Below are 57,574 nucleotides of genomic sequence, written 5' to 3'. Positions count from 1 at the left end.
CCGATCTGCCCTGTCTCAGCGCCTTGCGCGCCCGACGACGCCGCTCGGGACGGAAAATGATTGTCCTGCGGTCGGATTCAGGCGAAACTCACGTCAGACGGCATGCCACTTGGGGAATGTATGTTCATGATCCTGCTCGATATGATCCGGGTCGGCCCAGGGCAGGCTATCCAGGGGTAGACGCAGGCCGATGGGACTGTCGCCAGGAATCAGGAAAAGCAGATCGTCCTTGAAGAACCAATGGCCGGATTGCCAGCGGCGCTGGCCATCCATGATCACACGGCGCAGCGGCAGCACCGAACCGACATTGGCCGCCAGCCCCTGGCCAAAGACCTTGGCCAGCCGCGCGCGCTCCAGCGGATCGCGCAATTTGGCGTCTTCGGAGGCCACATTGGCGGGGAGACGTTTCTCCCGCCAGAGATAATAATGAATATCCTCATGCGCGGCACGGACCAAACCGGGGTCCACCTGTAGCCGTTCGGCCAGGGCCTGGGCGAACAGCGCGGTGTCGTCGGCGGTGGCATTGTCGACATCGTCGTCGGAGGCCAGCAGTGAAGGTTCTTGCCAGACCGGTTCACCATCCGCGCGCCAATGGGCATGAATGGCCCAGCGGGGCAATTGCTCGCCAGGATAATGCTTACCCATATTATAGGTGAGCGCCGCCCCCTTGCCCCAAAGCGGCGTGAGCTTGCGGATCAGCCGCCCGGCATAAGCGCGCTTGGTGGGGCCAAGCGCGTCGATGTTCCACTCCGCCCCCTCATGATCGGTGGCGGAGACGAAAGTGGGCTCGCCGCCCATGGTCAGACGGACATCGTGCTGAAGCAAGGCCCTGTCCACCCGGGCTCCACGGGCCAGAATATCCTGCCATTGCTTCTCGGTATAAGGCTTGGTGACGCGCGGTGTTTCGGAAATCCGATGGACTTCCATATGAAAATCGAACTCGGCTTCGGTACCGTCTTCCGCCGTGAAACCGCCCGAGATGGGGGCGGCTGATTGCGGAGAAGGCGTGGCGGCGAGCGGGATATGCCCCTCGCCGGCGAACAGGCCAGAAGTCGCGTCCAGTCCGACCCAGCCGGCGCCGGGCAGATAGACCTCCGCCCAGGCATGCAGGTCCGTGAAATCCGCTTCCGGCCCAGCGGCGCCGCCATCCACGGGCTTTTGGTCGGCGGTCAGCTGAATGAGATAACCGGAAACAAACCGCGCCGCATAACCAAGATGACGGAGCAAATTCACCAGCAGCCAGCCGGAATCGCGGCAGGACCCCTTGGCAAGGCTCAGCGTTTCCTCGGGCGTGTAAACACCCGGCTCCATGCGCACCACATAAAAAATCCGCTCATGCACGATGCGGTTGATCTCGACCAGCATGTCCACCGTACGGGGCTGTTCGCCGGCGAACTCGGCTTTGATTTCCTCGACCAAGCCCGACAGCAAGGGGCCGGGCGTATTGAGGACGCGGAAAGGCGCCAACTCGTCGGCCAGCACGGGATCGTAGGCGAAAGGATAGGTTTCGGCCTCCGGTTCCAGAAAGAAATCAAACGGGTTGATCGTGGCCATGTCGGCCACAAGATCGACGACGACCTCGAAGCTGGTGACACGCTCGGGAAACACCACGCGGGCCAGATAATTTCCCTGCGGGTCCTGCTGCCAGTTGAGAAAATGCGGTTTAGGCGAAATTTGCAAAGCGTAGGAAATAATAGGGGTGCGCGCATAGGGTGCTGGGCGCAGGCGGATGGTTTGCGGGCCCAAGGCCACCGGGCGGTCATATTTATAGGAGGTGCGGTGCGTGATGGCGGCGTGAATGGACATGCAGACTCCTTGACTACACTTTACCGCCAGCATGCGCAGGCCGGTTTCGCAACGCAATAGCAACCAGAGCAGAAAGCGCGCATGACATTGGCGTGATTGCCAGGGCATGCGCATAGTGCGAGCATCAAGCGGGCAAAATGCTTCTGGGAGGGCATCGCATGCGCCAGGCGGCGCCGGAATCCAAGGCATGACCGCAAGCAAGGCGGTCTTCTTCACGGCGGACAACACCTACCTGCCCCTGGCCTGGACCGCGGCGCGAACGGTGGCGAGCGAAGCAGAGCGCGACTTCGATGTCTGGCTTCTGGTGCCCGAGGATCTGGCGCGAACGACGCCACCACCAGGCGCACGGCTCTTGCCCATCAACCTGCCCGGCACATTGCTCACGGCTGGTGGTCCATCTCATATGTCCGCTTTCGCCTATGCACGGCTAGCCGCGCCCACGCTGTGGCTGCGCGATTATGAGCGGCTGCTCTACATAGATTCGGATACGCGAATCATCGGCCCGTTAGCCCCTTTGTTCAGGCTGGAGATGGGCGAGACCCTGGCCGCGATGGTCGAGGATTGCGGGCGCTATCTGGGGGCCGCCGCCGGGCGGGAAGATTGGAACGATTATCGGCGCCAGATCGGCCTGCCCATTGAAGGCCCTTATTTCAATAGCGGCGTGATCCTGATGAACGCCTCACTCTGGCGAAGGGAATTACTATGGGAACGCGCCAGCGCCTTCATCGCCAGACACGGTTCGGTTTTGCGCTTCATGGACCAGGACGCGCTGAATGTGCTGGCCGCCAAACGGGTGCTGGAACTCTCCCCGCGTTGGAATTTTTGTACCCATTATATGGGGCTGGGGCTGGAAGAGACGATCAACCCTCATATTCTGCATTATCTGAACGTGCTGAAGCCCTGGCGCGACCCGGAATGGGCAACGCTCTATGGGCAGGCGGATATGCGGGCCTTTGCCGAGTTGTTCAAGGATACGCCCTGGCCGGACTTCATGCATCCCAGCCTATGTTCCATGCTGCCCTGGCGGCGGCGCGCCGCGCTGCGCGCGGCACGAAAGGCCCGGCATGTTCCAGAAGCTGCATTGGTCGGGCATATCGCCAATTTCTCAGGCATGGCGCCACGTCTCTGGCGGGATGTCCGCGCCGGTTTCGCCGACGGCGCGGCGCGTTATGCGGATCTGTCAGCGCAAGACGCCAGAGCTTGGCGGGCGGCGATGGGCTAGCTGTTCAGCCCCGGATGCTTGGCCAACAAATCTGGCGCAGGCGGCTGTCCGGGGTAGGCTTCCCTTTGATTGCTACCCCTCGACCCTCACCAGCACATGCTGTTTCTTGCCCACCGAGAGCTTTTGTTCAGGTTTAGGGGCAATCATCAACGCTTCGTCCATGATCACCACATCGTCCAGACGCGCGCCGCCGCCACGGATCAAGCGGCGCGCCTCGCCATTGGACGCGGCGAGCCCGGCTTTCACAAACAAGGCAAAAGCCGGCATTCCCTCACCGAATTCCTCTGCCGCGAGGCTCACGCTGGGCAGCCCCCCATCGGCGATCCCTTCAGTGAATAGTTTGCGGGCGGTCTCGGCGGCCTCCTCGGCCGCGGCCCGGCCATGAGCCAGGCTCGTTGCCTCCGTCGCCAGGACAATCTTGGCCTGATTGATCTCGGTTCCATCCAGCGTCTCCAGCCGGGCGATTTCATCCAGGGAAACATCCGTGAACAGACGCAGAAAGCGGCCAACATCAGCGTCTTCCGTATTCCGCCAGAACTGCCAGTAATGATAAGGGCTCAACTTCTCGGCTGAAAGCCAGACGGCACCCGCCGCGCTCTTGCCCATCTTCTGGCCCGAGGCCGTGGTGATGAGCGGGGTGGTAAGGCCGAATACGGATTTCTGATCTGTCCGGCGCACAAGCTCGATCCCGGAGACAATATTGCCCCATTGGTCGGAACCTCCCATCTGCAACACCACGTTCTGGCGCCGGCTCAACTCCCGGAAATCATAGCTTTGAAGAATGGAATAATTGAATTCCAGAAAGGTGAGCCCTTGCTCCCGATCCAGGCGGGATTTCACCGAATCAAAGGAGAGCATGCGGTTGACGGAGAAATGCACCCCCACCTCGCGCAGCAGCCCGATATAAGACAGATTATCCAGCCAGTCCGCGTTATTGACCAAGATGGCATCTCGCGGTCCGGCGCCAAAATCCAGAAAAGCTTCCAGATTCTTACGAATGCCGATCAGGTTCTTGGCGATTTGCTCGTCGGAGAGAAGCTGCCGGGCTTCCTCACGGAAGGACGGATCGCCGATGCGGGTGGTGCCCCCCCCCATCAACGCCACCGGGCGGTGGCCATGGCGCTGGAACAGACGCAGCAGCATGATCGGAATCATATGGCCGACATGCAGGCTGTCGGCCGTGAGGTCGAACCCGGCATAGCCGGCGATCATGCCGTTTGCGCAGGCTTGGTCGAGCGCTGCTTCATCGGTGCACTGGAAAATATAGCCGCGGGCCTTCGCCTCGGCCAAAAACGCGCTTTTCGCCATGGTTCTACTCCTGTGCCGGGGCGGGTAGCACAGGAGGCCGGGCGGGCAAAGCCGTGCGCAGCAAGGCGGCCAGGACGATAAGCGGGGTTAGTTCACGCTCGGTGGCGATCGAAACGACGAGGCACAGACCAGGCCAGAGGAACAAGGCGGCATCCAGCAACCCTATGCGCCACCCACGCTGGCGGGCGGAGTCCGCGAGCATGAGCGAGAAACCGACCATGCCGTAAGCAAAACCGTAAGGCGAAGCCAGCAAGGAGAGATAAACCACCAGTTCCACGAAATTGGCGCGTCGCCGCAAAACATACAAGGCGGCGACGGATAAGGCGATGACAGCCGCCTGGATGAACCGTGCCAGCTCCACCCCCGCCCCGAAACCGCGCGCCATCCAGAAGCTGGAAACGCCCCAGCCCTGGTAGGTATGCGGATCGAAGGGACGATTGAGCATGGTGGCTATTTCCGCATGATCCTCCGCCAGAAAGGCACGCCAGGGAGCCGTGCCAAACCAGGCGGTGGCGAGAAGGCACAACCCCAACGCCGCCAGGACGAAAAACAATAGCCCTCGCCATTGGCGCCGGACCATCAGGGCGAATGGCACCAGAATTCCCACCTGGGGCTTCATGGCGAGAATCCCCAGGAGAAGACCGCCAGCAGCCTGACGATTCCGGTTGGCCAAAACCAACCCGCAGACCAGGCAAGCGCCGCAGATTACGCCGATCTGACCGATCTCCGTGCCAAAAAGCGCCGCGGGGCTGAACAGAGCGGCCAGAATGACCGGCCAGGAAAACCGTGCGACGCGCAGCAGGATCGCAGCCAGCAATAATTGGCCGAACATCCAAACGAAGGCCGCCTGCTCGAACGGCAAAAAGGAAATGCCTCCCATCAGCGGTAGCATCGTCGGCGGATACAGAAAATGCTCAATATACCCATGGGTGTTGAGCATCGACGCGGCAATGACGCCAAAGCGCGCATGGTCGTACAAGACCGAGAACGCCCCCGCGCGCGCGAGAATCCCCGCCGGCCAGAATACACCGAAATCGCATTCAGGCGTGTGGCAGGGTAGGTCGTCGCCGATCGGTGCTCCCGTCAGATAAGCAAGGCGCGGCGCCATATGCAGGGCAAAGGCAAATAGCAGCCCCCCCCAGAAGGCAAGCAGCAAGAGGGTTCCGCCGAGCCTGTCGATCAAGCGGGCATAAGCGAGGAATCTCGCTCTCATGCATGACCTCGAATCAAGGAAAACTCTGGTGACGCGCCGGGCCGGCGCGTCACGCGCCAAAGCGAAAGCAAGACAATAACCGGCGTGAAGAGCAAACCGGTGCGTTCCGATATGACCGGGCATAGCATTGGCCAGATCCAGAACAACACATCCAGCCCGCCCAACCGCCAGTTCCGCCGCCAAGCCGACAATGCCAGAACCGCGGACCAAGCCACCATATCGTCCGTATAGCCATAAGGCGTTGCCAGAAGCGAGAGAATGACCGTAACCCCAACCCGCGCTTCCGCGGCAAGACCATGGTGACGCCATGTCAGCCAGGTTCCCAACAGAGCCGCCAGGCTACAGCAGGCCTGCAACCAATATGAAAGGCTCAAGCCTCCGCCGAAACTGCGGACCATCCAGAACACGGAAACGCCGAATTTTTCTGAATTATGGCCATTGAAGGCCAGTTGCAAAACCTCGTGTGAAACGCGAAGCCCCCGCGTCAAATAAATATGCCAGACTTGCAGGCCAAAAAGACCAGCCGAACATAACAGAAGCACCCCGACCACCAGGGCGCAGGCCAGCATGAAGCGCCAGCTCCGGCAAGCAAACATCGCCACGGGTGTCAGAAGCGCATATTGAGGTTTGCAAAGCAGTATGCCGAGCACCGCGCCACCTTGCCATTTTTCTCGCGCCAGACAGAATAATCCGAAAATCAGGCAGGATCCCATTATAATGCCGAACTGACCCAACTCCAGATTCCATAATGCCGCTGGGCTCATCAGCACCATTGCAACGACAGGCCACACCAACCCAGCCTTGCGAAGCAACCAGACCGAGGCAGCCAGGAAGCAAATGTTCCACACCCAGAAAGCAAGCTCAAATGGTAGAAAGGAGATAACCGCCACTGGCAATAAGGCAACCGGTGGATAATACCAGCGAATCATTTCCGCATCCGGTGAAAAGATGCGATGCAAAAAGCCCAGAAAGGCCTGTGGGTCGAACAGCACGCTGAATTGCCCCGCCCGCGCCAATAACCCCGCAGCCCAAAACCCTGAAAAATCGCATTGAGGGCTACCGCAAGGGCGGTCATTGACGGACATGCCAGCGAGCCCCAGATGATCGAGTCTTGGCAGCATGATCCCTAAAAACTGCATGAACACCGCCCCCCATAGCCACAGCAATATGCCCAGGCACAGAAGGTGATAGGCGGTCTTCAGCCAATCGCGCAGGCATGTCAGCATGTCTTGCGTTCCGCCACCGCCAGCTTTGCTTCAAACCAGATTGGCAATATCAGCGACATGCCAGCTAGCCCCCAAAGACAAACCGGCAATTCACGCACAAAATCGGCATGCTGAATTTCCAGTACCCAGCCAAACAACAGCAGCAAGCCGCAGATCAAGGGAGGAAACCAAACTTTTGCCGGACGTGGCAACGCCGCGAGAGAACGCACGACGAGAACCAACGGCATCGCTCCCAGCCAGTCAATGGCATAATGTTCGCCAAAGCCAAGCGTCGCAACGAAAATGAAAAACATATACGAGATCCCGACAAGCCTGTGCCAAAGGGGCGAATCGCGCAGCGCCAACACACAAAGAATCGCCCAACTCGCATGCAAGGATGGAAACGTGTTGCGGATCGACGACGCCGGCGCCACGACCGCGTGGAGCGGTAAAGCCATGGCCGATGGTAAGGCGGAGGGAAAAGCACCGCCAAAAAAGAAAGCCGGGGCCAAGGCGGGCACCATGCAGAAAAATGGAAACACCAAGAAAGAGGAAAGCAGTAATTCAAGCGGCAAGGTCGAGGCGGCCTTACGCGTATGGAAAGCTTCCGAAAATATCGCGGGAATAGCGAAGACCAAGTTGTATTTATAAAGCACCAAAATAAGCTGGTACAGCTGTGGATGATTGCCGAGCAAAACAGCCAGATGGTAAAAGATATTCAGATTCAATATATAATCGAAACGGAATAGAACGGGATCATATACGTAAGGCAGATACCTCACGGCGGTATCCAGCAGCGACCAGGCAATGATGGCGCCAACAAACAAACAGGCAACGCTCGTCAAACAGGAGCAGACGATCCGATAAGGGCGTCCCCATTTATGAACCCTCTGGGCAACGATCCAAAAGCAAACCCCGCACAGAAAAATGGCAGGAAACCCCTTGAATGCATCTTTCCACTCCGTGGTGGCGAAAGTGACCGCCAACAAAGAGAACGAAGCCGCGCAAAGCAGGGCCAGCACAAGCCATTGCCCAGCCACCCGCAAACGAGGTGAGGCCGCCACGGCGAGAATGGCGACACTTTCCATCGCCAATACTTCTCCCGGATGCAGAACCACGGGCAACAAGCCTCGCAGGGCCAGGATTTCACTGATCGCGAAGGCAATCGCCGCCGTGCAGTTGGTTAGCCAATTGCGGCTCAGGAAAGCCGCCGTGTCCGTATATCCGCTCATTGGCCCGCCTGCTCCTCGATTCATCCTGGATTGCCTGTCGCCTCTTGCACTAAAACATTAATTTCATGAAACAAGACCGTTACGGAGCACTTCCTTGCAATCGGCCGCAAGGCGTTTCAATGCTCTGCCATGTCGAAGAACTTCCTGAAGGCCATCGGGCTGATGTCCGGCACATCGCTGGACGGGGTGGACGCCGCCTGGATCGAGACGGACGGCGAAAGCATCCGCGGCTTCGGCCCCGCCGCCACGGTTCTGTACGATGCAGAGTTGCGCGCGGCTCTTCGCCAGCTTCTGGAACAGGCCCCAACCCTGAATCCGGACGACCCCTTGCTGCGCCGTATCGAGGGGCAGCTAACCCGGGAACACGCCTTGGCGGTGGCAATGCTGGGCCGCAACGCGGATATCATAGGGTTTCATGGCCAGACCATCCTGCACGCGCCGGAAGCCCGCCGAACCTGGCAGATCGGCGATCCCGCTCTTCTGGCCCGTCTCACCCACCTGCCCGTGATCTATGATTTCCGGTCCGCGGACATGGCGGCTGGCGGTCAGGCCGCCCCTCTGGTGCCACTGTTTCACGCGGCGCTGGCGAAAAGCCTGGAAAAACCCCTGCTGATCGTGAATATCGGCGGGGTGGCCAACGCCACTTGGCTGGGGCCCGAGGGAGAGATTCTCGCCTGCGATACGGGGCCCGGCAACGGCCCCTTGGATGATCTGGCGCAAAAACATCTGGGCCAACCTTATGATAAGGATGGTGCCTTGGCCTCTTCAGGCCAGGCATGCTCCACCCGGCTCGAACAATTGCTGGCTCATCCCTTCTTCAGGCTGCCCGCGCCTAAATCGCTAGACCGCTTGAGTTTTTCGACCCTCATCGCTCAGGCGACGGAAAATTTACCTCCCGAGGTGGCCGCCGCGACCTTGGCCGCCTTCATTTGCGCGGCCATTGCCCAAGCGCCTTGGCCACTGCCGCCAAAACAGGTTCTGGTAACCGGTGGCGGACGGCACAACAAAGCGCTGATGCATGGCCTGACCATGCAATTTGCCGGACCGGTCAGACCCGTGGAGGCGGTGGGCTGGAATGGCGATGCGCTGGAAGCGCAATGCTTCGCGTTTCTGGCGGTTCGCTCCTGGCGCGGCTTGCCTCTCTCTCTTCCCACCACAACGGGCGTGCCCACACCGCAAACCGGCGGGCGGCTTTACGGAACAATTTTGTAAAGAGTCCAGCCATCCTTGTTATGGGCCAGCGCTTTTAGCCATGGCGGCACCACGCCCTCATTCAGGGCGTCCCATAAGGTGCTGCGGGGCAGATCCGCCACCAGCAAGAAACGCCCCGCGGTGGAACAGAACAGCACATAATGCGCATCGGTCCGCGCAACGGCCGCCGGTTCACGCAAGCCGGGGCTGGCACGCCACGCGGCGCGATCCTTCATGAACCCGGCGATCCCATGATGATATAACGATCCGACCGTGAAGATATGGCTGCGATACAGCAATTCCGGCGTATCCTGCGGCAGGGCCAACACCACCTGCCCCGCCGCCGGCGCCAGCAATGGAGCGATATTGTGTAAAGCGCAGGATGGATAGGCCTTGCCCATGCCGACGGTTGGCGTGGCGGCGTGCGCATTGGCGCGCGCCGCCAGAAACGGTCCTAGCAAAATCAGGCACAATAACGCCATGCGCTTGAATAAAGCCTGGCTACCGCCCGTCCCCTCGATCCAGCTGAGAGCCACCGGCAACAAGGCCGCCGCGAAAATGGCGGATAGCGAGGTGAACAGCAAATAGCCTGCCCCCAGCCCCAGGGCGACGGCGGCGCACAGCGCGACATAAGCCCAGGCAAGCGGCACGCGCGGTGCCGTACCCAGCAGGTCGATGTCAGCGTCGGCGTGGAACGGCGCGCGCGGAGCCCGCCACTCCCTCCAGGCACGGGTCATCGCGTAGAAAACAGCCCATGCTCCCGGCAGCAGAAAGACAATCAACTCCAACCCACGCGGAGGCATCTGTTCAAGAATATTGGAGAAAAAGACCTTGGCCTCGGCGGGGGGCAGCAGACCGGCCGGCCCTTCCACCACACCAGGGAAAACCAACATCCAGCCTAGCAGGGGCAACCCCATCACCAGCAGCCCCAGCGGCCCGCGCCAGCGCGCATGCCGTGCCTGCTGCACACGCAGCAGCAAGGTCGCGCTGGCCAGCAGAATCAATCCTAGCGCGAGATAAACATAGGAAAGCCTATCGATCTCCGGAACACCGTAGCCACCCGCCGGCGGGTCGACGAACAACCCTGCCCCGAGCACGTCGAAACAGCCCGCTCCCGTGGCCAGCAACACCACCGCGTTACGGGCATAAAGCCAGCGCAACGCCAGCGCTCCATAGGCCATCAGCACAAAAGGCATCGTCTCGGGCGTCATCCAGATGGCGAAACCGCCGCAAACCCCCGCCAGAAAGCCGTACCAGACATTGTCGCGCACGGCACGCAGCACGCATCCCGCGGTCAGTGTGATGAGCGCCAGCAGCGCCACATGATAATGCACCACGCCCGGCAAAGCGATGCTGGCGATGGCGGGCAAGAGTGCGGAGGCGGCGGCGGCGGACCATAAATGCCGACGCAGGGCCATGGGCTCCACCGCCCAAGCCAGGGAGACGCCAAGCCACCCCACGCCGAGCGGCCCTAGCGCCACGCCGGCGGCAAACAAAGCCCTGTGCCAACCAAGAAACGGCGCCATTGGCGCGGCCAAGAGCCAAATAATCATATCCAGCAAGCGGGACCATTCCACCATCACGCCATGGCCGGACTGATCGCCGGCCACAATGGTGACAAGATGCCCCGCATGCACCCCTTGCTCGATCCGCAGCAGGCGCATGTAGGAATCGGGGTCCTGCAAATTTCCCGCCAGCACATGGGGCCATTGAGGCAGCCCAAGCAGGATATTCAGTCCCGCCGCCAGCAGAAATAGCAGCGGATAGATCAACTGGACTGTGCCCGGAACCCCGCCACACCGTTCTCGACGGCGGTGACATATCGCGGCGCGAACTGGCTGGAATCAGACAGGCCGCAGCTATGGGCGATGATCTCGACCTCGTCGCGCATCTTCAAGGCGTAACGCGACACACGCACGGCCTTGTCGGTCGGGTCGAGCCCATTGATCAAGCGCGGCTCGGCGGCGGTCACGCCAGTGGGGCAATGGCCGGAGCCGCATTTCATCGCCTGGATACAGCCCAGGGAAAACATGAAGCCCCGCGCGGAGGAAACAAAATCCGCTCCCATGCACAATGCCCAGGCCACCTTGTCGGGGGTGATCAGCTTGCCGGAGGCAATGATGCGAATGCGCTGCTGCAACCCGTGCTCATAACGCATCGCCGCGACATAGGGCAGCGCCTGGGTGATCGGCAGCCCGACATAATCAGCCAGCGCTTCCGGCGCCGCGCCGGTGCCGCCCTCGCCACCATCGATCTGCACATAGTCGGGACAATGCTCAGGGTGCGCCGCGCAATCGCCAAACCATTCATCCAGGAAAGCCGGATCGCCGAGTACGAACTTCACGCCCACGGGCTTGCCCGTGATGCGGCGGACACGATCGACGAAAGCCCCCAGTTCCTGAACACCGCCAATGTCGCGGTGACGGTTTGGGGAAACAGAATCCTGCCCCACGGCAATGCCACGGATCTTGGCGATCTCGGGCGTTACCTTGTTTCCCGGCAAAATACCGCCCTTGCCCGGTTTCGCGCCTTGCGCGAGCTTCACCTCGAACATTTTCACCTGCGGCTTGGCGGCGATCTCGCGCAGCTTCGCCTCGGAAAGATTTCCCTCCTCGTCGCGCACGCCATATTTGGCGGTACCGATCTGCATGACGATGTCCGCGCCACCTTCCAGGTGGAAGCTGCTCAGCCCCCCCTCGCCCGTGCTCATCCAGACTCCCGCCAGCTTCGCCCCGCGCGAAAGCGCCGTGACCGCCGTATGGCTGAGCGCACCGTAGGACATACCGGAAATGTTGAAAAAACTGTGCGCGGCATATGGATGCTCGCAAGCACCTGGCCCATCGGCAATGCCGATCAGCTTGCCGGGGTAGGATTTCTTGTCCTCATCCAAAACCGGAAAAGCCGCGTTGCGAAACACAAACACGGGCACGGCCTCAGAACCGAAACTGATGAAATTGGAAACCCCCTTGGCGGATCTGTAGACCCAACTGCGCTCAAGGCGGTTGAAGGGACGCTCCACCCAGTCCGAGAGATATTGATACTGACGCATATATTCGCCCCAGGTTTCGGCAAAATAGCGAAAATGTCCGATAACCGGGAAATTGCGCAGCACGGTGTGGCGGGTCTGCAGCTTGTCGTGAATGAAAAGGCCAACCAGCCCCAGGATAATCAATAATCCCACAATGGCCCACAGGGTCATGCTCATGCTCCTCCCATTCCTGCGGCCTTGTCATTGGCCGCGATGATTGTCATCTGTTTTGACCCGGCAGCCAGATCGTGAACACCGTGCCCTGGCCTGGATCGCTGTCAATGATCAGACGGCCGCGATGGCGGTTGACCACGTGCTTCACGATTGCGAGCCCCAGCCCGGTACCGCCGATGGCCCGCGAGCGGCCTTTATCCACCCTGTAGAAACGCTCTGTCAGGCGTGGAATATGCTCGCGCGGAATCCCGATTCCATCGTCGGCCACGCTCAGCGCCACCCCACCAGGGGGAAAGCGCGTATCGGCGACCGCCGTGGCGTTCAACCTGATGACCCCGCCCGGCTTGCCGTACTTCAGGGCATTGTCCAGCAGGTTGGTAAAAACCTGGGTCAACTGATCGGCATCGGCGGGAACTTGAGGCAAGGCATCAGGAGCCTCCATGACGAGCGTCGTACCTTGCGCCTTGAGCATGGGCTCCATTCCCGCCGCGATCCGCTCCAATAACGGCGGCAGATGCAGGAGATCTTTCGGAGGGGAATGCTCGGAGATCTCGATCTTTGACAGAGAGAGCAAATCGCCGATGAGATTCTGCATGCGCGCGGCCTGCTCAGCCATGATGGACAAAAATTTTTGCTGCGCCTCGGGGTCGTCCGCCGCCGGCCCCCGCAAGGTCTCGATGAACCCGATCAGGCTGGCCAGAGGGGTCCGCAGCTCATGGCTGGAATTGGCGATGAAGTCGGCCCGCATCTTTTCAAGGGCCCTCTCGCGGGTCCGGTCGCTCACCAGCATGTAGAGCGGGCCGCCGACCGGGATCATCGTGATTTCCAGATCCCGCTTCATCGGCACCGCCAGCACGATTTCACGCCGTACCGGCTTGCCGCCGGAGAGAACCTCGGCCAGCGCGGCGCGAATATCGGGGTGGCGAAGCAAAGCCGCTGTTTCAGTGCCAAAAGCGATCAGCGCGCTGTCATTGCGCCAGAGCACACGGCCATCGGCGTCGAGCTTCATCAACGGATCCGGCAAACGCTCCACCAGCGCCCGGTCCTCCGCCGCATTGGCGACATGGCGACCGCGCAGCAGCCGCTCGGCATGGATCAGCCGCAAGGCCTCGGCGCCCAGGTCGCTCATGCCCGGCACCATCAGGTGCCTGTCCACGGGCAGAGCCTCCGGCGCGGTGCGCAAGGCCCGGACCAGGCGCGTCATCACCATGATGTCGCGCCCCAGCAAAAGGGCGAACCCCACGGCGACAAGGCTGCACACCGCCCATGCGGCCAGCGCCACGGGCGGGCGAAGCTCTCCCAGAAAGGTCAGCAGCGCGAATACAACGCTCGGCACCGCCGCCAGAGCCAGAAACAGCGCGAAGGCGGCTGGCCCAGCTCTCTCCCAGCTTGCTTCCTCTGTATCAGCCATGGTCCGCCCTTAGGGGTGGCTGAAACTGGTCGGCGCGGGTGAGGTAATGGCGGGCTGGCCCTGCGCGATGGAGAACACGGCCAGCCCACGCTTCACCGTTCCATCCGGCTGGAGCACCAGCAGGCCGTCTGTGCCGGTGAAGCCCGCAGGCGAGGTCAGAACCTGGGTGGTATAACCACCGGAGGTGGCGGCGAGCTTCGCCAATGCCGCGGCATCGAAGGCGATATCCGCGATCGCGGGTGGCGCGCTGCCGTAAGCGGCGGTGTATTTGGCATCGAAGGCTGAAGACGCCTCTGGGTCCGGTGCCGCGTACATGGCCCCGATCAGAGAGGATTGGCTGGCCATGGCGGGGGCGATGTTCGCCCACAGGCTCGGCCCGAGCAACTGCACCTGCGGCTGCATCACGCCATAATAAGGCAGAAAATTGGCCAGTTCCGCCAGGGTGGTGCCATCCGTCGCGCCGATAAAGAGCGCATTGAAGCTGGGGGGCGCCACTTGCTGGCGCTGCAATTCATGCGCCTTGGCCCGGCCGGCCGCCGTGCCCAAATCCCTGGCGGCCTTGATTGCCGCCATCAGCCGCTGGCCACGCCCATCCCAATCGGAGACTTGCCGCACAGCCTGATTCACGCTGGAAAAACTCTGATCGTAATAAACGATCGTCGGCGCCGGTTCGCTCAGGGCCGCCGCCTCATGCTGGAGTGCATCGGCGAGATGGCGGCCAAAATCCGTATCCGGCAGCAAGCCGGCAAGCTGGGTACGCCCGGCATCCGCCGCTGCCTGCACCACACGCTGCACCTGCTGCACCGGGGTAATGCCCAACGGCCAGACACCCGGTTGGGCGACAGTGCTGTCATTGGTGAAAGGCAGCATGTTGACCCCGGCCTGCTTGGCCACGGGGGTCACGGCCTTGGCATCCGCCGCCGTCAACGGGCCGAGGATGATGCCATCCCCCGCGGCGAGACCCGCCTTCGCGGCGGCCACGGCGCCTGCTGGCGTGCCACCTGTGTCACGAACATCGAGGGAGGGAGACCCGCCGGAAACGAAGGCTAGCTTCGCGGCGTTTTCCAGAGCCTGTCCCACCGGCGCGAGAGAACCGGAGAGCGGCACCAGCAGCAGCACATTGCCGCTTGTCTTGCCCGCATTGCCGGCCCCCGCGCTTCCGGCCCCCAGCATGCCCGACAGCATGGTGCTGCCTGGAATCTGCGGGGCTTGACCAGCACAGCTCGCCAGGGCCAGCGTGGCGCCAAGGAGTACGAATGAACGAAGATACGGCACAAGGCGCAATGCAAGATCCTCCATCGGGAGCGCCGCCCGGGGAACAAACCGGAGCGGCCCTGCCCGCCCTTGTGCTGGTTTCCACGCCAATCGGCAACCTCCAAGATCTGTCAGAGCGGGCCAAGACCGTCCTGTCCGGAGTCGACGCCATTCTTTGCGAAGACACGCGCACCAGCGCGGTGCTGCTGCGCGCCCATGGAATCGCCAGACGCTGCGTGGCCCTGCACGAACATAACGAGGAAGCCTCCCTGCCCAAGCTGATCGCGGCCATGCGGCAGGGGCAGCGTTTTGCCTTGATCTCGGATGCAGGCACCCCCTTGGTCTCCGATCCCGGCTACAGGCTGGCGCGCGCGGCCATCGCGGAAGGGCTGAGCGTGTCCGGTGTGCCAGGAGCGAATGCCGCGATCCTGGCATTGACCCTGTCCGGTCTGCCGCCACAACCCTTTCTATTCAATGGCTTTCCGCCCCCCAAGGCAGGCCCCAGGCGGGCCCTCCTGGCTAAATTGCGCGGCGCCGAACTGGCGGGGCTTGCCACCACCCATATTTTTTATGAAGCACCGCACCGTCTGGCGGCCTTTTTAGAGGATGCCGCCACGGTCCTCGGCGCGCGTCCCGCGGCGATATGCCGGGAACTGACCAAGCATTTCGAGGAAGTTCGCCGGGGGGAACTGGACGAGCTGGCCGCGCATTATGCCAATGAGAGCGCGCGCGGGGAGATCGTGGTGGTGATCGGCCCGGCTGAAGAGACACGGGCCGACACCGAGTCGCTAGACGAAACGCTGCGGGTGGCTCTGCGCGCGATGAGCGTGAAGGATGCCGCCGCATCCGTGGCCACGGCAACAGGCTTGCCAAAAAAGCAAGTCTACAAACGTGCCCTGGAACTGGCGGGCGGCGATTAAGGGTAAAGCCGCCCTGTCTCCCAGCCGCCCTGGGATGTCAGCTTGTAGGTCAGCCGGTCATGCAGCCTGAAATCGATCCCCTGCCAAAATTCGAAATAGTCAGGCTTCAACCGCCAGCCTGACCAGAAATCTGGCCTGGGCACGGCCTTGCCCGCGAAACGAGCTTCCATCTCCCGCAGCCGCTCTTCGAACATGGCGCGCGAAGCCAACGGGCGGGACTGCTCCGAGGCCCAGGCGCCGAGCTGGGAAATGCGCGGGCGGGTGGCGAAATATTCATCTGCCTGCGTGGAATCCACAGGCGCGACCTGACCTTCGATACGGATCTGACGTTGCAGGCTCTTCCAGTGGAACAGCAGCGCCACATTGGGATTGGCGGCCATTTCCTGGGCCTTGCGCGAGCCGAGATTGCCATAGAAGACATATCCCCGCTCATCCCAGGATTTAAGCAGCAAAATACGCGCGGCGGGACGCCCGCCCTCACTCACGGTCGCCACCGTCATGGCGTTGGGGTCATTGGGTTCGGTACGTCCGGCTTCCTCGAACCAGGCACCGAACTGGCGAAAAGGATCCTCGCTCATGTGACTTCGCGCTCCTTGAATTTTGCGAGCCTTGATTGCTGCCCATACTCTATGCCACCACCCAAGCCCCAAGACGATAGCAGCACGGAGTATATCGCCCATGCCCGAGACCGAGACCGAGACCGCCCTGCCCCAGGGAACATTGATGCAGGGTAAGCGCGGCCTGATCATGGGGGTGGCCAATAACCGTTCCATCGCCTGGGCCATTGCCCGCGCGGTGGCGGCGCAGGGGGGCGAGCTGGCTTTCACCTATATGGGGGAGGCGCTGGAGAAGCGGGTGCGCCCGCTGGCGGCTTCCGTTGGCTCCGATGTGGTACTGCCTTGTGATGTCGGCGATGACACCGCCATCGACGCGACTTTTTCTGCGTTGAAGGAAAAATGGGGCAAGATCGATTTTCTGGTGCATGCGATCGGTTTCGCGGACAAGAATTTTCTACGCGGCCGATTCGTCGACACACCGCGCGCGGTATTTCAGCAAGCCCTGGACATTTCCGCCTACTCCTTTGCCGCCGTGTCCCAGCGCGCCGCCGCGATGATGCCAGATGGCGGGGCGCTGTTGACGCTCACCTATCTCGGCGCCGAACGCTGGATGCCGCATTACAATGTCATGGGGGTGGCCAAGGCGGCGCTTGAGGCCAGCGTGCGTTACATGGCGGCGGATCTGGGCAAGGACAGGATCCGCGTCAACGGCCTTTCCGCCGGACCGATCAAGACGCTGGCCGCCAGCGGCATCGGCGACTTCAGCTATATCCTGAAATGGAACAAATATAACGCGCCCCTGGGCCGCAATGTGGAGCTTGAGGAAGTCGGAATGTCCGGGCTTTATCTGCTCTCCGACCTTTCCAAGGGGGTGAGCGGTGAAATCCATCACGTGGATTGCGGCTACCATATTGTCGGCATGAAAAACCCGGACGCGCCGGATATTTCCGTCGCCAGCGAGTAAGCCATGTCCTTCAACAGCTTTGGTCAGCTTTTTCGTGTCACGACCTGGGGAGAAAGCCACGGCCCCGCCATCGGCGCCGTTGTCGACGGCTGCCCGCCGGGCATCGAGCTATCCGAAGCCGACATCCAGCCATTCCTGGATAAGCGCCGCCCCGGCACCTCGCGCTTCACCACGCAGCGCCAGGAGCCCGATCAGGTACGGATTCTCTCCGGTGTGCATGAGGGCAGAACGACGGGCACGCCGATTTCGCTCTTCATCGAAAATACCGACCAACGCTCAAAGGACTATGCCAACATCACGGCACGTTACCGGCCCGGCCACGCTGATGTCGCCTACGACATGAAATATGGCCACCGCGACCCACGGGGCGGTGGCCGCTCCTCCGCCCGCGAAACCGCGATGCGCGTGGCCGCCGGGGCCATCGCCCGCAAGGTTCTGGGGCCGAAAGTGGTGATCCGTGGCGCCATGGTGGCGATGGGCTCGCATGTCATCGAACGGGCCCGCTGGGATTGGGCGCAAGTGGACGAAAACCCCTTCTTCTGCCCCGATGCCAAAACGGCCGCGGCCTGGGCGGAGGAGTTGGATGCCATCCGTAAGGCCGGTTCCTCCATTGGAGCGGTACTGGAAATTGTCGCCGAAGGGGTAAAGCCTGGGCTCGGCGCGCCGCTCTATGGCAAGCTAGATGCCGACATCGCCGCCGCCCTGATGAGCATCAATGCCGTGAAAGCGGTGGAAATCGGCGATGGGTTTGCCGCCGCCGCCCTGCGCGGCGAGGCGAACGCCGATGAGATGCGCATGCGGAATGGAAAGATCGAATTTCTTTCCAACCATGCCGGCGGCATTCTGGGTGGCATCGCCACCGGCCAACCAATTGTGGCACGTTTTGCCGTAAAACCAACCAGTTCTATTCTGATCCCAAAGCAATCCGTCAGTGCGGATGGCGAGGAGGTGGAGGTCATGACCAAGGGCCGGCACGATCCGTGCGTCGGTATCCGCGCCGTGCCCGTGGGCGAGGCGATGCTGGCCTGCGTGTTGGCGGATCACCTGCTGCGACACCGGGGGCAGACAGGTCGGTAAAGCATTAAACCGTTGTTAACAAACGCTCCCTAAGAGCGGGGCATGACCCGCTCTTTTTCGTCCAATCCGCCGTTACACGCGCCTGCCACATTCGCAGGAACATCATGGCTCACGGTTACCGCCATGCTGGCGGATCTGGCCTTTGAAACCGACCATATGGGCCGCTTCACCTCCTTTGGGCCCGGCCTGGTGTTGGGCCGTCCAGCGGCGGATCTCATGGGAACCGAAATGGCCACCCTGCTGGCGGGCGGCACGAGCCAAGATGAAGCCCTGACCAGCGCCTCATTTCGTTCCATCATCACGACCATCTGCACCGAATGCGTGGCCTGGCATGGCAGGGTGAGGCTGAGCGGAGCAGGAGAGGCTCCTGGCACGCTCTATCGTCTGTCGCTGGCGCCGCGCTTCTCGGCGGGCAGCATATTGGGCACCTATGGCTTGCTGTTCGACCTGGAAGCCCCGGAGCTTGGTTTGCCGGACCGTCATGAAGGCAATGGAGGCGGGGCTTGGACATCGGTTCTGGATACGGAAACCGGCCTGTGGGCCGCACCGGCCTTTGCCAATGAAATCTCCCGCCGACTCGACAGGCTGGACGTGGAAGGCCAGCCCGGCACGCTGATCTATCTTGGTTTTTCCCTGGCGGCACCTGAACTGCGCAAGGAGGTGGCGACACGCCTGGCTGAAGAGCTGCGGGACATAGTACGTCCGACCGACCTACTGGGACGAATCGACGACAGCACGATCGGGCTTTGGTGCGATGGCATGGACCACCTCACGGGAGGAGAGCGCGCGGCCAGATTTTGCGCCACCCTGCCCTCTTTATTACCGGGCCAAACATCAATCGCCGTCGGCGTGGTTCCCCGCTGGCCGGGCAGCGGCGAGGACAGTACCATCATCATGGAGCATGGAGCGGTTACACTCAGGCTGGCGGCTTTTGCTTGCGAACGCCAACCCGCAGACGAGCGGAATAGTACCTGGAAAGTCTGGCAGACCGAATAAGGCGGCTTATTCGACACCATTTTGGGCGACGGGAAACATTGACGGGAAGGTCCGTCGGAAAGCCAGGTAAACATGGGGCCCCTGCGTCAACATGACTTGCCTGCTGAAAATGCTGGAGCGATGGTGGGAAACGAAGTGTTTGGAGCCGTAGACTGTGAAAATCCTGCCCGCCGTTTTTTTTGCCAGCTTGGCCGCGTTCCCGGCCATTGCCCGCCAGGATCCTGAACCTAAACCTTCCGGGCAAGTGGTCCATCTGTTCGGCCCGGACTCGATCACGGCTAATATTCTGCCGAGCGGCACGTCAAACGGCTCTCCACAGCCCTCCTCCGGTCAGGCCGGAGACACAGGCAAAAACGCCTCCGGCGGTGGATCCGCCGCCCCCAGCGCTGGAGATATCCTGCATGATATGTTCGTGACCGGAGACCCCGCGCAACAAGGCAAGGCCAGCTTCCCGACTGGGCGCGGCGGTACACGCTGAAATTACCGGGCCGGATGGCCGGCCCGGTCACGTCCAGTTATTTATCCATGGCGCGCAGGGCTGTCGCCTGCGCTTCCAGATGTTTGGCCATGTCGTCGAGATGCCAGGCCTGGATATCGTAGAATGTCACATAGCCGCGTTTCTTGACATCGATCGCGCTGAAATGATCGACGACCGGTCTGAAATCGGCCGCCTTCGCCTGAGCCAAGGTCAAATGCCCGTCATGGGTTGTGTTGGCGGCGTAGAAATCCATCAACATCTGCTCCGGCCCCATCATATGACGATGACCCTTGCCACCGGGGGGGCCCATCATCGGCCCACCAACGGGCCCAGGGCCCATGCCTTCCGCACCCGGCGGCGGGGGAGGAGGATTGGAATTGTCACTGGCGCTTTGCGCGAACGCAAGGCCAGGCGCCAGGGCGACGACGGAAGCAAGAATAAGACGGCGCATGAAAACGATACTCCACAACAAAAGTCGATGTCCTGTTCATAGATGGAGCATGTAACGCCAGCGTCTCTGACATGTGACAAAAAAAAGCGGCGCCCGCAGGCGCCGCTCGCAGAACCGCCAAAAGGCGGAGATTATCAGCGGGAGTAGAACTCGACCACCAGATGCGGTTCCATCTGAACCGGAAACGGCACATCCGCCAGCTTGGGCGCGCGCAAGAAACGGCCCTTCATGGCGCGATGATCGGTCTCGATATATTCCGGCACGTCGCGCTCTCCGCTCTGCGCCGCATCCAGAACCACGGCCAACTGCTTCGATTTTTCACGAACCTCGACCACGTCCTCATCCTTGACCTGATAGGAGGGGATGTTCACGCGCTGACCATTCACGGTCACATGGCCATGGGAGACGAACTGACGAGCCGCGAACGGGGTGATCGCGAATTTCATACGGTAGACAACCGCATCCAGGCGGCGCTCCAGCAGCTCGATCAGGTTCTCGGAGGTGTCACCCTTACGGCGCACGGCCTCCTCGTAATATTTATAGAAAGCCTTTTCCGAGATATTGCCGTAATAGCCCTTCAGTTTCTGCTTGGCCATCAGCTGCACACCGAAGTCAGAAGGCTTCTTGCGGCGCTGGCCATGCTGGCCCGGGCCATATTCGCGCTTATTCACGGGGGATTTGGCGCGGCCCCACAGATTGACGCCCAGGCGGCGGTTGATCTTATACTTGCTCTCATTGCGCTTGGTCACTGCGCTTACACCTTTCTTGTTCAAATTCCGCCAGTAGTCTCTCGCGCGCGATCACGGTTTCCCATGTTCACGATAAAGAGCGGGCGCGGGCGACCACCGCCCGTCCACGTTCCCGGCAATGAGCCGGGCCTCTAAAGGGTTGGCCGCCGCGCGTCAATGCCGGCCATGGGATTTTGATGCGCAATGGCTGGGTGCAACCAGCTTCGCGGCACCGCCGCGATCGGCAGCCTGATCTGACGTCTTGGCCGACTATAGGATAAGTCCGCCCTGCCGGCCATCCAAACACCTTCATCCTCAAGCCCGGGCGGTAACCACCCCTGCCCCAGCCTGAGCCCGGGCACATCGCCAAGGCAGAGACCAAGCTCGCGCCGATCTTCCGAATCCGGATCCGTATCCGCTGGGACGGCTGTCGCGCAAAGCAGAGTGAGGTGGCGCACGGGCTCGGCGAAGCTGAAGGAGGCAAACCGCCAGCGCCCCTTGCGGCTGAAGCGGGGCAAAACGTCCTGCCCGGCCCCCACGGCCCGCAACCTTGGTACAAAGCCCGTGGAAAACCCCAGCTCCAAGGCCTGCTCATGCAATCCACGTCGTACCGAGGCCAGCCGCCCCCCGCTGGTCACGGTTGGCGCGAAAGGCCGCCTTGCGGGGCTGCGCCGTCCCAGCTCATGATAAAGCCCGGCGCGATTGCCATCGCAGAAATAGGATTCGCACGCCAAGCCCTCGGCCAGCAACGCATCATGCCGATCCAGCTCCAGATGATAATAGGTCATGGCGGGAACGGTCATGTCGCGCAGAATGGTGGCGCCGTTGACGAGTTGGGTAACGGGGATCAGCACCCCCTGGATATAAATGCAATGCAGGGGTGAAAGCCGTAACGTCTTGCAGGGTTTGCCCGGACCGAACGCGCCGGGCCGGATGACAACCGGCAGCGCCGCGCGCGCCGCGCCGGGGCCAAAATCCAGCGTGCGCCAACCGATCCAGCGCACGGGACGGCGCTCTCCCGCCGCATTGATCACCGGGTCACCGGGCCGTAGCGCCTCCACCGGCCGGTACCCATGAGGTGTGAGAATGCCGGTGCCACGCGCGAAGCACGGCACCTCATCGCCCAGCATGATCAGCGAGCCACCATGGCCATCGGCAAGCACGGAAAGTTCCGGCAGGGCCGCGCTAGCGGTGGTCAGGGCAAAACTGCCGGAGACACTGCCCTGAAGATCGAGCAATGAAACCGTGCCCGTGGCGATGCTGACCAGACTGGTGGCGATGCCGACCAGATCAACCGCATCGAAGCTGGACATGCCGGAAATATCCGGCGCACCCGCCATCGCATTGTCAATCACTAAGAGGCTGGATGTGCCGGTGAAGCTAACGGGTGTATCGGACAGATCCACGCTTGAAAGCTCCAGCGTGGCCCCGGATTCGATTTCCAGGGACCCGGTGGCCTCAATGCCTCCACCCGCGATAAGCATCCGGCCACCTTGCGCCACCACCGTGCCCGAACCGGACAAGGCAGCGGCATCGACCACCCCGTAACCCGCCAACATGCCGGTCACATTCAAGAGACTGGCCGAAACAAGACCACCGGTGAGGCTGGCATTGACCAAATCCATTTCACCCGTGGCCTCGAACGCGCCCGCGATGGCGAGCGTACCGCCCGATTGCGCGATGGAACCGGCGGTGAACGACGCATCCGTGCCGATGACCGCTTGCCCGGCGTTCAACTGGGCCAGGCCGGTGAGGCTGAAAGAACTCTCCCCTCCCAGCGTGATGGCGCCTGTACCCGTGTAAGACGAGGCCGTGACAGCCGCCTGCGCCATCAGGGACATGGCGCCGGCATTGCCAATGCTCCCCAGTGACATGGAGGCGTTGCCATAGGCCTGCAACGTGCCCTGCGTCCCCAGACTGAGCGCGGTGGCGGACAACGCTCCCGCATCGAACAGAAACGCGCTGCCATTGCCGCCAGCCGAGACGGTTCCCAGAACATTGAATGTTCCCATGACCGCCAGGCTCGAACCGCTGCCCGCCCCTGCCGCGGTGAGCGTCAGATTACCCGCCAAGCTGGCATGATCCGTCAAAACCTCCAGCGCGCCGGCGCCGGCCGAATCGCCGATGGTCGCATTGCCCGACAATGTGACGCTGGCCGCGCCGCCAAAAACGGCATTCCCGCCGTCATCCACCCGCAGAGACGTGCCGGAGAGACCGCCAGCCAGCAATTGATCGTCATATTCAACCTGCCCGGTGACGAGCATCCCGCCCAGCGCATGGGGCGCTTTATCCACATAGAGCCCGCCGATGCTGCCAAACGAAACGAGTTCAGCTTCGGTGAAACCAAGGCCGGAATAGCCGTCCACCGTCCCCGTCGTTCCACGATTAATGCCGATCAGGCTGCTCAACCCCGCCAAAATGCCCGTGCCGCTGGTGATGGTGAGAACATCCAGCGCGCCGGTGCCCGTATAGGTCAGGGAGGCCAGTTTCGCGTTCAGCGTCTCGATATCGCCGGCTGTCAGGGTCAGAACAGATGCGGGCGTCAGCGAGCCGACATTCAACTCGCCATGAGCGGAAGACAAGGTCAGGGAAAGACTTTGCGTGGTCGGAGCCGCCAGAACCAGACTAAGCCCCAGCAAGGGTTGCGCCACGCCCGCGCTGGCCGCGAACACGCCGCCATTGGTGATGGTGGCAAGACTCGCATGGAGCACCACATCCGAATCGCCCGCCACATCGAAGCTCGCGGCGGGTATCAGCCCCGCGGGAATATCCGCAAAGATCGTGTAGCTTTGGGTGGTGCCATTGGAATCCACACCCGACACCACGAACGAGGAAGAGCCGGAAATGGTGTTGACATCGTGCACCACCAGCCCCGTAAGGCCAGGAAAGATCAGCTCGTCGCCTTGGGTGAAGCCCGTGACGGTGCCGGAAAAAACCTGCGGCCCTGAAATGACAAAAGCGCCGCCCGTTCCACCGAGCGGATTGGCGTAGCCGCCTGTGACCGGCTGGCTGCCCGGTCCTTGAAAATTCAGCGTCGCGCCGCTCTGCACGGTCAGGGGGGTGGTATCGAACACACCATAGAGAGGCTCGAGCGGGCCCAGCACCATCACACCGCCGCCCGCGACATCGAGATTGACTCCGGAAGCGACAAGCCCGGCATCGATTTCCAGCGTGTCTCCCTGCGGGGCGAGAATGGTGCCGGAACCATCGATCATGCCAGATTTGGAAAAATCTCCGACAGCAAGCGTACCGCCCCCCTCCAGCACCGCGCCGCCAGCCAGGGACAGCCCTTCTTGGAAATCATTGCCAGCACCGGTATCCAGCGTCAGCCCGCCCGTGACATCCATCAGCGCGTTGGCCGCCAGCACCAGTTCACCTTGCAGGGACGCGTCACCGCCCACCAGCATTTGTCCCCCAAGGCTGACATCCTCCGCTGCCAGCGCGCCAAAATCGTAGCTCAATCCTCCGAGAAAGACGGAATTATAGGGCAGTTCCAAAAGGGCCCCGGGTGCGATGGAGACAGCCCCGCTCCCTTGGAGATTGCCCAGCATGGAAAGCGTGCCGGAAACAGCGAGCGTGCCGGAGAGGGTGGTGGCGCCGGTCACCAGGGTCTGGGCGCCCATCACATAGGTCCCGGCGCTAGCCGGTGTGCCGACCACATTGAGATAGATATTGCCGTCCGTGACCTCACGCGGCAGCACGCCGTCATGGTTCCAGAGCGCGTAGCTGAGATGCTGACCCGACGCGAGCGACGGGCCAGAGAATTCCAGAGAGGTCAGCAGCGTATTCAACGCGCCGATATCGTTGGCGTTGAGCGTCAGTTCGATCGTGCCCGTGCCAACTCCCTCTGCCTGGATGCCGGAAATCCCGCTATATCCAGGCAGTAGCAGCACGCCGGCGGCCACCGACAAGGTCAGTTGCAATGTTTCCTCGGCCCCCAACCCCATGGCGGCCAGGGCACTGGCCGTGGGATCCGACAGGAGCAAGGCCGGCAGGGATTGCGGCTGGTTTGGCGAAAGCGTCACCAGCTTCGCCGGATCCACGAAAGCGGGGGAAATCTGCGGGGCGATTTCCAGCGCGAAAGCGCTCTGCATGGTCTGCCCCGTATCGTCCAGAGCACTGAGGCCGATCACGTCCGCATCCGTGCCCGCCGGTTCCGTGATTTCCAGTGTGGCCAGGGCCGCGTTTACCTGCGCCGCGCTGCCGATGATCGTCAGCAGATTGCCATTGGCGGTAACCGAAGCCCCGCCATCGGCGCTTGCCGACAAACTCGCCGCGCTGTTCCCCGCGGCGATCTGCACCGTGATGGAGGCCCCTGTATCCGAGTCCGATACCGATAAGCCAGCGGGCAAACCCACGAGGGAGGAGAGCCCAGGCTGTCCTCCGATGGCGGCAATGGTCGCGGGTACGTTGATATTCAGCTTCTCATTCACAACTACAGGTTACATATTTCTAAAAAGTAATCAACGAGAAGAAATGAATTCCCTGACAAGGACGACGAATCACCATGCCGTCGCACCTACCCATGGCCGTGCGCTTCGCGCGCCCCCATACTAAGGATTCATGAAGACCAGGCATAAGCAGACCAAGCCAAAGCTCGCGAAAACCGCATCCCCCCCGCGACTCGCGACGCTGCCAAACCGCGAATCGGTGAAGCAGCTTCTGGCCCAGGCGGATGGAAAAATGCATTTCCGGGACGTTGTACGCGCCTTTTCCGTGGCGCCCGAGGACCGCAAGGCCTTACGCGGCATCATGAAATCCCTGGAAGCGGAAGGTCACGCGGAACGGGCCGGTCGCAAGCGCTTCACCGAAACCGGACGCTTACCCGAAAACGCACTGGTAGAAGTCACCGGGATCGACCGTGACGGAGAAGCCATCGCCCGGCCGGTGATATGGGATGGTCCTGGCAAGGCGCCGGTGGTTTTCATGCAACCGGAAATACGGGGCGCCGCAGCCCTGGCCCCTGGCGCCAAGGTTCTGGCCAAGTTGAAGCGGATCGGTCCGGATAAATATGAAGGACGCACAATCAAACGCGTGGAGGGACAAAGCGGCGCCATTGTCGGGCTGTTCCATGCCACCCCGCATGGCGGACGGATCGAACCGACCAACAGGCGGCAGAAAGGCGAATGGGTGGTGCCGGCCAGCGAAACGATGGGCGCTCAGGATCACGAGATTGTCCGCGCCGAGCCCCTGCCTGGCAAACCGTTCGGGCCGAAGCCCGCGCGCGTGACAGAACGGCTGGGCAATGCGCAGGATGCGCGCTCGGTGAGTCTGATCGCCATCGCCCAGCACGGCATTCCGATGGAATTTTCCGAAACCGCGTCGAAGGAAGCTAAACGGGCCAGACCCGTCGCGCTCGGCAAGCGGACGGATCTGCGCGAAGTGCCCCTGATCACCATCGACGGCGCCGATGCGCGGGATTTCGACGATGCTGTGTTTGCCGCCCCCGAACCCCATGGCTACCGGCTGATCGTCGCCATCGCGGATGTGGCGCATTATGTGAAATCGGACAGCGCGCTCGACCGCGATGCCAGAATGCGCGGCAATAGCTGCTATTTTCCGGACCGCGTGGTGGCGATGCTGCCGGAGGCACTGTCCAATGGCCTCTGCTCGCTGAAACCCGGCGAGGAGCGCGGATGCCTATTCGTGGAAATGCATATCGACGTGCATGGCAACAAGCTGCGTCACGCCTTCGGACGCGGACTGATGCGCTCGGCCGCGCGCAAGACTTATGAAGAGGTGCAGAGGGAGTTCGAGGATAATCCCGAGAACCATGCGCATCTCTATGCCGCTTACCATGCGTTGAGCGAGGCGCGTGAACGCCGGGGAACACTGGATCTCGACCTGCCAGAGCGGAAAGTAACCCTGGGCCCAGACGGACATGTGCAGAACGTGGCACCGCGCCCGCGCTTGGCCGCGCACAAGCTGATCGAGGAGTTCATGATCCTCGCCAATGTCTGTGCCGCGGAAGAGCTGGAGCGGTTGAAGCTGCCTTGCATGTACCGCGTGCATGCCCCTCCCGCGCCGGAGAAGCTGGATAATCTGCGCGGGTTTTTATCAACGCTAGACATCTCATTGAAACCGGGAGACCAGTTGCACCCACGCGATCTGGATGGAATCTTGAAACTGGTGGCGGGCACCCCTTCAGCCCCGCTGGTCAACGAGACGATCTTGCGCGCCCAGAGTCAGGCGGAATATTCTCCTGAAAATATAGGGCATTTCGGGCTGGCGCTGACACGTTATGCGCATTTCACCTCGCCCATCCGCCGTTATGCGGATCTTCTGGTGCACCGGGCCTTGATCAAGGGGCTGAAGCTCGGGCGCGATGGGCTGACAGATGAGGAGATTTTCAGTTTTCCCGACACGGCCGAACATATTACCGCCACGGAACGGCGCGCCACATTGGCGGAACGCGATTCGACAGACCGCTACCTTGCGCTCTATTTGCAACACCGCGTCGGAGAGTTGTTCCAAGCCCGGATTTCGGGGGTGACGAAGTCCGGTCTATTCGCCACTTTAACGGAAAGTGGTGCAAGCGGATTCTTGAGTATGGCAAGCCTGCCGGACGATTACTGGGTTTTTGACGAACGTACCCAAACACTGTCCGGACGGCGAAGCCGCGTGGTCTTCACCCTGGCTCAGGAGGTTGAGGTGAGGCTGAGTGAGGCAAAACCGGTCACGGGTGGTCTCCTGCTTGGTCTGGGCGAAGCGAAACACGGCCCGGTCGCGTCCAAACACGCCCAGCGCCGCGCCAAACCCGGCGGCAAGATGAAACACAAGCAAAAGCCGCGGCGTTGAAACGAAAAACCGCCCTTTTTCTGCTCTGCCTGCTGATACCGATGGGACTTTGCGGCCGCGCGGCATCGGCGGCCGCGCCCGCGGGGTTCGACAGCAGCGCCGCCGCCAATATATGGTCCGCCGCCCTGGCCTATATCGCGCCGCGCGCGCTCAACCCGATCAGCATTCCTCAAATGACGCTATGGGGCTTGAACGGCCTCGCCGCGCTCGACCCCAATCTGAACGCCACACTGCAAGACAACGAAATCAGACTATATGGACCGAACAGGCTGCTGCTGGCCGTGCCGGCCCCCGCCACCAGCGACGCCGCTGGCTGGGGGCTGGCGGCGGCGAAAATCGCGGCGGCGGCCTATGCCAATTCCCTGCCCCTGCAACAAGCGGGCACGCAGGCGATCATCGGCAATTTTTTCGATGAGTTGTTCAATCATTTCGACCCTTATTCGCGCTACGAAAGTCCAATTCAGGCGGCTCAGGATCAGCTGATGATCACCGGGCTCGCCGGTACCGGCCTGACCCTGGCCGGAGAACATGGCAAGGTCGTGGTCTCAGCCGTCGCCGCCGACAGCCCGGCATCCGACGCCGGAATTCAGACAGGCACGGTCATCTCCAGCGTGAATGGCCGCGCCGCCTATCCTGGCATGGTGGATTCGCTGAATGGCGCCATGAATGGGATCGCGGGCACCAAGATATCCTTTTCACTGCGCGATCCTCAGGATAACGACGAGGCCCCGCAAACCCTGACGCTGACGCGGGGCTATATTCCGCCCCAGACAGTGTTCAGCGGACCCGATCCCGCCCATGGCATCGCCCTGCTCAAAATCTCGGGCTTCAACAAGGGCACGGGCGATCAATTCGCCACGGCCCTGGCGAATCTTATGTCACGCTCCAATCCGCCCCCCACGGGATTGATCCTGGATTTGCGGGGGAATCGTGGGGGGGTCCTGCGGCAAGCCGTTCTCGTGGCCGATTCGTTGATGCAATCCGGCCCGATAGCCGAAACAAATGGGCGCGACCCGGATGCCGACCAGCAATTCACCGCCGAAGGGGCCGACCTCACGGGAGGCGCCAGGCTTGCCGTGCTGGTGGACGGCCAAACCGCCAGCGCCGCCGAAATTCTGGCCTCGGCCTTGGCCGATGACGGGCGGGCCGTGGTGATCGGGTCCGAAACGCTGGGCAAGGGGCTGGTACAGACCGTGACCTCCCTACCCGATGGCGGTGAATTGTTCGTGACCTGGAGCCGTGTGCTGGCCCCCCGGGGATGGCCCCTGCAAGGGGTGGGGCTGATGCCGCAAGTCTGCACCAGCAATGGCCCCGCCACGCTGCAACGGCAACTTGCGGCCTTGGCCAAGGGGCACAACCTGATGGCCCCTGCCCTGGCCCAGGCCCGCGCCATACGCCCGCCTGTCAGCATCGATGCCATACTAGCCTTACGCGGCAACTGCCCCGCCGATATTGGCGGCACCCTGGATGAGCAGGCGGCGGTGGCGATACTCGGTAGCCAGGAAATGTACCAGGCCGCATTGCTGCACTGACCGGCAACGCTTGACGAAACCAGGCAAACTGGGCCATACGGCCCGCTCTCGGAGATTCTTATCATGGCCAAATCGAACGTCGTCCAAATCAAGCTCGTGTCCACCGCCGATACCGGCTACTTCTATGTCACCAAGAAGAATGCCCGCGCGCAGACCCAGAAGCTGGAGCTGAACAAATATGATCCCGTCGTGCGCAAGCATGTGAAATTCAAGGAAGCCAAGATCAAGTAACAGCCGAGCCTGTTCTTGAATGGCGGAGTTTTCGTGGGAAAATCCGCCCTGGCGCCTTAGATTGCCCTTCAACTCCAGATCGGATTGAAGGGCTTTTTGATGCGCCTGTTCACCTGCCATTGTTGCGGACAAACGGTTTTTTTTGAAAACGCCTCGTGCGAACGCTGCGGGTGCGGTCTCGGATTTTCAACGCAAGCGTTAAAGCTGCTGACCCTGGAACGGCGGGCCGGGCAACTGGTTCCAGTTGGGGGCGGACCAAGCTACCGTTATTGCGCCAATGCCCGGCATGCCGCCTGCAACTGGCTGATCCCCGAAACCTCCACGGACGAATTCTGCGCCGCCTGCAAACATAACCGGACCATTCCAGACTTGGCCGCCGGTGAGAATTTAAGCCGTTGGCAAGCCATGGAAACCGCCAAGCACCGGCTTTTCTACACCCTGATGCGGCTTGGCCTACCCATGAAAAACCTGGCGGAAGACCCAGCACACGGGCTGGCGTTCGATTTTCTGGCCGATCCGCCAGGCCCTGGCCCGCAAATCCTCACCGGCCACGAGGAAGGCCTGATCACCATCAATCTGACAGAGGCGGACGATGCGATGCGGGAGCGCTTCCGCACGGAAATGGGCGAGCCTTACCGTACCCTGCTTGGCCATTTCCGCCACGAAGTCGGGCATTATTACTGGAACATGCTGGTCCGGGACATGAGCCGGCTGGAGGAATGCCGTGCCGTCTTCGGAGATGAACGGCTCGATTATGGCACGGCTCTGCAAACCCATTATGAGCAGGGACCGCCTCTCGATTGGGCGCAGACTTACATATCAGCCTATGCGAGTGCCCACCCATGGGAGGATTTCGCAGAAAGCTGGGCCCATTATCTGCATATCGTCGACACGCTGGAGACCGCCAGCGCCTTTGGCCTGCGCATCCATCCACACAAGACGGACAACGAGATCTTGCACACCGACATCGACTTCGATCCCCATGGGGTCGGCAATATTGAGGCCTTGGTGGAAGCTTGGCTTCCCTTGCGTTTCGCCATGAACTCCATCAACCGCTCCATGGGTCTTGCGGATATGTATCCGTTCGTCCTGTCCGCAACGGTTATCCGGAAACTCGGTTTCATCCAGGAGCTGGTGCACGGCCCTTAAGCGCAAGCCGCCAGCCGGCTGGAATCGTCAGAAATGCTTCCAGCCGGAGGACGACAAGGCAAGCTTGGCTCCGGAGCCGGAAACGATGTTGACCCCCTCACCCGGCTGAAAAACCCCGATCCGCGTGACCGGCACATCCGCACAGGCACCCTGAAGCGCATCCGCCTTCTCTGGCGGGACAGCCAGCAACAACTCGTAATCATCCCCGCCGGTCAGTCTCAATTCGAGATAATCATCGTCCAGTTCCGCCACCGCCGCCGATTTGGGAATGGCGTTAGCCTGGATCTCAGCCGCAAGACCTGAGCCACGGCAGATATGGGCCAAATCCTGCACCAGCCCGTCGGATATATCGATAGCGGCGGAGACGATCCCAGCCAGGGGCAAATTCAAACGCGGTTCAGGCAGCAAGGAGCGGTTCGTGAGAAAGCCCGTCCGGTCCCGCAGCTTCCCGCGCCGCGCCTCCAGTCCCAATGCCGCATCTCCGATCGTGCCCGTGACCCAGATATGATCGCCCGCACGGGCACCATGGCGCGGCAGGGCCTGCCCTGGTGCCACATGGCCGATGAGCGTGGCGGTCAAGGAAATATCCGCGCGGGCTGAGGAAGAGTCACCCCCCAGCAAGACGATGCCAAAAACCCGCTGATCCGTCTCCAGCCCCTGGGCGAAGGCCGCCAGCCAAGCCTCCGGCAAGGCGGCCGGCAAGGCTGTGGTAAGCAGATAACCCAACGGCACCGCCCCCATGGCCGCGAGGTCAGACAGATTACGCCGCAACAGCTTGCGGGCGATCAGCGCCGGGTTGTCGTCCGTGAAAAAATGTACCCCTTCCAGCATCTGATCGACCGTGAGTACAAGTTGCCGCCCGGCTGGCGGCGAGAGCACGGCGGCATCATCCTTCAGCCCCAGCCCCGCCTCACCCGCCAGCGGCGCCAGGAATTTTTCGATCCGGGCGAACTCGTCCATCAGCCCGCGGAAGAAAATTCCGCCGGGCGGAGCAGATGCGCCAGCTTATCCAGTACGCCATTCAACATACGAGGTTCCTCACCGGAGAAAAAACCGTGGGCGACATCGAGATATTCATTGATAACCACTTTCGCCGGCGGACCATCGGACATCCAAAGCTCCGCGCCGCCGGTGCGCAAGGCCGCGCGCAGCACCGGGTCCAGACGGGACATGGGCCAAGCCTCCGGCAGGGCTTGGGCGATCATGCCGTCGATCACATCCTGCTGTTGCGTGGCCGTGCGAACGATGCGGGTGAAAAGCGGTATATCGGCCTCCGGCATCTTGCCGTCCTCCAATCCTCCCTGCCAAGGCAAACTGCCCAGGCGATGGCGCACGAACTGGTCTATGACCGTCTCCGCGCTGATCTGGGTATGTTCGGCTTGGTAGAGCGCCTGCACGGCGGCAACACGCGAGAGGGTGCGGGGGCGGCTCATGCGGCAAACCGGCGCTTCAAGGCGATCTGCTTGAGGCAGGCCACCGCCGCTTCAGCCCCCTTATTGGCGCCGGTCTCGCGGGAGCGGGCTTGAGCCTGGGCCAACGTATCCACGGTCAAAAGCCCCGTGCCTAGGCACAGGCGCCCTGTCACGGCAACGTTCATCAGCGCATCCATGGCGGCGGAGCAAACATATTCATAATGATCGGTCTCTCCGCGAACCACACAGCCCAGGGCGATAAAGCCATCGAAACCGCCATGCCCGGCCGCCGCGATGGACAAGGCTTGCGGCAACTCAAAAGCCCCCGCGACTTCGACAATACTGACCATGGCATGAGCCTGGGTGAAAATATCCCGCGCGGCCTGCAACATACCATTCACGACATCCTGGTAATAGGGCGCGCTGATAATCAGGATCTTGGGGGCCGCGCCCGGAAGCGATGGGGCCACGGGCAAGGGAGCGTCGGCAGTACTCATGATGTTCAGTTTTCAACCGGAAAAATATTGATCAATTCACTTCGACGCCGGACAGGCTGCGCTGCTCTATGACATTCAACCCATATCCCTCCAGCCCGATGATGTTGCGCTTATGGTTGGAAAGCAGAATCATGTTCTTCACCCCCAGATCCAACAGGATTTGCGCGCCAATGCCATATTCGCGCAGATCCCTATTTGCATCTTGCCCTTCCAGCAAGGCGCGCAGGCCAGAAGACATGGCTTTTTGACGCTGCTCACGGACAATCACCACCACGCCGCGCCCCGCCTTGGCGATTTCGTTCATCGAGGCGTGCAGCGCCTCCATATGGCCATTACCCAGCACATCGCCAATGAGATCCATGCCATGCATGCGCACCAAAACGGGCTCCTGCCCGGACAAATCCCCCTTCACCAGGGCAAGATGCTCCATGCCATCGACCTTGCTCTCGAAGGCAATCATCCTCCAGCTGCCACCGTCACGCGCGGCAATGCTCCCCTGCTCTACCCGCTTGATCAGCTTCTCGTTGGTCCGGCGATAGGCGATCAGATCCGCGATGGTGCCCAGCTTAATGTTATGGCGTTGCGCGAAGCTCACCAGCTCGGGCAGACGGGCCATGGTACCGTCGTCGTTGATGATCTCGCAAATAACCCCGGCGGGGATGAGGCCGGCCAGACGCGCGATGTCGACCGATGCCTCCGTGTGGCCCGCGCGGACCAAGGCGCCGCCATCGCGGGCCATAAGGGGAAAAACATGGCCCGGAGAAACGATGTCGTCGCGTCCCATCTCTGGATTGATGGCCACGGCGACGGTGCGGGCACGGTCGGCGGCGGAAATCCCCGTGGAGACCCCCTCCTTCGCCTCGATGGAGATCGTGAAGGCGGTTTCATGCCGGGTGCCATTGGCCTGGGTCATCAGCGGCAGGCCAAGAGCCTCGCACCGCGCTTTGGTCATCGCCAAGCAGACCAGGCCCCGCGCATGCTTGATCATGAAATTGATCGCATCCGGTGTGGCGAATTGGGCGGGAATGACAAGATCGCCCTCATTTTCCCGGTCTTCATCATCCACGAGAATGAAGATACGGCCCGCCCGCGCTTCCTCGATGATCTCCGAAGCCGAAGAGATATAATCCTGCAACCCGGAGGTCGTAAGGGATTTCAAGCCGTCCATTCCATGCCGTCCTTTCCCGCCGGAGCGCCAAAAAGCCTCGCTCAGCGGATGAATATAACCGGGTTATCGTATCACGCAGTCTTAAAGCCAAGCTGCCGGGCGAGATAGCGCGCCAGCATGTCGATTTCCACATTCACCTTATCTCCGACACGCAGGGTCGAGAAATTCGTATGTTCGGCGGTGTGGGGAATGATGTTCACACCAAAGCGCGGACCGTCCACCTCATTGACGGTAAGGGACACGCCATTGATGGCAATGCTGCCCTTGGGAGCGACGAAGGGCGCCAGATCCTGCGGCAGTTCGAACACCCAGCGTGTGGACGCATTTTCCGGCATGGTGGAGATGATTTCGGCTTGGCCATCGACATGGCCGGACACGAGATGCCCGCCCAGCTCATCCCCCAAACGCAGTGACCCCTCCAGATTAATCTTCGTCCCCGGCTTCCAGCCACCCAGGATGGTCTTCGCCAAGGTCTCGGCCGAAACCTCGACGGTAAACCAATCCGTCCCCGCCGCGATCACGGTCAGGCACACACCGGAACAGGCGATGGACGCGCCCAGCCGCTTCTCGGCGTTCTGCCAGACCTCGTTGGCGGGGGTCTGGATCGTGAAACGGGCATCCTGCCCGTTGCCGATGGGGGTAATGGCCCGGATGGTACCGATGCCGGTGATGAGGCCGGTGAACATGCTCTGTCCTTAACGCGCGACGCGGGTGAACTCGGTCAGTGTATCTGAGCCGAGACGACGGATGAAAACAGGGGTAAAACGTGGCATATCGGCCAATTTCTGGATGCCGAAGGCCTGAGCGGCGGGAAAACCGTCTCCACCGATCACGCAAGGGGCATGAAACCAGGAGAGCCGGTCCACCAGCCCGTCGCGAAGCAACCCGGCGGCGAGCGTTCCACCGCCTTCCACCAGCACGCGGGTGAGGCCTTCCTTGGCGAGCGCGCGCATACCGGCATGCAGATCAACGCCGGCACTGGCGGCGGGAATTTCAATGAGCCTCGCTCCCGCCGTTTCCAGGGCCTTGCGGCGGAGCTTGTCAGCGCCGTCACGGTAAAGAATCCAAAGCGGATGCTTGGCCGCGTCCCGAACCAGCTTGGAGAGCAAGGGTGTGCGCAGATGCGAATCCACGACCACCCGCACCAGTGGGGCTGTCCGGAAACCTTCGATCCGGCAGGTCAATTCAGGGTCATCCTCCAAGACGGTGCCAACCCCCGTCATCACCGCGTCATGACGCCCACGCAGGGCATGACCCGCGCGGCGGGCTTCGGGACCGGTGATCCATTGCGATTCACCGCCCGCCGTCGCGATGCGGCCATCGAGCGAGCTGGCCAGCTTCAAGCGGAGTAATGGACGCTGTTGCGCCTGAACCATGGCGAAACCGGAAATGACCGCCTCGCATTCCCGCCGCAGCATATCTTCCGATACACTCACCCCCGCGGCACGCAGCCTGGCTATTCCGCCACCATTGACCCTGGCATGCGGATCCCGCGCGCCGAGCACGACCCGGGCAACGCCAGCCGAGATCAACGCCTCCGTACAAGGCCCTGTTTTTCCAGTAAAATTACACGGCTCAAGGGTGACATAAGCGGTCGCGCCACGGGCTTCATCTCCCGCGGCGGCCAAGGCATTGACCTCGGCATGCGGCCTTCCGCCAGGCGAAGTAAAACCTCGCCCGACAATCCGGCCCTGTTTTACAATCACACAACCAACCGAGGGATTAGGCGCTGTCTGTCCTAGCCCGCGCCGGGCGAGGGCCAAGGCCGTGCGCATGAACTCCTCATCGCTCATTCGGGGAGAGGCTCCGGCCGCGCCAGGGGCGCACCTTCCATCCCTCCAAGGAAAGCTTTAAAATCACCAGCTTCCCTGAAATCTCTATAAACCGACGCGAACCGGACATAGGCCACGGCGTCGATCTCCTTGAGGGCTTCCATCACAGCCTCGCCAATGGCCTCGCTCCGAACTTCACCGTCGCCGCTGGCTTCAAGCTTGCGGACAATGCCGTTGACGATCCGCTCCTGGCGTTCTTCGTCCACCGGACGTTTATTCAATGCCACCCGGATGGAACGGGCCAGCTTGTCACGATCAAACGCCACGCGCCGGCCATCGGTCTTCATCACCGTCAATTCGCGCAGCTGGACCCGCTCGACGGTCGTAAAACGCTGCCCGCAGCCAGAACAAAACCGTCTCCGGCGGATGGCGCTGCCATCATCCGTGGGGCGGCTATCCTTCACTTGCGTGTCGGCATCTCCACAGAACGGGCAGCGCATTCGGCCTCCTTACCGGTAGATCGGGAAACGAGCGCAGAGCGCCTTCACACGGGCACCCACGGCAGCCTCGGCCGCATCGTTGGTGCCGTCGTTGGACTTGGCCAGCCCATCCAGCACCTCACCGATCATCTTGCCGATCTCCCTGAACTCCGCCACACCAAAACCACGCGTGGTCGCGGCCGGTGTACCGAGGCGAATACCGGACGTAATGGCGGGTTTGGCCGGGTCGAACGGAATGGCGTTCTTGTTCGCGGTAATGTGGGCACGCTCCAGCGAACCCTCGGCCGCCTTGCCCGTGGTATTCTTGGGCCGCAGATCGACCAGCATGAGGTGGGAGTCCGTGCCACCGGTGACGATGGCCACCCCCTGCTCCACCAGCGTCTCGGCAAGCGCCTTGGCGTTGGCCGCGACGGCCTTCTGGTAGGCCACGAAATCCGGCGTCAGCGCCTCACCGAAGGCCACGGCCTTAGCGGCGATGACATGCATCAGCGGCCCTCCCTGCAAACCGGGGAAAGTGGCGGAATTGATCTTCTTGGCGATGTCCTCGTCATTGGTCAGCACCATGCCGCCGCGCGGGCCGCGCAGCGTTTTGTGAGTGGTGGTGGTAACCACATGAGCATGTGGAAGCGGGCTGGGATAAATACCCGCGGCCACCAGACCGGCAAAATGCGCCATGTCGACCATAAAGTAAGCGCCGACCTCGTCCGCCACGGCGCGTATACGGGCAAAATCGATAAAGCGTGGATAGGCGGAACCGCCGGCGATGATCAGCTTCGGCTTATGCGCGCGCGCTAAATTCTCCAGTTCCTCGTAATCGAGCCGCCCATCGTCCCTACGCACGCCATATTGCACGGCATTGAACCATTTGCCGGACATATTGGGCGCGGCGCCATGGGTGAGATGCCCACCAGCCGCCAGCGACATGCCAAGCACAGTGTCACCCGGCTTGACCAACGCCAGGAATACGGACTGGTTAGCCTGACTGCCGGAATTGGCCTGTACATTGGCGAAACCGCAGCCGAAAATCTTCTTGGCGCGCTCAATCGCCAGGGTTTCCACCTCGTCGGATGGACCGCACCCGCCATAATAACGCTTACCGGGATACCCCTCAGCATATTTATTGGTGAAGACCGAGCCTTGCGCGGCCAGCACCGCGGCGGAGACAATATTCTCGGAGGCGATCAGTTCGATGCCATCCTGCTCGCGGGCGAGTTCCCGGCCGATGATGGCGGAAACCTCTGGATCGATTTCCGCCAGCGGGGCGGTGAAAAAACGCTGCAAGCGCGGTGCGAAAGCCTGGTCGTTCATGGCGTGGGTTCCGTCATCTGATTGAGCTTTGAAAGACGGCGTTCGTGGCGGCCGCCCTCGAATTCAGTACCAAGAAAAGCGCGCACTATATCCAGCGCGACCTCTTCTCCGATGATCCGCGCACCGAGGGCCAGGACATTGGCATCATTATGCGCGCGGGTCAGGCGGGCGGTCGTGACATCGTGCACCAGCCCGCAACGAATACCTCGACGCCGGTTGGCGGCGATAGACATGCCAATGCCCGTGCCACAGACCAAAATACCGTAATCGGCGTGCTTTTCCTCGACGGCGGTGCAAACCGCCTGGGCGAAATCGGGGTAATCGACACTGGCGGGACCGTCCGTGCCATAATCGCGCACTTCGTGCCCGGCTTCGAGCAGCATCGCCGCGAGCCGGTTTTTCAGTGCCACACCGCCATGGTCGGCGCCAAGCGCCAGGATTAAGGGACGAGTCATGGCGCCCCCCTTACCATGCGGGGCGCGCCGTTGGAACCATCCGTTACGGCATGGCTGTTGGGTGAGGCAGGCGAGGAATCACGCCTCACCCTGGCTGGCGATCAAAGCGGTATAACGGCTTGGAGATCAATCTCCGGCCAGAGGCTGCATGGCGGAAGTGGCGAGTTGCCGTTGCCCCGGGAGCGGCCCCAGCATGGCGAGGGCGGACTTGGCCTGCGGCACACCCGACTGATCGGCCCGCAGGAAATACGCCGCCGCCAGAGAGATGTTCTGAACAACGCCCAACCCTTGCGCATAGCAAAAACCAAGCGCCAGCAAGGCTGGCCCGAAATGCCGCTCGGCCGCCCGAGAAAAGAGTGCCACACCGCGAAGCTCGTTGCGTTCAACACCCTGCCCATACAGATACAGATACCCCAACGCCGTTTCCCCCGCCGGGTTGGATTGCGCCACGGCAAGAGAAAACCAATGCGCCGCCTCCTTGTCATCCCGGGCAATGCCAAGACCGGTCTGATAAGCAAAGCCAAGGCTTGTCTCCGCGGGCGCGAAGCCGCTCAAGGCCGCCGCCCGATACCACGCGGTGGCCAGCGCGGCATCCGGCGTAACGCCACGCCCGGTTTGATAGGCTTGGCCGACCGCATATTCCGCTTCGACATGCCCTGCCCTGGCCGCTTGATCGTAAAGCGCAAAAGCCGCTTGATCGTCTTTTGGCAAGGTGGTCTCGTCTTGGGTTTTCCGACTGTCCAATAATGTGGCCAGGGCATAGGCGGCATCGGCCTCACCTGTCGCGGCCCGGCTTTTCAATTGCGCGAGCATCTTTGGCTCCCGCGCGGCGAGAGGCAATAGCTGACTGACCGGCAACTTGGCGGGGGCCGGTGGCGGCGGGGGTGAAGACGAAAGTGATTTTGAATGCACCGCGCGGACCGGGGCCACGGGGCTATGGCGCGGCAGACAACTTATAGCCACGCTAGCCAGCGCCAACAAGAAAACCAGCCCCGCGAACCAGCCATATCTCTTGCCAGGCTTGGCAAGGTCATTGGCCCGCGCGCGAAAATGATTGCGGATCTGCTCATAGACACGCAACTGGGCGTCCGGCTCCAAAGCCAGGGCGGCGCGCAGGTCGGCACGCGTGACACCGGCGGGAAGCCTCGCCGCGCCGCTGGAAAAAGCCTGCGTGAAAATAGCGGCCAGTACCGCTTCAGGGCTCATGTGCCGCGCCAATATGTCCGACATGTTGTCTGTGATCGCGCTCCACGGCCTGGAGCGGCAAACCATTTTACCGCGCCTGCTATTTGCTAATCATTACGCTTAGATTCGTGTAAGCGAAAAATTCCCCCCGCGCGGCCCTGTCATGCATCATTTACGCCATCGGTCGCCATGAGGGCACATTTGGAGTAGCATCCGCGCATGCTTGAACAAAGATTTCCTCTCACGCGGCTACGCCGCAACCGCTTCGACGATGCCACTCGCCGGATGGTGGCCGAACAGAAACTTTCCGTGGATGATCTGATCTGGCCCATTTTCATTCGCGATGGCGGTGGCGACCCGGTCGAGGTCTCGGCCATGCCCGGTGTGTACCGGATTGGTCTGGATGGTCTGGCGGCTTATGTCGAAGAAGCGGCAAACCTAAAGATTCCGGCCCTGGCCTTATTTCCGGCGACACCGGCCGAACACAAGAACCCAGAGGGCACCGAGGCCCTTAACCCGGAAAACCTGATTTGCCGCGCGGCACGGTTGCTGAAGCGTGAGTTTCCACAAATGGCGCTGGTGGGCGACGTGGCACTCGATCCTTATACGGACCATGGCCATGACGGGGTGATCCGCGACGGCTATGTCGCCAACGATGAAAGCGTGGATATTTTAGCGCGCCAGGCCGTGAATCAAGCCGAGGCGGGCATCGACTTCATCGCGCCGTCCGACATGATGGACGGGCGGATCAAGACGCTGCGCGAGGCGCTGGACAAGCAAGGGCTTATTCATACCCGCATCATGAGCTACGCGGCAAAATATGCCTCCGCCTTTTACGGGCCCTTCCGGGACGCCATCGGCAGCCAGGGGGCCCTGAAGGGAGACAAGAAGACCTACCAGATGAACCCGGCCAACTCCGATGAAGCGCTGCGCGAAGTGGCAATGGATATTGCCGAGGGCGCGGACATGGTAATGGTGAAACCTGGCTTGCCTTACCTGGACATCATCCGCCGGGTGAAGGACGCCTTTGGCATGCCGGTCTTCGCTTATCAGGTCTCCGGCGAGTATGCGATGATCGAAGCGGCGGCGCGCAATGGCTGGCTCGATCATGACAAGGCCATGATGGAGGCGCTGATCTGCTTTAAGCGGGCGGGCTGTTCTGGCGTCCTTACCTATCATGCCGTGCAGGCGGCGCGGCTTCTGGAAGGCAAATGAGCCTTTGGCCCGGCGCGCGGCTTCCGGACCTCTCAGGCCAGACAGCGATTGTCACCGGCGCGAATAGCGGCATTGGCTATTATGCGACATTGGAATTGGCCCGCGCCGGTGCCCAAGTGGTACTTGCTTGCCGGAATGCTCAGCGTGGCGGCGAGGCACTTGCCAGGATCGAGGCGCAAGCCCCTGGACGGGCAAGGCTGGAGATTCTGGATCTGGCCGATTTCAACTCCGTTCGCGGGTTCGCCGCCAAAATCAAGGAACGCGGCGGTCAAATCGACATTCTGCTGAACAATGCCGGAGTGATGGCTCCCCCCACGCGCCAGATCACCGCCCAGGGGTTTGAACTGCAATTTGGCGTAAATTTTCTCGGACATTTTCTGCTCACCGCCCTGCTGCTGGAACAGTTGATGAATGCTGAAGCGCCGAGGGTTATCCAGATCTCCTCCGTCGCGCACCGGCAAGGCGTGATGGCATGGGACGACCTGCAATGTGAGCGCCGTTACAGCGCCTGGAACGCCTACCGGCAAAGCAAGCTGGCCATGCTGATTTTTGCCGAGGAACTTGGCCGCCGGGCAACGCAAAATGGCTGGGGGATCTTATCCTTGGCGGCGCATCCGGGCATCGCGGCGACGGAGCTGGTGGCTAACGGACCGGGGCGCAACAGCATGATTGCTCTGCTTCAGAAACTCGCCGCGCCATTCATTCAACAGCCAAGCGATGCGGGGGCTTGGCCTTTGATCCTGGCGGCCATTGATCCAGATGCCCCGCAAGGCGGGTATTATGGCCCTCAAGGCTGGTTTGAATGCCGTGGCCTTCCCGGCCGCGCTAAAATCGAGACGAAAGCGTTAGATGCAATGTCCGGGCAGAAGCTATGGCGGATCGCTGAAAAACTGACGGGCGCGCTTCTCAAACCCGCCCCATGACAGCGGCGCGCAGCACGGCAAGGCGGTCCACCAGCCCCCTGGCGACGTAGGGGCGGCCCAGATCATGCCTGACGAAGGCGGCCGGTGCCCAGGCGGCGAATACGCCGCGTGGCGGCCGAGCCTTCAGCAAGGTCCGAGCCTGCGCCATCAGCATGTCCGGCGCGGTGCCATCACCGGGCATCAGGGAACGCCCCTGGCGCGCCAGGAACGGGGCTGAGCGTAAAATGCCTGAGATCGCATAGGCTGTGCCCAGATCTTCGATCGCCATGCTGTCCGCCCCCAAAAGCTTGCCGGCAATACGGGCAAGCCGTCCGCCCGTGCCCCGCGCATAGGACAAAAAAGCGGGCAGATCTGGGAGTTGCTCGTCCGTCTCGGCCTCACGGGCATCGATCAATGCCAAAAGATCTTCCCTCGGCATGCGCCCCGCCTCCAGCGCGTTGGCCAACGGGATGGCCAATTCATGCTGCCGGCGCTGGCCCTGCACCACTTCGCGCCACCATTGCAGGCGGATCAGGGCCAGCATCTGACTGCTTGCGACTTCACGCGCCCTCGCCAGCTCATGGTTGAAAAGATAGAGAAGCGCCAAGGTTCCGCGCATCCGCGCCGGGGCGAAAAGCGTCGCGAAATACCGGTCGGGATCGGTGCGCCGCAGGCTGGATAAAAGGGTGTCATCGCTTGACGGGGACATGAACACTCCATAGCTAATCGAGGCGGCGAAACAAATTGGAGTATGCCAACATGGCGTTTGAACTGCCTACCCTCCCTTACACCACCTCCGCGCTGGCTGAAGCGGGCATGTGCCAGGAAACACTGGAATTACATCATGGCAAGCACCACCAAGCCTATGTGACGGCGCTGAACGGCTTCGTCGAGAAAAATGCCGACCTCCAGGGCAAATCGCTCGAAGAGATCGTGCAACTCTCCTACAGCAAGCCCGATCTGGCTGGCGTGTTCAACAATGCCGGCCAGCATTGGAACCATATTCTGTTCTGGAAAAATCTAAGCCCGACCGGCGGCAAGATGCCCGGTAAGCTTGAAAAGAAGATCACCGAGGATTTTGGTTCGGTTGACGCCTTCAAAGAGACCTTCAAAGCCGCTGGCATAGGACAATTCGGCTCCGGCTGGGCCTGGCTGGTACTGGCCGCCGACGGCAAGCTGAAGGTTACCAAGACCCCGAACGGCTCCAACCCGCTCGCCACCGGCGAAGGCAAGGTGTTGCTGGCCCTGGATGTGTGGGAGCACAGCTACTATCTGGACTTCCGTAACCGCCGTCTGGACTATATCACCAACTATCTGAATAAGCTGGCAAATTACGAGTACGCCGAAGCCCAGCTCTAATTACCTCAACATCTCCCTTCAACCCCCGGCGCCATTGGGTCCGGGGGTTTTTCATGGTCCGTGCCTTGCCGGGCTATAACGTCTTGACAAGGTAATGAACCGTTTTGCCGCTTGCTGGGAGATCTGCCTTTCCGGCCTGCACGAAGCCGAAACGGGCATGAAATGCTTCCGAAACCGGGTTGGGAGGGTGGCGATTCACCTCGCACACCGCAAGCGTATGGCCCGCCGCCCGGGCCTCCTGAAACAAGGTATCGTACAAGGTCACGGCAAGGCCCCGCCCACGCGCGGCGGGCGCCGTCACCACCCGGTCTATATAGACAAATTTCAGAAACCGTTCACGAAACCAGAGAAAATTAGGCGAATCATAATCCGCGTCCTGGTCGAAGGCGATCAGAAAAGCATCAGCTTCATTGATGGAAGCCGCAAAAAAGGACCGCTCCAGCAGTAAGCTGAAACGGTCCGTATTGGCGTGGGACAGCTCTTGCGCGTGCTCGTTATTAAGGGTTCGCAGAGCCTCGAAAGCAGGCACCGCCGGGGATAATCTGGTGATCATGCCAGCATGCTGCATGGATCGCCAGATATTGGCAAGGCATACCCCCGGTGCGGCGATTTGGCACAGATGCGCGACAGGCTCAGCAATCCAATGTCGCCTGACGCTCCCACTCAGAAAGATGCGCCGCGTAGGCATTCCATTCACCATGCTTGAGCTTGGCGTAGGAAGACACGAAAGAAGCGCCCAAAGCGGTCTTCAGGGTTTCAGAAGCTTCCAGGGCACGCAGCGCGTCCAGCAGATTCAGCGGGAGGCGCTTGGCATCCGTCACGGTGTGACCATCAGTATACATGTTGATGTCGAGGCGTTTACCGGGGTCGGTCTTTTTCGAAATCCCATCCAACCCAGCCGCGAGGATAGAGGCCTGTAGCAAATAGGGGTTGGTCGCGCCGTCGGCAAGGCGCATCTCGAACCGGCCCGGCTCGGGGATACGCACCATATGGGTGCGGTTATTGCCCGAGTAGGTCACCGTGTTTGGCGCCCAGGTCGCGCCGGAAATGGTCCGCGGGGCATTGATGCGCTTATAGCTGTTCACCGTCGGGTTGGTGATGGCGGCCAACGCGTCCGCATGTTCGATCACGCCACCGATGAAATTGTAACCCAACGCGGAAACACCCAACTCACCCGCCTCGTCCTCGAACAAATTCTGATCGCCATTCCAGAGCGAGACATGCGCGTGGCAGCCAGAGCCGGTCAGCCCCAGGAAGGGCTTCGGCATGAAGGTCGCGCGCAAGCCATGCTTCTCTGCGATGGATTTCGCCATGAACTTGAAAAAGACGTGACGGTCGGCGGTGAGCAATGCGTCGTCATAGTTCCAGTTCATTTCGAACTGGCCGTTCGCATCCTCGTGGTCGTTCTGATAGGCGCCCCAGCCAAGCTCCAGCATCGCGTCGCAGATCTCGGTAATGACATCGTAGCGGCGCAGTAGGGCGCTGGCATCGTAGCAGGGTTTGGCGGCGGTATCCAACGGATCGGAGATCGCGGAGCCATCGGGCAGGGTCAGGAAAAATTCACATTCCACGCCGCTCTTGAGCTGATAGCCTTGAGTTTGGGCCTGCTCCATCACCCGCTTGAGAACAAGACGAGGCCCCTGCTCCACTTTCTTGCCATTCATATGAATGTCGGACGCCAGCCAGCCGACTTCCTTCTTCCAGGGCAGCGGCGTCAATGTCTGCGGATCGGGAACCGCGAACATGTCGGAGTCAGCGGGCGACATGTCCAGCCATGTCGCGAACCCCGCGAAACCAGCGCCATTCTTCTGCATCCCCGCAATCGCGGAAGCCGGCACCAATTTGGCGCGCTGGCTGCCGAAAAGGTCAGTGTAGGAAATCAGAAAATATTTAAGTCCGAGTTCTTTTGCCTTTTCGGCCAGCTCAATCGCCATGTTCTTGCCTTAGGTCCTGTTCGATCTTGTTGCAGCATGCCGCGTGTGTGGCATTTTATCGCCAATATTTTTTGGTTTCGCGTATTAGAATGTCTTGCCAGGGATCCAGTTGGTTCCCGCCAGAGGCACCTGGGCCATGGCTGAAGCTTCCAGCGTCAGCGCCACCAGATCCTCCGGTTCGAGATTATGCAGGTGGCTCTTGCCGCAAGCCCGCGCGATGGTCTGCGCTTCCAGCGTCAGGACAGAGAGGTAGTTGGCCAAACGCCGACCGGCCATGACCGGGTCTAGACGCGCGGCCAATGCGGGGTCCTGGGTAGTGATGCCAGCTGGGTCACGCCCTTCATGCCAGTCATCATAGGCGCCCGCCGTGGTGCCGAGCTTTTGGTATTCCTCCTCGAATTCAGGAGAATTATCGCCCAGCGCGATCAGGGCTGCGGTGCCGATCGCCACCGCGTCCGCGCCCAGGGCGATCGCCTTGGCTACATCCGCGCCGGTGCGGATGCCGCCGGAGACGATGAGTTGAACTTTTCGGTGCATCCCCAGATCCTGCAACGACTGCACGGCCGGGCGAATCGCAGAGAGGATGGGAATACCAACCTGTTCGATAAACACTTCCTGCGTGGCGGCGGTGCCGCCCTGCATGCCATCCAGCACCACGACATCGGCACCGGCTTTCACAGCCAGGGCAATATCGTAATAAGGCCGTGAGGCACCAACCTTCACATAGATTGGCTTCTCCCAATTGGTTAGCTCACGCAGCTCAAGTATCTTGATCTCAAGATCGTCCGGACCGGTCCAGTCCGGGTGGCGGCAGGCGGAGCGCTGGTCGATCCCTTCAGGCAGGTTACGCATCTGCGCGACACGGGCGGAGATTTTTTGCCCGAGCAGCATGCCGCCGCCACCTGGCTTGGCCCCTTGCCCCACCACGACCTCAATGGCATCGGCCTTCCGCAAATCAGCCAAATTCATCCCGTAACGGGACGGCAGATATTGATAAACCAAGGTTTCGGAATGGCCTCGCTCCTCAGGCGTCATGCCGCCGTCACCCGTGGTGGTTGACGTGCCAACCGCCGTGGCGCCACGTCCCAAAGCCTCCTTGGCGTTGCCTGAAAGCGCGCCGAAAGACATGCCCGCGATCGTCACGGGAATTTTCAGGTGAATCGGCTTTTTGGCGAAGCGCGTACCCAACACGACATCCGTGCCACATTTTTCCCGATACCCTTCCAACGGATAACGGGACATGGACGCCCCCAGAAACAGCAGGTCGTCGAAATGCGGCAGCTTTCGCTTGGTTCCGCCTCCACGAATATCGTAAATACCAGTCGCGGCCGCGCGATGGATTTCGGAAATCGTATGTTGGTCGAAAGTCGCGGAAAAGCGCGGCAAGGTCCGGGGCATATGGGAGACGGGGCTGTCGTTCATGGTCAGTACGCACCTGCGTTATCGACGTGGAAATGATAGAGTTTACGGGCGGAACCGTAGCGGGTGAACGCTTCTGGCTTTGTTTCGATACCCGCTTTCTGCAGAAGCGCCGAGAGAATGTCCTTGTCTTCGGCGGTCATCTCTTTTTTCTCACAGTCGGCACCCAGACTGGCGACCTTCCCCTTCACGAAAATCCGTGCTTCGTAGAGGGAATCCCCCAGCGCCTCTCCCGCGTCTCCGCAGACAACGAGATTACCACTTTGGGCCATGAAAGCACTCATATGGCCGACATTGCCTTTCACCACGATGTCCAGCCCTTTCATGGAAATGCCACACCGTGCCGAGGCATTGCCCTCGATAATGAGCAAGCCGCCATGTGCCGTGGCACCCGCGGACTGGCTGGCGTCTCCTTTTACATGCACCGTACCGGACATCATGTTCTCAGCCACGCCAGTGCCAACATTGCCATCGACGACGACGGCGGCACCGTCATTCATGCCCGCGCAATAATAACCTGCATGACCTTGGATGGTGACCGTGACCGGAGCCGTAAGCCCCACGGCCAATGCATGAGCTCCGCGTGGATTGAGGACCGCCCAACTCGTCTGGTTGGTATCGGCCGGCAAGGCCTGGAGAGTTGCATTCAGCTCCCGCAATTCAGCCTGAGCCAAGTCAAACGTCGCTGCTTCTTCAATATTTTTTGGCAATACAGAGCTCACGCCGCACGCTCCCAGAAATAAACTTTTGCAGGTTCCGGTTCGAATAAATGAGCCGCCTCGATCCCAGGCAAACCGGCCAGAGCCCGATATTCAGACCCAAAGGCCACATAATCATCGGTTTCGGCCATCACCGCGGGCTTACAGGCCACTGGATCCCGAAGCACGCCAAAACCGGTCTCCGTACCAACGACAAAGGTATAAAACCCATCGAGATCGTTCAGCGCGGAGGTTAAGGCCTCATCCAGCTTGGCCCCTTCCCGGAGCTTGTGGGACAGATAGCCCGCCGCAACCTCCGTGTCATTTTGCGTTGCAAAATGAACACCTTCACGGATCAGGTTACGCCGGACATCGTTATGATTGGACAGTGACCCATTATGCACGAGACACTGATCCGCCCCCGTGGAGAAAGGATGGGCCCCTTCGGTTGTCACGGCCGATTCAGTCGCCATGCGGGTGTGGCCAATGGCGTGCGAGCCAGACATGCGCGCAAGCCCAAATCGTGTGCCAACGTCTTCTGGCAAACCAATCCCCTTGAACAACTCCATCCGATTGCCCGTGGAAACAATCGTAACGTCCGGGCGGCGCTCCAGCACCGCCCGCAGCTCCAGCGCGCGGGCGGCGGGAACACTGATCACGGCATGGTCACCATGCTCGGCGACGGTGGCATCGAATTTGGCGGGTAGAGACAAGACATCAAACCCCGGTTGAACGCGGACAGTGAATTTCACACATCCCGGCATACCGGAACCATAAACGGCGAACCCCGCCGAATCCGGCCCCCGTTCTGTGAGCACATTAAGCATGTCGGCCATCAACGCACCTAAACGCGTTTCCAATGCCGTATTTTTCAGGAACAGTCCCGCGATCCCACACATGCCGTCCAAGTCTCCTTTTCACTTGGCTTAAGCTATAAGAGCGGCTTCTCTTCTGTCAACCATCAAGAACAAAGAATTCTTATAAAGAAACTACCGTTTGATATCTTAACCCCCAAGACATTAATGAGGTTGATTTTCAAAATCGGCCGCCAATATCCACCCCTCGCTTATAACCCGGGGTTTAATCATGCTTATTTGTACCGGTTACGGGGCCAGCAGCCCTACTTCCCCCCTTGCGGCCCTGACCTTCAATCGCCGAGATGTCGGACGGGGAGACGTCGAAATCGAGATCATGTTTTGCGGCGTTTGCCATTCAGATCTGCATTTTGCCCGTGATGAGTGGCACTTTACTCAATACCCGGCGGTACCAGGGCACGAGATCATCGGTCGAGTGAAGAGCGTGGGGCAGGACGTCACCAAATACAAGGCGGGAGATCTGGTTGGGGTCGGCTGCATGGTGGATAGCTGCCGCAATTGCGCGTCATGCCAGGAGGGGCTTGAGCAATATTGCGCTGAAGGGATGAGCGGCCAGACCTATGGCGGCATGGACAAGACGATTAACGAACCCTCGAAAGGAGGCTATTCGGATCGAATCGTCGTTGATGAAAACTTCGTGCTGCGGATTCCAGAAAATCTTGATCCGGCGGCCGCGGCACCGCTGCTTTGCGCCGGCATTACTCTTTATTCCCCGCTACGTCACTGGGGAGCTGGGCCAGGCAAGAAAGTGGGGATCATCGGGCTGGGTGGGCTGGGCCACATGGGCGTCAAACTCGCACACGCCCTGGGGGCGGAAACAGCCTTGTTCACGACCTCAGCCAGCAAAATCGGGGATGCGAAAAAACTTGGCGCCGATATCGCCATCCTTTCCAAGGATGAGAGCCAAATGGCCGAGCATGCTGAAAGCTTCGATCTGATCATAGATACGGTCTCCGCGTCTCATGATTTGGCACCTTTTTTTAACCTTCTGAAGCGCGATGCAACCATGGTGCAAGTAGGCGCGCCCGAATACCCCTTGCCGATTGCCGTTTTTCCTTTGCTGTTCCGGCGCCGTAATTTCGCCGGTTCCATCATCGGTGGCATCAGGGAAACACAAGAGATGCTCGATTTCTGCGGCAAGCACAACATCACCGCCGAAATTGAGATGATTCCCATTCAAAAAATCAACGAAGCCTATGAACGTATGCTGAAAAGCGACGTCAAATACAGGTTTTGCATCGATATGACGACACTGAAGGCCTCTTGAAACAAGGAAATATAAAAACCCCGCCGCTCGGACATGTTTTTATGCTGTGAGGCCAATGCATAAGCGACCGACGGGTTGACTTAACATGGGGAAAGATGGTTTTTGCAGCCTCGCTGGAGAGCGGGTTAATTCCCGCGCCGCCTTGGTCAGAGCCTGTAGCTCAGTGGTAGAGCAACCGACTTTTAATCGGTTGGCCGTGGGTTCGACCCCCACCGGGCTCACCAAGTCAAATGCGTGGCAGGCCATCTGGGATTTTATATGAATCGAGCCCAAATCGGCATTGTCACCGGGTTACAGGCGGAAGCGCGCTGGCTTCGCAAAGCTGGTTTCATGGTCAAACCCGGCGGCGGCACACCGCGCGGCGCCAAGAATGCATCTGAATATCTGATCCAAGCTGGCGCACAGGCATTGATCAGCTTTGGTCTAGCGGGCGGTCTACGCCCTGGGGTGCAGCCAGGAGCCGTTCTGGTGCCTGCCGTGGTGATCTCTGACACGCAAGCCTACCCATGTGATTCTCGACTTACGACGTTTCTGGGCGGCGCAACCTCTGGCATGATTCTAGGAGGGCGGGAAATTGCCGCCTCGGCTCAAGCAAAAGCCCTTTTATATCAATGCAACCAACCGATAGCGATCGATTTGGAATCAGGCGCCTTGGCTGAAACAGCAAAACGGCATGATATTCCATTCGCGGTTTTGCGGGGAGTCGCGGACCCCGCCGAACGGACCTTACCCCCGGCTGCCCTCGTGGCCCTGAAAGAAGATGGTAGCCTGGACTTGGTGAGGCTCATCCACTCCATCGTCAAACAGCCATCGCAAATCCCCGGGCTGATCGCTGTTGGCCGTGACGCCAAGATGGCTAGGCGCGCCTTGCTCGCCCGTTTGAAAACGCTCCCAGCATCCGCCTGAAGAAGGTCTGCCGGGAGCGGTTGAGGCTTACTCCGCTGCCGGCAACGGCGCCCCACGGGCAGCCTTAGCGGCATGAATTTCCGCCATTTTGGTTTCCACATGCTTGGAAAACACAAATTCCGCCTTACGGGCCTTATCCAGCGGAATATCCTTGGCCATGGCTCCTTCGGTCTTAATGCCCCCCAAGGCAACCTGAGCAATCTTCCAGGGGTGTTTAACGGAATCCATCACCGCCGTGGCCTCAAACCCTGAATGCACCATGCAATCGGAACATTTTTCATAATTTCCAACACCGTATTTGTCCCAGTCGGTGGTTTCCATCAACTCCTTGAAGCTTTTGGCATAGCCCTCGCCCAGCAGATAGCAGGGGCGCTGCCAGCCAAACACGTTGCGTGTTGGATTACCCCACGGGGTGCAGGCATAGGTCTGATTTCCGGCCAGGAAGTCCAAAAAGAGCGGGGATTGGGTGAATTTCCATTTCTTGCCGCGCTTGGCACTCTCCTTGCCGCGCCGAAAGATCGCGCGGAACAATTCCTTGGTGCGTTGACGGTTGAGAAAATGCTCCTGATCCGGGGCACGCTCATACGCATAACCCGGGGATGTCATCACCCCCTCGATGTCAAGATCCGCGACGGTATCCAGGAAGGCCGCTACGCGGTCCGGGTCAGTACCATCGAACAAAGTGCAATTGATGGAGGTACGGAATCCCTTGGATTTACTAAGCTTGATGGCATCCACGGCACGCTCATACACCCCCGCCTGATCGACAGAGCGGTCGTGCATCTCCTTATCGCCGTCTAGATGAATGTCCCAGCAGAAATTCTTGTGCGGCTTGTACTGATCGATTTTCTTCTCCAGCAGCAGCGCGTTGGTGCACAAAATCACGAATTTGCCCATCTTCAGATAGGCTTCGACGATCTGCGGCATCTCCCGGTGCAGCAAGGGTTCGCCACCGGCGATCGCAATGATCGGCGCCGGACACTCCCGCGCGGCCTGCACCGCATCCGCGACAGAAATCCTCTGGTTGAGGATCTCGTTCGGGTAGTCGATCTTGCCGCAGCCCTGACAGGCCAAATTGCAGCGGAACAGCGGCTCAAGCATCAGCACCAGCGGATAGCGCTTATTGCCTTTCAGATGCTGCTTCAGGATATAGCCCCCAACACGGAGAGCTTGAGTCAACGGCACACCCATCTGTTATATCCGTAAACTTCAGCTACTTCAGCTGGGAGTTTAAACTTAACATCTTCTGGCGTTCCCGCCAGCAGCTCAATCTCCACCCGGCCAAATTGCCTTAACCCCTCGATAACCCCCTGGACCAGCACCTCCGGCGCGGAGGCGCCAGCGGTAAGTCCCACCTTGGTCACGCCCTGGAACCAATCTGCCTTCAATGCGTTGGCATCGTCGATGAGATAGGCCGGGCGGCCCAGCTCAGCCCCGATCTCGCGCAGGCGATTGGAATTAGAAGAATTTCTGCTTCCAACAACCAAAATCAAGTCCACCAGTTCCGCCAGATGATGTACGGCCTCCTGACGATTTTGGGTCGCATAGCAGATATCCTTGACATCCGGCCCAACAATGGCGGGAAATCTTTCCTTCAGAGCCGAAATGATCCCACGCGTGTCATCCACGGACAGGGTTGTCTGCGTGATATAAGAAAGCTTCTCCGAATCCTTAACTTGCAGCCTTTCCGCGTCCTCGACCGTCTGAACGAGATATACGGTGCCATCGATCTGGCCGACCGTCCCCTCGACCTCCGCATGCCCGGCATGACCAATCAGCACGATCTCGCGGCCCTGCGCGGCATAACGGCGCCCTTCGGCATGCACCTTGGCCACCAACGGGCAGGTCGCGTCGATCACGGGCAAGCTACGCTCGGCCGCGGCCTGGACCACCTTGCGCGCCACGCCATGGGCGGAGAAAACGGTCCAGGCGCCTTCGGGGACTTCGTCCAGCTCATCAACGAACACGGCGCCGCGGGACCGCAGGTCCTCGACCACATGGCGGTTATGAACGATCTCATGCCGGACATAGATGGGGGGGCCGAACTTGGTCAGCGCACGTTCCACAATGTCGATCGCCCTTTCGACGCCCGCGCAAAAGCCACGAGGCTGCGCGAGAATCACTCGCAATGTCTTCGGGGCCTGTGAACCATCCATGTCTTTACTATCCTGTTGCCTATGAGCCACGCCGTAACGCATTCTCGCGCCAGCAATAGGTCATTGCCTCTACAATCCGCAAGCATATGCTTACCTTGAGTGGTGCCTCCAAACCAAAATGACAAGGGCGCTGATGCGCCTTTTCATGGGCCTTCTGGCTTTTCGGGCGATGGTCGCCTATGTGTTTGAGATGAACAGGGTTATGGCCGCCATCCCGAATCGGGTTTGGCCGTTTATGAACAGGTTAGAGTGGATGACGGAAACGAGAATGGGGACCGAAATGATATGGGGCCTTGGAGGAATTATCTGATGCCACCCAAAACCCCCTTGCTTGACCGGGTCAATATTCCCGCCGATCTACGGAACTTTTCCACCGAACAGCTCAGCCAACTAGCTGACGAGTTGCGCGCCGAGACCATCGACACTGTGTCGGTGACAGGCGGGCATCTCGGCTCCTCTCTGGGCGTGGTGGAATTGACCGTTGCCATTCATGCGGTGTTCGATACACCGCGCGACCGGCTCATCTGGGATGTTGGCCATCAATGCTACCCCCATAAAATATTGACTGGACGGCGGGACCGGATTCGCACGCTGCGCCAGCCTGGCGGCTTGTCCGGCTTCACCCGGCGCTCTGAAAGCGAATATGATCCGTTCGGGGCCGCACATTCCAGCACTTCGATTTCCGCCGGGCTCGGCATGGCCGTGGCCCGGGACATCAAGCATGAGGAACCGCCGCGTAATGTCATCGCGGTGATCGGCGATGGGTCAATGAGCGCCGGTATGGCTTATGAAGCCATGAATAATGCCGGAGCGATGAAATCTCGGCTGATCGTGATCCTGAACGACAACGACATGTCGATCGCGCCACCCGTCGGGGCGATGAGCGCCTATTTGTCCGCGCTGATTTCCTCGCGCAGCTTTCTGTCTCTGCGCGACTTCGCCGCGAAAATGGCCAAGCGCTTTCCCCGCCCGATCGAACGGACGGCCCGCAAGGCGGAGGAGTATGCCCGTGGTATCCTCACGGGCGGCACATTGTTCGAGGAACTCGGCTTCTATTATGTGGGCCCTCTAGACGGCCATAATATGGAGCATCTGCTCCCGGTGTTGCGCAATTTGCGCGATTCGGACGCTCAGGCTCCCGTGCTCCTGCATGTCGTCACCCAGAAAGGCAAGGGATATGCGCCCGCGGAAGCCGCTGGAGACAAATATCACGGCGTTTCAAAGTTCAATGTCATTACCGGAGAGCAGAAAAAGGCACCGCCTGGCCCACCGACCTACACGAACGTGTTCGCCAAGGCGTTGATCGCCGAAGCGGAGCAGAATCCGAATATCGTGACCGTGACAGCCGCCATGCCAGGCGGAACAGGGCTGGATAAATTCGCCCAGAAATTCCCCGACCGCATGTTCGATGTCGGCATTGCGGAACAGCATGCCGTAACCTTTGCCGCCGGCATGGCGACCGAAGGCATGGCACCGTTTTGTGCGATCTACTCAACCTTTTTGCAACGCGGATACGATCAGGTCGTACACGATGTCGCGCTGCAGAGCCTGCCCGTGCGCTTCGCCATGGATCGGGCCGGCTTGGTCGGAGCGGATGGCGCGACACATGCCGGAGCCTATGATCTCTGCTATCTTGGCCCCATGCCCGGCATGGTCATCATGGCCCCTTCGGATGAAGCGGAACTGATGCATTGCGTCGCCACCGCCGCCGCGATCGACGACCGCCCTTCCGCGTTCCGCTACCCCCGTGGAGAGGGTTTCGGCGTTCCCCTGCCCGAGCGCGGCACCCCGTGGGAGATCGGCAAGGGCCGGATCTTGCGTGAGGGCGGACGCATCGCCCTATTGGTGCTGGGTACACGTCTAGCCGATGCGCTGGCTGCGGCCGATGAACTGGCGGCGCGGGGTTTTCCGGCTACCGTGGCTGATGCCCGCTTCATGAAACCATTGGACACCACGCTGGTGGATCAGCTTGCCAAACATCACGAGGTTCTGATCACCATCGAAGAAGGAGCCGCGGGCGGGTTCGGCGCAGCTGTCGCTCATCATCTAGCTTGGCGGGGCGGGTTCGATAAGGGCCTGAAATTCCGCCCTATGACGTTGCCGGACCGGTTAATCGACCATAACACACCAGCGGCACAGTTGATTGAGGCGGGATTATCGACCCAGCATATCGTGGCCAATGCCATGTCCGCGATCAATGCGGAATTCCGCCCTGATTTTGTCGCTCTTCCGGCACAATAGGAGCTTATATAAAGCGCATGAAAAACAGCATCCGCTTTCCTGCCCTGGCTCTGGCCGCCAGCTTGCTTATCATGCCCTCCGCCCATGCGGCGACGTCCCCCAGCAGTCCCGTGTCGGAACTCGATACCGGCCTGCTCGCCGCCATGAAATCAGCCGCCGCCGGACAGGATTTCCAGGCCCGCTACAAAACGCTGGCCCCTATTGTTGAATCCGCCTACGATTTCCCAGAGGTGACCAAGAACTCCGTTGGCTTTTTATGGTCCACCCTGCCCCCCGACCAGCAAAATGAACTGATCGAGCTGCTCGAACAGTTCACCATCTCCAGCTATGTCTCTCAATTTAACGGCTATAATGGACAAAAACTGTCCATCCTGCCCGATGAAAAGCCCTTGGGCGACAAGAAGATCATCGAAACGAAACTGGCCTCTTCGGATGGAAGCGGCGTGGTGATCGATTATGTCGTATCAAACACAGAAAATGGCTGGAAAATCAATGATGTGCTTCTAAACGGCACGATCAGCCAAGTTGCTGTGCATGCCTCTGACTTTGCCTCTAAGGTTAAATCCGGTGATGCTTCTCAGCTGATTGCCGCCCTCAAATCCAAGATCAAGACGCTTCAAGGCGGCTAGGTTTACCTTTTTCCATCCAAGCGACAGCCACGAACCTTGCAGATACTCGCCATTCTTACAGCGTTATTGGCCCTTGTGGGGGCCGTTCAGCAAATTCTTGGCGCCAGCCTGACAGAGTTTTTTTGCTCGCAAACGCCACGTTCTCCTACTATCAAGCCCGGCATCACGATTTTAAAGCCGCTTTGCGGGGTCGAATCATTGAGTGAGACGGCGCTTGAATCGTTTTTTTTGCTCGACTACCCCGTGTATCAGCTTGTCTTTGGCGTGCAAAGCAACAGCGACCCGATTCTGAAAACTCTCTCCAGGTTACGGGCCCGTTATCCTGAATGCGATACCGCGTTGATGATCAATGACATGGCACACGGGCGCAACGGAAAGGTTTCCAACCTTATCAATATGACCCCTCTTGCAAAGCACGAGGTTCTGGTTATCTCCGACGCTGACGTGCATGTTCCCCCCTACTATCTCGACCGCATAGTCGCCGCGCTGGAAGAGCCCCAAACAGGCTTGGTCACCACGCTCTATACGGGCTTGCCGGGAGGGGCGGAGCTGCCGGCGAGATTGGGAAGCGCCCAGATCAATCAAAACTTCCTCCCAGGCGCATTGTTGGCCCGGCGATTGGGACGCCAGGATTGCATGGGTGCCACCATGGCGATTCGGAAATCAGTGTTGGCCGAGATCGGTGGGTTTACGGCCTTGGTCAACCATCTGGCAGACGACCAAGTGCTGGGCCGCCTGGTCCGGGCTGCGGGATACAAGATATCTCTGGCCCGGGTCGTTCCCGCCACGACTGTACCGGAAACCAGCTTAAGCGCCTTATTCGGACATGAGTTGCGCTGGGCTCGGACCATCAGGGCTCTCGTACCCATGGCCTATGCGGCGTCGGTTCTGCAGATTACGCTGCTCTGGGCACTTCTGACGGTTCTTATCTCAGGCTTTTCCATCTGGAGCCTGCTATTGATGCTGGGTATTTTCGCCGTGCGGGTCGTAACCGCTTGGCGGGTCGAAGCCGCGCTGCGCTTACCCCGCACGGGAGATGTCTGGCTTTTCCTGTTGCGTGATTTCTTCTCCACGATCATTTATATTGCGAGTTTCACGGGCAACCGGGTCGATTGGCGCGGGCAGTCCATGATGGCCGATTCAGGTCGGCCTGGCCCAGGTTGAAAGAGTGAGTGACAACATGACGATGAAAACACTGTTCCTGCAACCTCCCTCCTTCGACGGGTTCGATGGTGGCGCCGGATCACGCTACCAGGCACGCCGCGAGATTAAGAGCTTCTGGTTTCCGACCTGGCTGGCTCAGCCGGCGGCATTGTTGCCTGATTCGACCCTGATCGACGCCCCCCCTGCCCGCCTGACCATGGCGGATGTGTTGCCATACGCGAAAACACACCAGTTGCTTATCATTCACACCTCCACCCCTTCCTTCGGGAACGACGTGAAGGTGGCCGAGGAGTTCAAGAAATTGAACCCCTCCATGAAAGTCGGCTTTATCGGCGCCAAGGTGGCGGTGCAGCCGGTGGAATCCATGGAACGCGCGGCGGTTCTGGATTTCGTCTGCGGCAATGAGTTCGATTTCACCATCAAGGAAATCGCCGAAGGCAAGCCGCTTGCCGAGGTGCAGGGTATCTGGTGGCGCAACGAAGCTGGCGAAATCGTAAAAAACGAAGATCGCCCGTTGCTCATGGACATGGACGAACTGCCCTTCGTCGTGGATGTGTACAAGAAGCACCTGAAGATGGAGGATTACTTCATCGGCTATCTCAAGCACCCCTATATCTCCATCTATACCGGCCGCGGCTGTAAATCACACTGCACCTTCTGCCTCTGGCCGCAGACCGTGGGCGGACACAAATACCGCACCCGCTCGGTTGGGAACGTGATCGCAGAGGTCAAGCGCGCCATCGAACTGTTCCCAACCGTGAAGGAAATCATGTTCGATGACGACACCTTCACTGACAACCTTCCCCGCGCTGAAGAGATCGCAAGGGAAATGGGCAAGCTAGGCATCTCCTGGTCGTGCAACGCCAAGGCCAATGTGCCTTATGAAACCCTGAAGGTGTTGAAGGAAAACGGCCTGCGCCTGTTGCTGGTCGGGTATGAGAGCGGCAATCAACAAATTCTGCACAATATCAAAAAAGGCATGCGTATCGAGGTGGCGAAGCGCTTCACGGCCGATTGCCACAAGCTCGGCATCATGATTCATGGCACCTTCATCGTCGGTCTGCCTGGTGAAACGAGGGAGACGCTGAAGGAAACGATTGCGTTTGCCAAAGAGATCAATCCGCACACCATCCAGGTCTCCTTGGCCGCACCTTATCCAGGCACGTTCCTGTATAATCAGGCGGTGCGGGAAGGCTGGCTTGATATTGAACATGCGGAATTGATCGACGAGCACGGCGTACAGATTGCGCCACTGCATTATCCGCATCTTTCCCATAAGGAGATTTTCGATGCGGTGGAGCAGATTTATCGTGAATTCTATTTCCGCCCATCAAAGATCCTGTCGATCCTGAAGGAGATGGCGCTTTCGCCGCAAATGCTGGTGCGCCGCCTACGCGAAGGACTGGAATTCAAGGCATTCCTGAAAGAACGCCACGGCACCAAGCTAGCGTAAAGCACTCTATCCCACATTCCCCAAGTAAATCGCTGATTTTGCTGTCAGGATCTCAATATTTCCGATATAAATCATGGTGTTGATGGCCGTGAGGGGCGCGTTTGATGGATCACCCAGAGGGTGCGGGTTCGAAG

Annotated in this window: 50 protein-coding genes, 1 tRNA gene and 1 pseudogene; 21 read left to right on the top strand and 31 right to left on the bottom strand. The window is 60.4% G+C overall.

From position 1 onward, the window contains the following. Positions 1–123 precede the first annotated feature (123 nt). Positions 124–1,806, bottom strand: a pseudogene (locus AB7D48_RS14100) (transglutaminase family protein); the annotation flags it as partial. Between the two features lie 187 nt (positions 1,807–1,993). Here AB7D48_RS14100 and AB7D48_RS14095 point away from each other — a divergent pair. Beyond that, positions 1,994–3,028: a glycosyltransferase family 8 protein gene (locus AB7D48_RS14095; protein WP_427980306.1), complete on the top strand. Its 1,035-nt coding sequence runs from the start codon at positions 1,994–1,996 to the stop codon at positions 3,026–3,028. Between the two features lie 72 nt (positions 3,029–3,100). Here AB7D48_RS14095 and tyrS read toward each other — a convergent pair whose 3' ends face one another. The 4 genes from tyrS to AB7D48_RS14075 are packed head-to-tail and all read right to left on the bottom strand — an operon-like array spanning position 3,101 to position 7,872. Then, on the bottom strand, positions 3,101–4,336 hold the full coding sequence (tyrS, locus tag AB7D48_RS14090; protein ID WP_427980303.1) for a tyrosine--tRNA ligase: 1,236 nt from the start codon (positions 4,334–4,336) through the stop codon (positions 3,101–3,103). Positions 4,337–4,340: 4 nt separating this feature from the next. After that, positions 4,341–5,549 (bottom strand): glycosyltransferase family 87 protein, encoded by a 1,209-nt coding sequence (locus AB7D48_RS14085; protein WP_427980301.1) that lies wholly within the window; start codon positions 5,547–5,549, stop codon positions 4,341–4,343. Further along, positions 5,546–6,775, bottom strand: coding sequence for a glycosyltransferase family 87 protein (locus AB7D48_RS14080; protein WP_427980298.1), 1,230 nt, complete (start codon positions 6,773–6,775; stop codon positions 5,546–5,548). The genes AB7D48_RS14085 and AB7D48_RS14080 overlap by 4 nt, the downstream gene beginning before the upstream one ends. Continuing rightward, a complete protein-coding gene (locus tag AB7D48_RS14075; RefSeq protein WP_427980297.1) occupies positions 6,769–7,872 on the bottom strand; it encodes a phosphatase PAP2 family protein in 1,104 nt (367 codons plus the stop codon). The genes AB7D48_RS14080 and AB7D48_RS14075 overlap by 7 nt, the downstream gene beginning before the upstream one ends. A gap of 258 nt (positions 7,873–8,130) precedes the next feature. Here AB7D48_RS14075 and AB7D48_RS14070 point away from each other — a divergent pair, with 258 nt between their 5' ends. Continuing rightward, positions 8,131–9,198, top strand: a complete 1,068-nt coding sequence (locus tag AB7D48_RS14070) for an anhydro-N-acetylmuramic acid kinase (RefSeq protein ID WP_427980311.1) — start codon at positions 8,131–8,133, stop codon at positions 9,196–9,198. Here AB7D48_RS14070 and AB7D48_RS14065 read toward each other — a convergent pair. The 4 genes from AB7D48_RS14065 to AB7D48_RS14050 are packed head-to-tail and all read right to left on the bottom strand — an operon-like array spanning position 9,180 to position 15,065. Then, the gene (locus tag AB7D48_RS14065) at positions 9,180–10,949 is read right to left on the bottom strand and encodes a hypothetical protein (protein WP_427980295.1); all 1,770 of its coding nucleotides are present in this window, start codon (positions 10,947–10,949) and stop codon (positions 9,180–9,182) included. The genes AB7D48_RS14070 and AB7D48_RS14065 overlap by 19 nt on opposite strands. After that, a complete protein-coding gene (locus AB7D48_RS14060) occupies positions 10,946–12,382 on the bottom strand; it encodes an FMN-binding glutamate synthase family protein (protein ID WP_427980292.1) in 1,437 nt (478 codons plus the stop codon). Before AB7D48_RS14060 ends, AB7D48_RS14065 begins: the two co-directional genes overlap by 4 nt. A gap of 43 nt (positions 12,383–12,425) precedes the next feature. Continuing rightward, a complete protein-coding gene (locus tag AB7D48_RS14055) occupies positions 12,426–13,790 on the bottom strand; it encodes an ATP-binding protein (protein ID WP_427980290.1) in 1,365 nt (454 codons plus the stop codon). A 9-nt stretch (positions 13,791–13,799) separates the two neighbouring features. Beyond that, a complete protein-coding gene (locus AB7D48_RS14050) occupies positions 13,800–15,065 on the bottom strand; it encodes a penicillin-binding protein activator (RefSeq protein WP_427980287.1) in 1,266 nt (421 codons plus the stop codon). Here AB7D48_RS14050 and rsmI point away from each other — a divergent pair. Then, entirely contained in the window at positions 15,047–15,964 is a 918-nt protein-coding gene (gene rsmI / locus AB7D48_RS14045; RefSeq protein ID WP_427980284.1) for a 16S rRNA (cytidine(1402)-2'-O)-methyltransferase, read from the top strand. The genes AB7D48_RS14050 and rsmI overlap by 19 nt on opposite strands. Here the strand turns inward: rsmI and pdxH are convergent. Then, complete coding sequence (gene pdxH / locus AB7D48_RS14040) at positions 15,961–16,542, bottom strand: pyridoxamine 5'-phosphate oxidase (RefSeq protein WP_427980282.1); 582 nt, start codon at positions 16,540–16,542, stop codon at positions 15,961–15,963. The genes rsmI and pdxH overlap by 4 nt on opposite strands. Positions 16,543–16,642: 100 nt before the next feature. On the opposite strand from pdxH, the gene fabI reads away from it, so the two are divergent. The 4 genes from fabI to AB7D48_RS14020 all read left to right on the top strand — a co-directional run bounded on the left by fabI (position 16,643) and on the right by AB7D48_RS14020 (position 20,036). Beyond that, complete coding sequence (fabI, locus tag AB7D48_RS14035; protein WP_427980280.1) at positions 16,643–17,485, top strand: enoyl-ACP reductase FabI; 843 nt, start codon at positions 16,643–16,645, stop codon at positions 17,483–17,485. 3 nt (positions 17,486–17,488) lie between these two features. Beyond that, positions 17,489–18,562 (top strand): chorismate synthase, encoded by a 1,074-nt coding sequence (gene aroC, locus AB7D48_RS14030; RefSeq protein ID WP_427980278.1) that lies wholly within the window; start codon positions 17,489–17,491, stop codon positions 18,560–18,562. 123 nt (positions 18,563–18,685) lie between these two features. Next, positions 18,686–19,558 carry a hypothetical protein gene (locus AB7D48_RS14025; RefSeq protein WP_427980276.1) on the top strand — a complete coding sequence of 291 codons (873 nt, stop codon included), beginning with the start codon at positions 18,686–18,688 and terminating at the stop codon, positions 19,556–19,558. A gap of 154 nt (positions 19,559–19,712) precedes the next feature. Continuing rightward, the gene (locus tag AB7D48_RS14020; RefSeq protein ID WP_427980274.1) at positions 19,713–20,036 is read left to right on the top strand and encodes a hypothetical protein; all 324 of its coding nucleotides are present in this window, start codon (positions 19,713–19,715) and stop codon (positions 20,034–20,036) included. 37 nt (positions 20,037–20,073) lie between these two features. Here the strand turns inward: AB7D48_RS14020 and AB7D48_RS14015 are convergent, their stop codons facing one another. From AB7D48_RS14015 to AB7D48_RS14005, 3 genes are all read right to left on the bottom strand, one after another. Continuing rightward, positions 20,074–20,487 (bottom strand): hypothetical protein, encoded by a 414-nt coding sequence (locus AB7D48_RS14015; RefSeq protein WP_427980271.1) that lies wholly within the window; start codon positions 20,485–20,487, stop codon positions 20,074–20,076. A 134-nt stretch (positions 20,488–20,621) separates the two neighbouring features. After that, the gene (gene rpsD, locus AB7D48_RS14010; protein WP_427980268.1) at positions 20,622–21,236 is read right to left on the bottom strand and encodes a 30S ribosomal protein S4; all 615 of its coding nucleotides are present in this window, start codon (positions 21,234–21,236) and stop codon (positions 20,622–20,624) included. Positions 21,237–21,367: 131 nt separating this feature from the next. Beyond that, positions 21,368–25,648, bottom strand: coding sequence for a Hint domain-containing protein (locus tag AB7D48_RS14005; protein ID WP_427980266.1), 4,281 nt, complete (start codon positions 25,646–25,648; stop codon positions 21,368–21,370). Positions 25,649–25,778: 130 nt separating this feature from the next. On the opposite strand from AB7D48_RS14005, the gene rnr reads away from it, so the two are divergent. The 4 genes from rnr to AB7D48_RS13985 all read left to right on the top strand — a co-directional run bounded on the left by rnr (position 25,779) and on the right by AB7D48_RS13985 (position 30,925). Further along, positions 25,779–28,013: a ribonuclease R gene (rnr, locus tag AB7D48_RS14000; protein ID WP_427980263.1), complete on the top strand. Its 2,235-nt coding sequence runs from the start codon at positions 25,779–25,781 to the stop codon at positions 28,011–28,013. Further along, positions 28,010–29,545: a S41 family peptidase gene (locus tag AB7D48_RS13995; RefSeq protein ID WP_427980260.1), complete on the top strand. Its 1,536-nt coding sequence runs from the start codon at positions 28,010–28,012 to the stop codon at positions 29,543–29,545. Before rnr ends, AB7D48_RS13995 begins: the two co-directional genes overlap by 4 nt. Positions 29,546–29,608: 63 nt before the next feature. Then, positions 29,609–29,776, top strand: coding sequence for a 50S ribosomal protein L33 (gene rpmG / locus AB7D48_RS13990; protein ID WP_048877824.1), 168 nt, complete (start codon positions 29,609–29,611; stop codon positions 29,774–29,776). Between the two features lie 99 nt (positions 29,777–29,875). After that, positions 29,876–30,925, top strand: a complete 1,050-nt coding sequence (locus AB7D48_RS13985; protein ID WP_427980258.1) for a zinc-binding metallopeptidase family protein — start codon at positions 29,876–29,878, stop codon at positions 30,923–30,925. A 27-nt stretch (positions 30,926–30,952) separates the two neighbouring features. Here AB7D48_RS13985 and thiL read toward each other — a convergent pair whose 3' ends face one another. The 10 genes from thiL to AB7D48_RS13935 all read right to left on the bottom strand — a co-directional run bounded on the left by thiL (position 30,953) and on the right by AB7D48_RS13935 (position 39,243). Then, a complete protein-coding gene (gene thiL / locus AB7D48_RS13980) occupies positions 30,953–31,885 on the bottom strand; it encodes a thiamine-phosphate kinase (protein ID WP_427980255.1) in 933 nt (310 codons plus the stop codon). Continuing rightward, positions 31,885–32,358, bottom strand: a complete 474-nt coding sequence (nusB, locus tag AB7D48_RS13975) for a transcription antitermination factor NusB (protein ID WP_427980253.1) — start codon at positions 32,356–32,358, stop codon at positions 31,885–31,887. Before nusB ends, thiL begins: the two co-directional genes overlap by 1 nt. Then, a complete protein-coding gene (ribH, locus tag AB7D48_RS13970) occupies positions 32,355–32,834 on the bottom strand; it encodes a 6,7-dimethyl-8-ribityllumazine synthase (RefSeq protein WP_427980251.1) in 480 nt (159 codons plus the stop codon). Before ribH ends, nusB begins: the two co-directional genes overlap by 4 nt. A gap of 31 nt (positions 32,835–32,865) precedes the next feature. Beyond that, complete coding sequence (gene ribB / locus AB7D48_RS13965; protein WP_427980249.1) at positions 32,866–34,002, bottom strand: 3,4-dihydroxy-2-butanone-4-phosphate synthase; 1,137 nt, start codon at positions 34,000–34,002, stop codon at positions 32,866–32,868. Positions 34,003–34,073: 71 nt separating this feature from the next. Continuing rightward, the gene (locus AB7D48_RS13960; RefSeq protein ID WP_427980247.1) at positions 34,074–34,688 is read right to left on the bottom strand and encodes a riboflavin synthase; all 615 of its coding nucleotides are present in this window, start codon (positions 34,686–34,688) and stop codon (positions 34,074–34,076) included. A gap of 9 nt (positions 34,689–34,697) precedes the next feature. Further along, complete coding sequence (ribD, locus tag AB7D48_RS13955) at positions 34,698–35,795, bottom strand: bifunctional diaminohydroxyphosphoribosylaminopyrimidine deaminase/5-amino-6-(5-phosphoribosylamino)uracil reductase RibD (RefSeq protein ID WP_427980245.1); 1,098 nt, start codon at positions 35,793–35,795, stop codon at positions 34,698–34,700. Beyond that, positions 35,792–36,274 (bottom strand): transcriptional regulator NrdR, encoded by a 483-nt coding sequence (gene nrdR / locus AB7D48_RS13950; protein ID WP_427980238.1) that lies wholly within the window; start codon positions 36,272–36,274, stop codon positions 35,792–35,794. The genes ribD and nrdR overlap by 4 nt, the downstream gene beginning before the upstream one ends. A gap of 9 nt (positions 36,275–36,283) precedes the next feature. After that, complete coding sequence (gene glyA, locus AB7D48_RS13945) at positions 36,284–37,582, bottom strand: serine hydroxymethyltransferase (RefSeq protein WP_427980236.1); 1,299 nt, start codon at positions 37,580–37,582, stop codon at positions 36,284–36,286. Then, a complete protein-coding gene (gene rpiB / locus AB7D48_RS13940) occupies positions 37,579–38,037 on the bottom strand; it encodes a ribose 5-phosphate isomerase B (RefSeq protein WP_427980234.1) in 459 nt (152 codons plus the stop codon). The genes glyA and rpiB overlap by 4 nt, the downstream gene beginning before the upstream one ends. A 126-nt stretch (positions 38,038–38,163) precedes the next feature. Next, the gene (locus AB7D48_RS13935; RefSeq protein WP_427980233.1) at positions 38,164–39,243 is read right to left on the bottom strand and encodes a tetratricopeptide repeat protein; all 1,080 of its coding nucleotides are present in this window, start codon (positions 39,241–39,243) and stop codon (positions 38,164–38,166) included. Between the two features lie 198 nt (positions 39,244–39,441). Between AB7D48_RS13935 and hemB the strand changes: the two genes are divergently transcribed. Next, a complete protein-coding gene (gene hemB, locus AB7D48_RS13930) occupies positions 39,442–40,437 on the top strand; it encodes a porphobilinogen synthase (protein ID WP_427980231.1) in 996 nt (331 codons plus the stop codon). After that, positions 40,434–41,360, top strand: coding sequence for an oxidoreductase (locus AB7D48_RS13925; RefSeq protein ID WP_427980230.1), 927 nt, complete (start codon positions 40,434–40,436; stop codon positions 41,358–41,360). The genes hemB and AB7D48_RS13925 overlap by 4 nt, the downstream gene beginning before the upstream one ends. Here AB7D48_RS13925 and AB7D48_RS13920 read toward each other — a convergent pair. Then, positions 41,344–42,048: a phytoene/squalene synthase family protein gene (locus AB7D48_RS13920; protein WP_427980228.1), complete on the bottom strand. Its 705-nt coding sequence runs from the start codon at positions 42,046–42,048 to the stop codon at positions 41,344–41,346. The genes AB7D48_RS13925 and AB7D48_RS13920 overlap by 17 nt on opposite strands. Before the next feature lie 50 nt (positions 42,049–42,098). Between AB7D48_RS13920 and AB7D48_RS13915 the strand changes: the two genes are divergently transcribed. Further along, complete coding sequence (locus tag AB7D48_RS13915) at positions 42,099–42,698, top strand: superoxide dismutase (protein ID WP_427980226.1); 600 nt, start codon at positions 42,099–42,101, stop codon at positions 42,696–42,698. 73 nt (positions 42,699–42,771) lie between these two features. On the opposite strand, the gene AB7D48_RS13910 is transcribed toward AB7D48_RS13915, so the two are convergent. The 5 genes from AB7D48_RS13910 to AB7D48_RS13890 form a co-directional block, all read right to left on the bottom strand. Continuing rightward, positions 42,772–43,251: a GNAT family N-acetyltransferase gene (locus AB7D48_RS13910; protein WP_427980225.1), complete on the bottom strand. Its 480-nt coding sequence runs from the start codon at positions 43,249–43,251 to the stop codon at positions 42,772–42,774. Positions 43,252–43,330: 79 nt separating this feature from the next. Beyond that, entirely contained in the window at positions 43,331–44,632 is a 1,302-nt protein-coding gene (glnT, locus tag AB7D48_RS13905) for a type III glutamate--ammonia ligase (RefSeq protein WP_427980223.1), read from the bottom strand. An 84-nt stretch (positions 44,633–44,716) separates the two neighbouring features. Next, a complete protein-coding gene (locus AB7D48_RS13900) occupies positions 44,717–46,054 on the bottom strand; it encodes an FMN-binding glutamate synthase family protein (RefSeq protein ID WP_427980221.1) in 1,338 nt (445 codons plus the stop codon). Between the two features lie 2 nt (positions 46,055–46,056). Next, complete coding sequence (locus AB7D48_RS13895; RefSeq protein WP_427980219.1) at positions 46,057–46,773, bottom strand: protein glxC; 717 nt, start codon at positions 46,771–46,773, stop codon at positions 46,057–46,059. Continuing rightward, on the bottom strand, positions 46,770–47,648 hold the full coding sequence (locus AB7D48_RS13890; RefSeq protein WP_427980217.1) for a class II glutamine amidotransferase: 879 nt from the start codon (positions 47,646–47,648) through the stop codon (positions 46,770–46,772). Before AB7D48_RS13890 ends, AB7D48_RS13895 begins: the two co-directional genes overlap by 4 nt. 187 nt (positions 47,649–47,835) lie before the next feature. On the opposite strand from AB7D48_RS13890, the gene AB7D48_RS13885 reads away from it, so the two are divergent. From AB7D48_RS13885 to AB7D48_RS13875, 3 genes are all read left to right on the top strand, one after another. Next, a complete protein-coding gene (locus tag AB7D48_RS13885) occupies positions 47,836–48,891 on the top strand; it encodes an NAD(P)-dependent alcohol dehydrogenase (protein WP_427980215.1) in 1,056 nt (351 codons plus the stop codon). Positions 48,892–49,040: 149 nt separating this feature from the next. After that, positions 49,041–49,115: transfer RNA gene (locus AB7D48_RS13880), tRNA-Lys, on the top strand. Positions 49,116–49,149: 34 nt separating this feature from the next. After that, positions 49,150–49,797: a hypothetical protein gene (locus AB7D48_RS13875; RefSeq protein WP_427980213.1), complete on the top strand. Its 648-nt coding sequence runs from the start codon at positions 49,150–49,152 to the stop codon at positions 49,795–49,797. 27 nt (positions 49,798–49,824) lie between these two features. Here AB7D48_RS13875 and hpnH read toward each other — a convergent pair whose 3' ends face one another. Next, complete coding sequence (gene hpnH / locus AB7D48_RS13870; protein WP_427980210.1) at positions 49,825–50,988, bottom strand: adenosyl-hopene transferase HpnH; 1,164 nt, start codon at positions 50,986–50,988, stop codon at positions 49,825–49,827. After that, on the bottom strand, positions 50,973–51,953 hold the full coding sequence (gene ispH, locus AB7D48_RS13865; RefSeq protein ID WP_427980207.1) for a 4-hydroxy-3-methylbut-2-enyl diphosphate reductase: 981 nt from the start codon (positions 51,951–51,953) through the stop codon (positions 50,973–50,975). The genes hpnH and ispH overlap by 16 nt, the downstream gene beginning before the upstream one ends. Positions 51,954–52,262: 309 nt before the next feature. On the opposite strand from ispH, the gene dxs reads away from it, so the two are divergent. The 4 genes from dxs to hpnJ are packed head-to-tail and all read left to right on the top strand — an operon-like array spanning position 52,263 to position 57,440. Beyond that, entirely contained in the window at positions 52,263–54,194 is a 1,932-nt protein-coding gene (gene dxs / locus AB7D48_RS13860) for a 1-deoxy-D-xylulose-5-phosphate synthase (RefSeq protein ID WP_427980205.1), read from the top strand. A gap of 17 nt (positions 54,195–54,211) precedes the next feature. Next, positions 54,212–54,823, top strand: a complete 612-nt coding sequence (locus AB7D48_RS13855; protein WP_427980203.1) for an ABC transporter substrate-binding protein — start codon at positions 54,212–54,214, stop codon at positions 54,821–54,823. Between the two features lie 36 nt (positions 54,824–54,859). Further along, positions 54,860–55,987, top strand: a complete 1,128-nt coding sequence (gene hpnI / locus AB7D48_RS13850; protein ID WP_427980201.1) for a bacteriohopanetetrol glucosamine biosynthesis glycosyltransferase HpnI — start codon at positions 54,860–54,862, stop codon at positions 55,985–55,987. A 22-nt stretch (positions 55,988–56,009) separates the two neighbouring features. Beyond that, positions 56,010–57,440 (top strand): hopanoid biosynthesis associated radical SAM protein HpnJ, encoded by a 1,431-nt coding sequence (gene hpnJ / locus AB7D48_RS13845; RefSeq protein ID WP_427980308.1) that lies wholly within the window; start codon positions 56,010–56,012, stop codon positions 57,438–57,440. Positions 57,441–57,574: the final 134 nt, after the last annotated feature.

Source organism: Acidocella sp. (assembly GCF_050253495.1).
GTDB lineage: Bacteria > Pseudomonadota > Alphaproteobacteria > Acetobacterales > Acetobacteraceae > Acidocella.
Note: the sequence above shows the minus strand (reverse complement) of the source record. Positions and strands in the feature narration are given on the sequence as shown.

What these genes read in the sequence shown, in the direction of transcription:
- AB7D48_RS14095 (WP_427980306.1), top strand. Translation starts at nt 1,994, where the DNA reads ATGACCGCAAGCAAGGCGGTCTTCTTCACGGCGGACAACACCTACCTG.
- tyrS (WP_427980303.1), bottom strand. Translation starts at nt 4,336, where the DNA reads ATGGCGAAAAGCGCGTTTTTGGCCGAGGCGAAGGCCCGCGGCTATATT.
- AB7D48_RS14085 (WP_427980301.1), bottom strand. Translation starts at nt 5,549, where the DNA reads ATGAGAGCGAGATTCCTCGCTTATGCCCGCTTGATCGACAGGCTCGGC.
- AB7D48_RS14080 (WP_427980298.1), bottom strand. Translation starts at nt 6,775, where the DNA reads ATGCTGACATGCCTGCGCGATTGGCTGAAGACCGCCTATCACCTTCTG.
- AB7D48_RS14060 (WP_427980292.1), bottom strand. Translation starts at nt 12,382, where the DNA reads ATGAGCATGACCCTGTGGGCCATTGTGGGATTATTGATTATCCTGGGG.
- AB7D48_RS14055 (WP_427980290.1), bottom strand. Translation starts at nt 13,790, where the DNA reads ATGGCTGATACAGAGGAAGCAAGCTGGGAGAGAGCTGGGCCAGCCGCC.
- rsmI (WP_427980284.1), top strand. Translation starts at nt 15,047, where the DNA reads ATGAACGAAGATACGGCACAAGGCGCAATGCAAGATCCTCCATCGGGA.
- pdxH (WP_427980282.1), bottom strand. Translation starts at nt 16,542, where the DNA reads ATGAGCGAGGATCCTTTTCGCCAGTTCGGTGCCTGGTTCGAGGAAGCC.
- fabI (WP_427980280.1), top strand. Translation starts at nt 16,643, where the DNA reads ATGCCCGAGACCGAGACCGAGACCGCCCTGCCCCAGGGAACATTGATG.
- aroC (WP_427980278.1), top strand. Translation starts at nt 17,489, where the DNA reads ATGTCCTTCAACAGCTTTGGTCAGCTTTTTCGTGTCACGACCTGGGGA.
- AB7D48_RS14025 (WP_427980276.1), top strand. Translation starts at nt 18,686, where the DNA reads ATGCTGGCGGATCTGGCCTTTGAAACCGACCATATGGGCCGCTTCACC.
- AB7D48_RS14015 (WP_427980271.1), bottom strand. Translation starts at nt 20,487, where the DNA reads ATGCGCCGTCTTATTCTTGCTTCCGTCGTCGCCCTGGCGCCTGGCCTT.
- rnr (WP_427980263.1), top strand. Translation starts at nt 25,779, where the DNA reads ATGAAGACCAGGCATAAGCAGACCAAGCCAAAGCTCGCGAAAACCGCA.
- rpmG (WP_048877824.1), top strand. Translation starts at nt 29,609, where the DNA reads ATGGCCAAATCGAACGTCGTCCAAATCAAGCTCGTGTCCACCGCCGAT.
- AB7D48_RS13985 (WP_427980258.1), top strand. Translation starts at nt 29,876, where the DNA reads ATGCGCCTGTTCACCTGCCATTGTTGCGGACAAACGGTTTTTTTTGAA.
- thiL (WP_427980255.1), bottom strand. Translation starts at nt 31,885, where the DNA reads ATGGACGAGTTCGCCCGGATCGAAAAATTCCTGGCGCCGCTGGCGGGT.
- nusB (WP_427980253.1), bottom strand. Translation starts at nt 32,358, where the DNA reads ATGAGCCGCCCCCGCACCCTCTCGCGTGTTGCCGCCGTGCAGGCGCTC.
- ribH (WP_427980251.1), bottom strand. Translation starts at nt 32,834, where the DNA reads ATGAGTACTGCCGACGCTCCCTTGCCCGTGGCCCCATCGCTTCCGGGC.
- ribB (WP_427980249.1), bottom strand. Translation starts at nt 34,002, where the DNA reads ATGGACGGCTTGAAATCCCTTACGACCTCCGGGTTGCAGGATTATATC.
- AB7D48_RS13960 (WP_427980247.1), bottom strand. Translation starts at nt 34,688, where the DNA reads ATGTTCACCGGCCTCATCACCGGCATCGGTACCATCCGGGCCATTACC.
- ribD (WP_427980245.1), bottom strand. Translation starts at nt 35,795, where the DNA reads ATGAGCGATGAGGAGTTCATGCGCACGGCCTTGGCCCTCGCCCGGCGC.
- nrdR (WP_427980238.1), bottom strand. Translation starts at nt 36,274, where the DNA reads ATGCGCTGCCCGTTCTGTGGAGATGCCGACACGCAAGTGAAGGATAGC.
- glyA (WP_427980236.1), bottom strand. Translation starts at nt 37,582, where the DNA reads ATGAACGACCAGGCTTTCGCACCGCGCTTGCAGCGTTTTTTCACCGCC.
- rpiB (WP_427980234.1), bottom strand. Translation starts at nt 38,037, where the DNA reads ATGACTCGTCCCTTAATCCTGGCGCTTGGCGCCGACCATGGCGGTGTG.
- AB7D48_RS13935 (WP_427980233.1), bottom strand. Translation starts at nt 39,243, where the DNA reads ATGAGCCCTGAAGCGGTACTGGCCGCTATTTTCACGCAGGCTTTTTCC.
- hemB (WP_427980231.1), top strand. Translation starts at nt 39,442, where the DNA reads ATGCTTGAACAAAGATTTCCTCTCACGCGGCTACGCCGCAACCGCTTC.
- AB7D48_RS13925 (WP_427980230.1), top strand. Translation starts at nt 40,434, where the DNA reads ATGAGCCTTTGGCCCGGCGCGCGGCTTCCGGACCTCTCAGGCCAGACA.
- AB7D48_RS13920 (WP_427980228.1), bottom strand. Translation starts at nt 42,048, where the DNA reads ATGTCCCCGTCAAGCGATGACACCCTTTTATCCAGCCTGCGGCGCACC.
- AB7D48_RS13915 (WP_427980226.1), top strand. Translation starts at nt 42,099, where the DNA reads ATGGCGTTTGAACTGCCTACCCTCCCTTACACCACCTCCGCGCTGGCT.
- AB7D48_RS13910 (WP_427980225.1), bottom strand. Translation starts at nt 43,251, where the DNA reads ATGATCACCAGATTATCCCCGGCGGTGCCTGCTTTCGAGGCTCTGCGA.
- glnT (WP_427980223.1), bottom strand. Translation starts at nt 44,632, where the DNA reads ATGGCGATTGAGCTGGCCGAAAAGGCAAAAGAACTCGGACTTAAATAT.
- AB7D48_RS13900 (WP_427980221.1), bottom strand. Translation starts at nt 46,054, where the DNA reads ATGAACGACAGCCCCGTCTCCCATATGCCCCGGACCTTGCCGCGCTTT.
- AB7D48_RS13890 (WP_427980217.1), bottom strand. Translation starts at nt 47,648, where the DNA reads ATGTGTGGGATCGCGGGACTGTTCCTGAAAAATACGGCATTGGAAACG.
- AB7D48_RS13885 (WP_427980215.1), top strand. Translation starts at nt 47,836, where the DNA reads ATGCTTATTTGTACCGGTTACGGGGCCAGCAGCCCTACTTCCCCCCTT.
- AB7D48_RS13875 (WP_427980213.1), top strand. Translation starts at nt 49,150, where the DNA reads ATGAATCGAGCCCAAATCGGCATTGTCACCGGGTTACAGGCGGAAGCG.
- hpnH (WP_427980210.1), bottom strand. Translation starts at nt 50,988, where the DNA reads ATGGGTGTGCCGTTGACTCAAGCTCTCCGTGTTGGGGGCTATATCCTG.
- ispH (WP_427980207.1), bottom strand. Translation starts at nt 51,953, where the DNA reads ATGGATGGTTCACAGGCCCCGAAGACATTGCGAGTGATTCTCGCGCAG.
- dxs (WP_427980205.1), top strand. Translation starts at nt 52,263, where the DNA reads ATGCCACCCAAAACCCCCTTGCTTGACCGGGTCAATATTCCCGCCGAT.
- AB7D48_RS13855 (WP_427980203.1), top strand. Translation starts at nt 54,212, where the DNA reads ATGAAAAACAGCATCCGCTTTCCTGCCCTGGCTCTGGCCGCCAGCTTG.
- hpnJ (WP_427980308.1), top strand. Translation starts at nt 56,010, where the DNA reads ATGAAAACACTGTTCCTGCAACCTCCCTCCTTCGACGGGTTCGATGGT.